The organism is Pseudomonas sp. FP453 (genome assembly GCF_030687495.1).
In the GTDB taxonomy this organism is placed as follows: domain Bacteria; phylum Pseudomonadota; class Gammaproteobacteria; order Pseudomonadales; family Pseudomonadaceae; genus Aquipseudomonas.
Genome location: NZ_CP117435.1, coordinates 749,588 through 807,258, shown reverse-complemented (window position 1 = coordinate 807,258; position 57,671 = coordinate 749,588). Strand labels below are relative to the sequence as shown.

At 62.1% G+C, this 57,671-nt stretch carries 49 protein-coding genes, 2 tRNA genes and 2 rRNA genes (2 of these 53 running past the window's edge); 27 read left to right on the top strand and 26 right to left on the bottom strand.

Features of this window, described 5'->3' with window-relative positions; genetic code table 11:
- The 6 genes from PSH87_RS03505 to PSH87_RS03480 all read right to left on the bottom strand — a co-directional run.
- Positions 1 to 2,378, bottom strand: a 23S ribosomal RNA gene (locus tag PSH87_RS03505); it reaches 513 nt to the left of the window's first position.
- 249 nt (positions 2,379 to 2,627) lie between these two features.
- Positions 2,628 to 2,703: transfer RNA gene (locus PSH87_RS03500), tRNA-Ala, on the bottom strand.
- 30 nt (positions 2,704 to 2,733) lie between these two features.
- Positions 2,734 to 2,810 (bottom strand) — tRNA-Ile (locus PSH87_RS03495).
- Between the two features lie 81 nt (positions 2,811 to 2,891).
- Positions 2,892 to 4,427, bottom strand: a 16S ribosomal RNA gene (locus PSH87_RS03490).
- Together the 16S and 23S rRNA genes with 2 tRNA genes alongside form the textbook arrangement of a ribosomal RNA operon.
- Positions 4,428 to 4,994: 567 nt before the next feature.
- Positions 4,995 to 6,488 (bottom strand): CoA-acylating methylmalonate-semialdehyde dehydrogenase, encoded by a 1,494-nt coding sequence (locus PSH87_RS03485; protein WP_017735257.1) that lies wholly within the window; start codon positions 6,486 to 6,488, stop codon positions 4,995 to 4,997.
- Positions 6,489 to 6,527: 39 nt separating this feature from the next.
- A complete protein-coding gene (locus PSH87_RS03480) occupies positions 6,528 to 7,877 on the bottom strand; it encodes an aspartate aminotransferase family protein (protein ID WP_032887096.1) in 1,350 nt (449 codons plus the stop codon).
- Between the two features lie 125 nt (positions 7,878 to 8,002).
- Between PSH87_RS03480 and PSH87_RS03475 the strand changes: the two genes are divergently transcribed.
- From PSH87_RS03475 to PSH87_RS03450, 6 genes are all read left to right on the top strand, one after another.
- Positions 8,003 to 8,923, top strand: coding sequence for a LysR family transcriptional regulator (locus PSH87_RS03475; RefSeq protein ID WP_017735259.1), 921 nt, complete (start codon positions 8,003 to 8,005; stop codon positions 8,921 to 8,923).
- 79 nt (positions 8,924 to 9,002) lie between these two features.
- The gene (locus PSH87_RS03470; RefSeq protein WP_305432564.1) at positions 9,003 to 10,394 is read left to right on the top strand and encodes a uracil-xanthine permease family protein; all 1,392 of its coding nucleotides are present in this window, start codon (positions 9,003 to 9,005) and stop codon (positions 10,392 to 10,394) included.
- Positions 10,395 to 10,481: 87 nt separating this feature from the next.
- Complete coding sequence (locus PSH87_RS03465; protein ID WP_017735261.1) at positions 10,482 to 11,141, top strand: TetR/AcrR family transcriptional regulator; 660 nt, start codon at positions 10,482 to 10,484, stop codon at positions 11,139 to 11,141.
- A 12-nt stretch (positions 11,142 to 11,153) separates the two neighbouring features.
- On the top strand, positions 11,154 to 11,735 hold the full coding sequence (locus PSH87_RS03460; protein WP_305432562.1) for a YigZ family protein: 582 nt from the start codon (positions 11,154 to 11,156) through the stop codon (positions 11,733 to 11,735).
- Between the two features lie 34 nt (positions 11,736 to 11,769).
- Positions 11,770 to 12,456 carry an SDR family oxidoreductase gene (locus PSH87_RS03455; RefSeq protein ID WP_017735263.1) on the top strand — a complete coding sequence of 229 codons (687 nt, stop codon included), beginning with the start codon at positions 11,770 to 11,772 and terminating at the stop codon, positions 12,454 to 12,456.
- Between the two features lie 238 nt (positions 12,457 to 12,694).
- A complete protein-coding gene (locus PSH87_RS03450; protein WP_305432561.1) occupies positions 12,695 to 14,053 on the top strand; it encodes an 8-oxoguanine deaminase in 1,359 nt (452 codons plus the stop codon).
- Positions 14,054 to 14,175: 122 nt separating this feature from the next.
- Here the strand turns inward: PSH87_RS03450 and PSH87_RS03445 are convergent, their stop codons facing one another.
- A complete protein-coding gene (locus PSH87_RS03445) occupies positions 14,176 to 15,261 on the bottom strand; it encodes a calcium:proton antiporter (RefSeq protein WP_017735265.1) in 1,086 nt (361 codons plus the stop codon).
- A 194-nt stretch (positions 15,262 to 15,455) separates the two neighbouring features.
- Here PSH87_RS03445 and PSH87_RS03440 point away from each other — a divergent pair, with 194 nt between their 5' ends.
- Positions 15,456 to 16,409, top strand: a complete 954-nt coding sequence (locus PSH87_RS03440) for an adenosine deaminase (RefSeq protein WP_017735266.1) — start codon at positions 15,456 to 15,458, stop codon at positions 16,407 to 16,409.
- Positions 16,410 to 16,551: 142 nt separating this feature from the next.
- Here PSH87_RS03440 and PSH87_RS03435 read toward each other — a convergent pair whose 3' ends face one another.
- The 3 genes from PSH87_RS03435 to PSH87_RS03425 form a co-directional block, all read right to left on the bottom strand.
- The gene (locus PSH87_RS03435) at positions 16,552 to 17,922 is read right to left on the bottom strand and encodes an MFS transporter (RefSeq protein ID WP_305432560.1); all 1,371 of its coding nucleotides are present in this window, start codon (positions 17,920 to 17,922) and stop codon (positions 16,552 to 16,554) included.
- A 57-nt stretch (positions 17,923 to 17,979) separates the two neighbouring features.
- Positions 17,980 to 18,726 carry a helix-turn-helix domain-containing protein gene (locus tag PSH87_RS03430; protein WP_305432559.1) on the bottom strand — a complete coding sequence of 249 codons (747 nt, stop codon included), beginning with the start codon at positions 18,724 to 18,726 and terminating at the stop codon, positions 17,980 to 17,982.
- A 134-nt stretch (positions 18,727 to 18,860) separates the two neighbouring features.
- A complete protein-coding gene (locus PSH87_RS03425; protein WP_305432558.1) occupies positions 18,861 to 19,790 on the bottom strand; it encodes a LysR family transcriptional regulator in 930 nt (309 codons plus the stop codon).
- A gap of 108 nt (positions 19,791 to 19,898) precedes the next feature.
- Between PSH87_RS03425 and PSH87_RS03420 the strand changes: the two genes are divergently transcribed.
- On the top strand, positions 19,899 to 20,912 hold the full coding sequence (locus PSH87_RS03420) for a zinc-binding alcohol dehydrogenase family protein (RefSeq protein ID WP_305432557.1): 1,014 nt from the start codon (positions 19,899 to 19,901) through the stop codon (positions 20,910 to 20,912).
- Positions 20,913 to 21,057: 145 nt separating this feature from the next.
- Positions 21,058 to 21,231, top strand: coding sequence for a hypothetical protein (locus tag PSH87_RS03415; protein WP_017735271.1), 174 nt, complete (start codon positions 21,058 to 21,060; stop codon positions 21,229 to 21,231).
- A gap of 8 nt (positions 21,232 to 21,239) precedes the next feature.
- Here PSH87_RS03415 and PSH87_RS03410 read toward each other — a convergent pair whose 3' ends face one another.
- Both PSH87_RS03410 and PSH87_RS03405 read right to left on the bottom strand, forming a co-directional pair.
- Positions 21,240 to 22,433 (bottom strand): multidrug effflux MFS transporter, encoded by a 1,194-nt coding sequence (locus tag PSH87_RS03410; protein WP_017735272.1) that lies wholly within the window; start codon positions 22,431 to 22,433, stop codon positions 21,240 to 21,242.
- An 87-nt stretch (positions 22,434 to 22,520) separates the two neighbouring features.
- Entirely contained in the window at positions 22,521 to 22,718 is a 198-nt protein-coding gene (locus PSH87_RS03405; RefSeq protein WP_017735273.1) for a heavy-metal-associated domain-containing protein, read from the bottom strand.
- 147 nt (positions 22,719 to 22,865) lie between these two features.
- Between PSH87_RS03405 and PSH87_RS03400 the strand changes: the two genes are divergently transcribed.
- From PSH87_RS03400 to cueR, 3 genes are all read left to right on the top strand, one after another.
- Entirely contained in the window at positions 22,866 to 23,246 is a 381-nt protein-coding gene (locus tag PSH87_RS03400; RefSeq protein ID WP_017735274.1) for a hypothetical protein, read from the top strand.
- Between the two features lie 67 nt (positions 23,247 to 23,313).
- On the top strand, positions 23,314 to 25,515 hold the full coding sequence (locus tag PSH87_RS03395) for a cation-translocating P-type ATPase (protein WP_305432553.1): 2,202 nt from the start codon (positions 23,314 to 23,316) through the stop codon (positions 25,513 to 25,515).
- Positions 25,512 to 25,913: a Cu(I)-responsive transcriptional regulator gene (cueR, locus tag PSH87_RS03390; protein ID WP_305432552.1), complete on the top strand. Its 402-nt coding sequence runs from the start codon at positions 25,512 to 25,514 to the stop codon at positions 25,911 to 25,913. Before PSH87_RS03395 ends, cueR begins: the two co-directional genes overlap by 4 nt.
- Before the next feature lie 143 nt (positions 25,914 to 26,056).
- On the opposite strand, the gene PSH87_RS03385 is transcribed toward cueR, so the two are convergent.
- Positions 26,057 to 26,956, bottom strand: a complete 900-nt coding sequence (locus PSH87_RS03385) for a PA4780 family RIO1-like protein kinase (RefSeq protein ID WP_017735277.1) — start codon at positions 26,954 to 26,956, stop codon at positions 26,057 to 26,059.
- Between the two features lie 124 nt (positions 26,957 to 27,080).
- A complete protein-coding gene (locus PSH87_RS03380) occupies positions 27,081 to 28,358 on the bottom strand; it encodes an acetyl-CoA C-acetyltransferase (RefSeq protein ID WP_017735278.1) in 1,278 nt (425 codons plus the stop codon).
- Between the two features lie 113 nt (positions 28,359 to 28,471).
- Between PSH87_RS03380 and PSH87_RS03375 the strand changes: the two genes are divergently transcribed.
- From PSH87_RS03375 to PSH87_RS03360, 4 genes are all read left to right on the top strand, one after another.
- Positions 28,472 to 29,815: a 3-oxoacyl-ACP reductase gene (locus tag PSH87_RS03375; RefSeq protein WP_305432549.1), complete on the top strand. Its 1,344-nt coding sequence runs from the start codon at positions 28,472 to 28,474 to the stop codon at positions 29,813 to 29,815.
- A gap of 2 nt (positions 29,816 to 29,817) precedes the next feature.
- On the top strand, positions 29,818 to 30,666 hold the full coding sequence (locus tag PSH87_RS03370; RefSeq protein ID WP_305432547.1) for a MaoC/PaaZ C-terminal domain-containing protein: 849 nt from the start codon (positions 29,818 to 29,820) through the stop codon (positions 30,664 to 30,666).
- Positions 30,667 to 30,967: 301 nt separating this feature from the next.
- Positions 30,968 to 32,578: a collagen-like triple helix repeat-containing protein gene (locus tag PSH87_RS03365; protein ID WP_305432545.1), complete on the top strand. Its 1,611-nt coding sequence runs from the start codon at positions 30,968 to 30,970 to the stop codon at positions 32,576 to 32,578.
- A gap of 175 nt (positions 32,579 to 32,753) precedes the next feature.
- Positions 32,754 to 34,439 (top strand): ShlB/FhaC/HecB family hemolysin secretion/activation protein, encoded by a 1,686-nt coding sequence (locus tag PSH87_RS03360; RefSeq protein ID WP_305432542.1) that lies wholly within the window; start codon positions 32,754 to 32,756, stop codon positions 34,437 to 34,439.
- Between the two features lie 146 nt (positions 34,440 to 34,585).
- On the opposite strand, the gene PSH87_RS03355 is transcribed toward PSH87_RS03360, so the two are convergent.
- The 3 genes from PSH87_RS03355 to PSH87_RS03345 are packed head-to-tail and all read right to left on the bottom strand — an operon-like array spanning position 34,586 to position 35,479.
- The gene (locus tag PSH87_RS03355) at positions 34,586 to 34,993 is read right to left on the bottom strand and encodes a response regulator (RefSeq protein WP_017737292.1); all 408 of its coding nucleotides are present in this window, start codon (positions 34,991 to 34,993) and stop codon (positions 34,586 to 34,588) included.
- A 54-nt stretch (positions 34,994 to 35,047) separates the two neighbouring features.
- Complete coding sequence (locus PSH87_RS03350; RefSeq protein WP_017737291.1) at positions 35,048 to 35,245, bottom strand: Flp family type IVb pilin; 198 nt, start codon at positions 35,243 to 35,245, stop codon at positions 35,048 to 35,050.
- Between the two features lie 42 nt (positions 35,246 to 35,287).
- Entirely contained in the window at positions 35,288 to 35,479 is a 192-nt protein-coding gene (locus PSH87_RS03345; protein ID WP_017737290.1) for a Flp family type IVb pilin, read from the bottom strand.
- A 315-nt stretch (positions 35,480 to 35,794) separates the two neighbouring features.
- Here PSH87_RS03345 and cpaB point away from each other — a divergent pair, with 315 nt between their 5' ends.
- The 8 genes from cpaB to PSH87_RS03305 are packed head-to-tail and all read left to right on the top strand — an operon-like array spanning position 35,795 to position 43,201.
- Complete coding sequence (cpaB, locus tag PSH87_RS03340) at positions 35,795 to 36,736, top strand: Flp pilus assembly protein CpaB (protein ID WP_305432538.1); 942 nt, start codon at positions 35,795 to 35,797, stop codon at positions 36,734 to 36,736.
- A gap of 20 nt (positions 36,737 to 36,756) precedes the next feature.
- Positions 36,757 to 37,974 (top strand): type II and III secretion system protein family protein, encoded by a 1,218-nt coding sequence (locus PSH87_RS03335; protein ID WP_305432537.1) that lies wholly within the window; start codon positions 36,757 to 36,759, stop codon positions 37,972 to 37,974.
- Positions 37,971 to 39,161 (top strand): pilus assembly protein, encoded by a 1,191-nt coding sequence (locus tag PSH87_RS03330; protein ID WP_305432535.1) that lies wholly within the window; start codon positions 37,971 to 37,973, stop codon positions 39,159 to 39,161. The genes PSH87_RS03335 and PSH87_RS03330 overlap by 4 nt, the downstream gene beginning before the upstream one ends.
- Positions 39,158 to 40,432: a CpaF family protein gene (locus tag PSH87_RS03325; RefSeq protein ID WP_305432533.1), complete on the top strand. Its 1,275-nt coding sequence runs from the start codon at positions 39,158 to 39,160 to the stop codon at positions 40,430 to 40,432. The genes PSH87_RS03330 and PSH87_RS03325 overlap by 4 nt, the downstream gene beginning before the upstream one ends.
- Before the next feature lie 12 nt (positions 40,433 to 40,444).
- Positions 40,445 to 41,329, top strand: coding sequence for a type II secretion system F family protein (locus PSH87_RS03320; RefSeq protein ID WP_017737286.1), 885 nt, complete (start codon positions 40,445 to 40,447; stop codon positions 41,327 to 41,329).
- 1 nt (position 41,330) lies between these two features.
- On the top strand, positions 41,331 to 42,215 hold the full coding sequence (locus tag PSH87_RS03315) for a type II secretion system F family protein (RefSeq protein WP_017737285.1): 885 nt from the start codon (positions 41,331 to 41,333) through the stop codon (positions 42,213 to 42,215).
- A gap of 11 nt (positions 42,216 to 42,226) precedes the next feature.
- The gene (locus PSH87_RS03310; RefSeq protein WP_017737284.1) at positions 42,227 to 42,916 is read left to right on the top strand and encodes a lipopolysaccharide assembly protein LapB; all 690 of its coding nucleotides are present in this window, start codon (positions 42,227 to 42,229) and stop codon (positions 42,914 to 42,916) included.
- 12 nt (positions 42,917 to 42,928) lie between these two features.
- A complete protein-coding gene (locus PSH87_RS03305; protein WP_305432530.1) occupies positions 42,929 to 43,201 on the top strand; it encodes a DUF3613 domain-containing protein in 273 nt (90 codons plus the stop codon).
- On the opposite strand, the gene PSH87_RS03300 is transcribed toward PSH87_RS03305, so the two are convergent.
- Together PSH87_RS03300 and PSH87_RS03295 are read right to left on the bottom strand one after the other, a co-directional pair.
- Positions 43,198 to 43,983, bottom strand: a complete 786-nt coding sequence (locus PSH87_RS03300) for a response regulator transcription factor (RefSeq protein ID WP_305432529.1) — start codon at positions 43,981 to 43,983, stop codon at positions 43,198 to 43,200. The two genes, PSH87_RS03305 and PSH87_RS03300, sit on opposite strands and share 4 nt — an antisense overlap.
- A 116-nt stretch (positions 43,984 to 44,099) precedes the next feature.
- A complete protein-coding gene (locus PSH87_RS03295) occupies positions 44,100 to 44,585 on the bottom strand; it encodes a prepilin peptidase (RefSeq protein ID WP_017737281.1) in 486 nt (161 codons plus the stop codon).
- Positions 44,586 to 44,657: 72 nt separating this feature from the next.
- On the opposite strand from PSH87_RS03295, the gene PSH87_RS03290 reads away from it, so the two are divergent.
- A complete protein-coding gene (locus PSH87_RS03290) occupies positions 44,658 to 45,095 on the top strand; it encodes a TadE/TadG family type IV pilus assembly protein (RefSeq protein ID WP_026136844.1) in 438 nt (145 codons plus the stop codon).
- A complete protein-coding gene (locus PSH87_RS03285; RefSeq protein WP_305432527.1) occupies positions 45,092 to 47,824 on the top strand; it encodes a PAS domain-containing sensor histidine kinase in 2,733 nt (910 codons plus the stop codon). The genes PSH87_RS03290 and PSH87_RS03285 overlap by 4 nt, the downstream gene beginning before the upstream one ends.
- Here PSH87_RS03285 and PSH87_RS03280 read toward each other — a convergent pair.
- From PSH87_RS03280 to pbpC, 6 genes are all read right to left on the bottom strand, one after another.
- A complete protein-coding gene (locus tag PSH87_RS03280) occupies positions 47,821 to 49,830 on the bottom strand; it encodes a pilus assembly protein TadG-related protein (protein WP_305432525.1) in 2,010 nt (669 codons plus the stop codon). The two genes, PSH87_RS03285 and PSH87_RS03280, sit on opposite strands and share 4 nt — an antisense overlap.
- 228 nt (positions 49,831 to 50,058) lie before the next feature.
- Entirely contained in the window at positions 50,059 to 50,616 is a 558-nt protein-coding gene (locus PSH87_RS03275) for a DUF4136 domain-containing protein (RefSeq protein WP_305432522.1), read from the bottom strand.
- Between the two features lie 45 nt (positions 50,617 to 50,661).
- Entirely contained in the window at positions 50,662 to 51,264 is a 603-nt protein-coding gene (locus PSH87_RS03270) for a DUF4136 domain-containing protein (protein ID WP_305432520.1), read from the bottom strand.
- Positions 51,265 to 51,288: 24 nt separating this feature from the next.
- Entirely contained in the window at positions 51,289 to 52,038 is a 750-nt protein-coding gene (locus tag PSH87_RS03265) for a methyltransferase (RefSeq protein WP_207043686.1), read from the bottom strand.
- On the bottom strand, positions 52,031 to 52,339 hold the full coding sequence (locus PSH87_RS03260; protein ID WP_257781341.1) for a MazG-like family protein: 309 nt from the start codon (positions 52,337 to 52,339) through the stop codon (positions 52,031 to 52,033). Before PSH87_RS03260 ends, PSH87_RS03265 begins: the two co-directional genes overlap by 8 nt.
- Positions 52,340 to 52,487: 148 nt before the next feature.
- Positions 52,488 to 54,779 (bottom strand): peptidoglycan glycosyltransferase PbpC, encoded by a 2,292-nt coding sequence (gene pbpC, locus PSH87_RS03255; RefSeq protein ID WP_305432516.1) that lies wholly within the window; start codon positions 54,777 to 54,779, stop codon positions 52,488 to 52,490.
- 245 nt (positions 54,780 to 55,024) lie between these two features.
- On the opposite strand from pbpC, the gene PSH87_RS03250 reads away from it, so the two are divergent.
- Complete coding sequence (locus PSH87_RS03250) at positions 55,025 to 55,318, top strand: hypothetical protein (RefSeq protein ID WP_017738360.1); 294 nt, start codon at positions 55,025 to 55,027, stop codon at positions 55,316 to 55,318.
- A 141-nt stretch (positions 55,319 to 55,459) separates the two neighbouring features.
- Here the strand turns inward: PSH87_RS03250 and PSH87_RS03245 are convergent, their stop codons facing one another.
- Positions 55,460 to 57,671, bottom strand: the end of a protein-coding gene (locus PSH87_RS03245; RefSeq protein ID WP_305432514.1) for an alpha-2-macroglobulin. Its footprint extends 2,687 nt past the window's final position; 2,212 of the gene's 4,899 nt are visible here — the last part of the coding sequence; its start codon lies off the right edge, out of view — the gene reads right to left on this strand; its stop codon occupies positions 55,460 to 55,462.

Below are 57,671 nucleotides of genomic sequence, written 5' to 3'. Positions count from 1 at the left end.
CACTAAGACCTACTTTCGTACCTGCTCGACGTGTCTGTCTCGCAGTCAAGCGCGCTTTTGCCTTTATACTCTACGACCGATTTCCGACCGGTCTGAGCGCACCTTCGTACTCCTCCGTTACTCTTTAGGAGGAGACCGCCCCAGTCAAACTACCCACCATACACTGTCCTCGATCCGGATAACGGACCTGAGTTAGAACCTCAAAGTTGCCAGGGTGGTATTTCAAGGTTGGCTCCACGCAGACTGGCGTCCACGCTTCAAAGCCTCCCACCTATCCTACACAAGCAAATTCAAAGTCCAGTGCAAAGCTATAGTAAAGGTTCACGGGGTCTTTCCGTCTAGCCGCGGATACACTGCATCTTCACAGCGATTTCAATTTCACTGAGTCTCGGGTGGAGACAGCGCCGCCATCGTTACGCCATTCGTGCAGGTCGGAACTTACCCGACAAGGAATTTCGCTACCTTAGGACCGTTATAGTTACGGCCGCCGTTTACCGGGGCTTCGATCAAGAGCTTCGCGTTAGCTAACCCCATCAATTAACCTTCCGGCACCGGGCAGGCGTCACACCCTATACGTCCACTTTCGTGTTTGCAGAGTGCTGTGTTTTTAATAAACAGTCGCAGCGGCCTGGTATCTTCGACCGGCATGAGCTTACGGAGCAAGTCCTTCACCCTCACCGGCGCACCTTCTCCCGAAGTTACGGTGCCATTTTGCCTAGTTCCTTCACCCGAGTTCTCTCAAGCGCCTTGGTATTCTCTACCCAACCACCTGTGTCGGTTTGGGGTACGGTTCCTGGTTACCTGAAGCTTAGAAGCTTTTCTTGGAAGCATGGCATCAACCACTTCGTTAACTAAAAGTTAACTCGTCATCAGCTCTCGGCCTTAGAATCCCGGATTTACCTAAGATTCCAGCCTACCACCTTAAACTTGGACAACCAACGCCAAGCTGGCCTAGCCTTCTCCGTCCCTCCATCGCAATAACCAGAAGTACAGGAATATTAACCTGTTTTCCATCGACTACGCTTTTCAGCCTCGCCTTAGGGACCGACTAACCCTGCGTCGATTAACGTTGCGCAGGAAACCTTGGTCTTTCGGCGTGGGTGTTTTTCACACCCATTGTCGTTACTCATGTCAGCATTCGCACTTCTGATACCTCCAGCAAGCTTCTCAACTCACCTTCACAGGCTTACAGAACGCTCCTCTACCGCATCACTTACGTGATACCCGTAGCTTCGGTGTATGGTTTGAGCCCCGTTACATCTTCCGCGCAGGCCGACTCGACTAGTGAGCTATTACGCTTTCTTTAAAGGGTGGCTGCTTCTAAGCCAACCTCCTAGCTGTCTAAGCCTTCCCACATCGTTTCCCACTTAACCATAACTTTGGGACCTAGCTGACGGTCTGGGTTGTTTCCCTTTTCACGACGGACGTTAGCACCCGCCGTGTGTCTCCCATGCTCGGCACTTGTAGGTATTCGGAGTTTGCATCGGTTTGGTAAGTCGGGATGACCCCCTAGCCGAAACAGTGCTCTACCCCCTACAGTGATACATGAGGCGCTACCTAAATAGCTTTCGAGGAGAACCAGCTATCTCCGAGCTTGATTAGCCTTTCACTCCGATCCACAGGTCATCCGCTAACTTTTCAACGGTAGTCGGTTCGGTCCTCCAGTTAGTGTTACCCAACCTTCAACCTGCCCATGGATAGATCGCCCGGTTTCGGGTCTATTCCCAGCGACTAGACGCCCTATTAAGACTCGCTTTCGCTACGCCTCCCCTATTCGGTTAAGCTCGCCACTGAAAATAAGTCGCTGACCCATTATACAAAAGGTACGCAGTCACCCAACAAAGTGGGCTCCCACTGCTTGTACGCATACGGTTTCAGGATCTATTTCACTCCCCTCTCCGGGGTTCTTTTCGCCTTTCCCTCACGGTACTAGTTCACTATCGGTCAGTCAGTAGTATTTAGCCTTGGAGGATGGTCCCCCCATATTCAGACAAAGTTTCTCGTGCTCCGTCCTACTCGATTTCATGACTAAGAGATTTTCGCGTACAGGGCTATCACCCACTATGGCCGTACTTTCCAGAACGTTCCGCTAATCTCAAAGCCACTTAAGGGCTAGTCCCCGTTCGCTCGCCACTACTAAGGGAATCTCGGTTGATTTCTTTTCCTCAGGGTACTTAGATGTTTCAGTTCCCCTGGTTCGCCTCTTACGCCTATGTATTCAGCGTAAGATAACCATCTTATGATGGCTGGGTTCCCCCATTCAGACATCTCCGGATCAAAGTCTGTTTGCCGACTCCCCGAAGCTTTTCGCAGGCTACCACGTCTTTCATCGCCTCTGACTGCCAAGGCATCCACCGTATGCGCTTCTTCACTTGACCATATAACCCCAAGCAATCTGGTTATACTGTGAAGACAACATTCGCCGAAAATTCGATAATACTCAAAACTGAGTAACTCACAAATTTTACCTTAGCCTGATCCGTTACCAGTGAAAGTAACGTTCAGTCTATCTTTCTATCACATACCCAAATTTTTAAAGAACGATCTAATCAAAGACTAGAAATCAACATTCACCATCATCACGATGGAATGCTCATTTCTAAGCTTTCAACAAACAGAAGCAGTAGTGGTGGAGCCAAACGGGATCGAACCGTTGACCTCCTGCGTGCAAGGCAGGCGCTCTCCCAGCTGAGCTATGGCCCCGTATTTCTACAGGCGTTTCCCACACAAAATTGGTGGGTCTGGGCAGATTCGAACTGCCGACCTCACCCTTATCAGGGGTGCGCTCTAACCAACTGAGCTACAGACCCAATTTCGGGCTGCTTCTTTATCGTCTTCTTCATGAATCAAGCAATTCTGTGGGAACTTATGGAGCAGCTGATGTCGTCGATTAAGGAGGTGATCCAGCCGCAGGTTCCCCTACGGCTACCTTGTTACGACTTCACCCCAGTCATGAATCACACCGTGGTAACCGTCCTCCCGAAGGTTAGACTAGCTACTTCTGGTGCAACCCACTCCCATGGTGTGACGGGCGGTGTGTACAAGGCCCGGAACGTATTCACCGCGACATTCTGATTCGCGATTACTAGCGATTCCGACTTCACGCAGTCGAGTTGCAGACTGCGATCCGGACTACGATCGGTTTTATGGGATTAGCTCCACCTCGCGGCTTGGCAACCCTCTGTACCGACCATTGTAGCACGTGTGTAGCCCAGGCCGTAAGGGCCATGATGACTTGACGTCATCCCCACCTTCCTCCGGTTTGTCACCGGCAGTCTCCTTAGAGTGCCCACCATAACGTGCTGGTAACTAAGGACAAGGGTTGCGCTCGTTACGGGACTTAACCCAACATCTCACGACACGAGCTGACGACAGCCATGCAGCACCTGTCTCAATGTTCCCGAAGGCACCAATCTATCTCTAGAAAGTTCATTGGATGTCAAGGCCTGGTAAGGTTCTTCGCGTTGCTTCGAATTAAACCACATGCTCCACCGCTTGTGCGGGCCCCCGTCAATTCATTTGAGTTTTAACCTTGCGGCCGTACTCCCCAGGCGGTCAACTTAATGCGTTAGCTGCGCCACTAAAAGCTCAAGGCTTCCAACGGCTAGTTGACATCGTTTACGGCGTGGACTACCAGGGTATCTAATCCTGTTTGCTCCCCACGCTTTCGCACCTCAGTGTCAGTATTAGTCCAGGTGGTCGCCTTCGCCACTGGTGTTCCTTCCTATATCTACGCATTTCACCGCTACACAGGAAATTCCACCACCCTCTACCATACTCTAGTCAGTCAGTTTTGAATGCAGTTCCCAGGTTGAGCCCGGGGATTTCACATCCAACTTAACAAACCACCTACGCGCGCTTTACGCCCAGTAATTCCGATTAACGCTTGCACCCTCTGTATTACCGCGGCTGCTGGCACAGAGTTAGCCGGTGCTTATTCTGTCGGTAACGTCAAAACAATCACGTATTAGGTAACTGCCCTTCCTCCCAACTTAAAGTGCTTTACAATCCGAAGACCTTCTTCACACACGCGGCATGGCTGGATCAGGCTTTCGCCCATTGTCCAATATTCCCCACTGCTGCCTCCCGTAGGAGTCTGGACCGTGTCTCAGTTCCAGTGTGACTGATCATCCTCTCAGACCAGTTACGGATCGTCGCCTTGGTGAGCCATTACCTCACCAACTAGCTAATCCGACCTAGGCTCATCTGATAGCGCAAGGCCCGAAGGTCCCCTGCTTTCTCCCGTAGGACGTATGCGGTATTAGCGTCCGTTTCCGAACGTTATCCCCCACTACCAGGCAGATTCCTAGGCATTACTCACCCGTCCGCCGCTCTCAAGAGAAGCAAGCTTCTCTCTACCGCTCGACTTGCATGTGTTAGGCCTGCCGCCAGCGTTCAATCTGAGCCATGATCAAACTCTTCAGTTCAAACATCTTTGGGTTTTTAAGAAACCCTAAACTTGGCTCAGCAATCGTTGGTTACATCTTTGATTTCTCGCGGAGTAACTTGTGATGCTGATAATCTTGTTGACTATCAGTCTGACTCCACAAGCACCCACACGAATTGCTTGATTCAGTTGTTAAAGAGCGGTTGGTTAAGATCTTTCGTCTCAACCGAGGCGCGCATTCTACAGCAGCCTCATTTGCTGTCAAGTGATTATTTTCAGAAGCTTTCGAAGAATTCTTCAACAACTTCAACCACTTGCGCTTCAGATCTCTCATCAGCGGGAGGCGAATTCTACAGCGTTACACGCTGCTGTCAACACCTCTTTTTCAACTTCTTTCTGGCTTCGATGAACTGAAGCAACCTGCTGCCGAAACTCACATAACTCATTGTTTACCAAGGAGTTTTCCGTTTCGACTGCACCGGAAGTGGGGCGAATTATAGACATCTGTAATCTGCCGTCAATGCCTTTCTTCATATTTCTGTCATATAAGTCAGAAACACCCCAAAAACGCGAAAGCCGGCCCCGAAGGGCCGGCTTTCAGCCGACATTACAGGCTCGGGAAAGCAAACTGCGACGCTTCATGGCTGGCCCGTTGCGGCCAACGTTGGGTAATCGCCTTGCGACGAGTATAGAAACGCACACCATCCGGCCCATAGGCATGCAAGTCGCCAAACAACGAGCGCTTCCAGCCACCAAAGCTGTGATACGCCACCGGCACCGGCAGCGGAACGTTAACCCCCACCATGCCCACTTCAATCTCATCACAGAAAAGACGCGCGGCTTCCCCGTCACGAGTAAAGATGCAGGTGCCATTGCCATATTCATGATCGTTGATCAGCTGCATAGCCGCTTCCAGGCTATCCACCCGCACCACGCACAGTACTGGCCCAAAGATCTCTTCTTTATAGATACGCATCTCAGGCGTCACACGGTCAAACAAGCTACCACCCAGGAAGAAACCCTCTTCGTGACCGGCAACACTCAGACCGCGACCATCAACAACCAATTCGGCCCCCGCAGAAACACCGTCTTCTATATAGCCACTGACCTTGTCCCGCGCCTGCCCCGTCACCAGCGGCCCCATATCCAGGCCGCACGACGTGCCCGCGCCAATCTTCAGCGCCTTGACCTGCGGCACCAGCTTGGCGATCAACGCATCGGCCACCTGATCACCCACACATACGGCCACCGAGATCGCCATGCAACGCTCGCCGCACGAACCGTACGCGGCTCCCATCAACGCGCTGACGGCGTTATCCAAGTCAGCATCCGGCATCAGCACTGCATGGTTCTTCGCCCCACCCAGCGCCTGCACACGTTTGCCGCGCTTGGTGGCTTCGGAATAGATGTACTCGGCAATCGGCGTCGAGCCCACAAAACTCAGCGCCTTCACTTCCGGCGCTTCGATCAGTGCATCCACCGCGCCCTTGTCCCCGTGCACCACGCTCAGCACACCTTTAGGCAGGCCGGCTTCCTGCAACAGTTGCGCAATCAGCAGCGTCGAACTGGGATCACGCTCCGACGGTTTCAAGATGAAACAGTTACCGCAAACGATCGCCAGCGGGTACATCCACAGCGGCACCATCGCCGGGAAGTTGAACGGCGTAATACCGGCCACTACGCCCAGCGGTTGGAAATCCGACCAGGCATCAATGTTCGGTCCTACGTTACGGCTGTATTCGCCCTTCAGAATCTCCGGCGCCGAGCACGCATACTCGACGTTCTCGATCCCACGCTTCAATTCACCCGCCGCGTCTTCCAGCGTCTTGCCATGCTCTTCGCTGATCAACTGCGAGATACGCGCTTCGTTCTGCTCCAGCAATTGCTTGAAGCGGAACATCACCTGCGCACGCTTGGCCGGCGGCGTATTGCGCCAGGCTGGGAATGCGGCCTTGGCCGAGTCGATCGCCTGTTGAATGGTTTCACGACTGGCCAACGGCACCTGGTGGATCACCTGGCCAGTGGACGGGTTATACACGTCGGCACTACGGCCGCTGTCATTGACCAACTCACCGTTGATCAAGTGCTGGATAAGGCTCATGCGGGGCTCCTGAAAAATTGTTCTATATAGAAGGAGAAATCAGTCGATCTTGTTCAGCACTTCGCCGACCGCATCGAACAAGCGATCCAGGTCCTGCGGCTTGCTGTTGAAGGTTGGCCCGAACTGCAAGGTGTCACCGCCAAAGCGCACGTAGAAACCGGCTTTCCACAAGGCCATGCCGGCCTCGAATGGACGCACGATGGCATCACCGTCACGCGGGGCAATCTGGATCGCGCCGGCCAGGCCGTAGTTACGGATGTCGATCACGTTCTTGCTGCCCTTCAAACCGTGCAGCGCATTCTCAAAGTGCGGCGCGACTTCGGCTACGCTCTGCACCAGGTTTTCCTTCTGCAACAGGTCCAACGCCGCCAGGCCAGCAGCGCACGCGACCGGGTGAGCCGAGTAGGTGTAGCCGTGGGGGAATTCCACCGCGTACTCCGGCGTCGCCTGGTTCATGAAGGTCTGGTAGATCTCGCTGCTGGCAATCACCGCGCCCATCGGGATCGCGCCGTTGGTGACTTGCTTGGCGATGCACATCAGGTCCGGCGTCACGCCGAAGCTGTCGGCGCCAAACATCGAGCCGGTGCGACCGAAACCGGTGATCACTTCGTCGAACACCAACAGGATGTTGTGCTGGTCGCAGATCTCACGCAGACGCTTGAGATACCCCTGCGGTGGCACCAGCACGCCAGCGGAACCCGCCATCGGCTCGACGAACACCGCGGCGATGTTCGACGCATCGTGCAACTCGATCAGCTTGAGCAACTCATCGGCCAGCGCAATGCCACCCAGCTCCGGCATGCCACGGGAGAAGGCATTGCTCGCCAGCAGGGTGTGCGGCAGATGGTCAACATCCATCATCGCCTGACCAAACATCTTACGATTGCCGTTCACGCCACCCAAGCTGGTACCGGCGATGTTCACACCGTGATAACCACGGGCGCGGCCAATCATCTTGGTCTTGGTGGCCTGGCCTTTGAGGCGCCAGTACGCACGCACCATCTTCACCGCGGTATCGGCACACTCGGAGCCGGAGTCAGTGAAGAAGACGTGGTTCAGGTTGCCCGGTGTCAGGTCGGTAATCTTTTCTGCCAGCTGGAAGGACAACGGATGACCGTATTGGAAGCCCGGCGAGTAGTCCAAGGTACCCAGTTGCTTGGCCACCGCTTCCTGGATTTCCTTGCGCGTATGCCCGGCGCCGCAGGTCCACAGGCCCGACAGCGAGTCGTAGACCTTGCGCCCCTTGTCATCCGTCAGCCAGCTACCTTCGGCCGCCACGATCAAACGCGGATCACGCTGGAAGTTGCGGTTGGCGGTGTACGGCATCCAGTGCGCGTCCAGCTTCAATTGGCTGGCCAGGGACGATGGGGCGTTTTCGGGCATGTTCATCAGCAAAACCTCGCAGGGCAAAAGGCAGCGTCGGGATTGAAAAGCGTTGTTGCAGCTAAATTGCCACGGCGATAAAGTCGGTGAAATTCAACTCTTCTAACCTTCAGTCAGGCCTTCACTAAACTATGAGCAGCCGTCGCCCCGATCCCCTGGCCCAAGTCAGCGACTTCGATATCCGCCTGTTGCGTATCTTTCGCAGCGTGGTGGAATGCGGCGGCTTCTCGGCAGCAGAGACGGTGCTCGGCATCGGCCGCTCCGCCATCAGCCAGCAAATGAGCGATCTCGAGCAACGCCTCGGATTAAGACTGTGCCAACGCGGCCGCGCCGGTTTCTCCCTTACCGAAGAAGGCCGCGAGGTCTACCAATCGGCACTGCAACTATTAAGTGCCCTGGAAAGCTTTCGTACCGAGGTCAACGGCCTGCACCAGCATCTGCGCGGCGAGCTGATCATCGGCCTCACCGACAACCTCGTCACCCTGCCCCACATGCGCATCACCCACGCCCTGGCGCAGTTGAAGGAACGCGGCCCGGACGTGCAGATCCAGATCCGCATGATCGCCCCCAACGAAGTCGAGCAAGGCGTACTCGACGGCCGCCTCCACGTCGGCGTGGTGCCCCAGGCCAGTGCCTTGTCGGGGCTGGAATACCAGCCGCTGTACAGCGAACGCTCGCTGCTTTATTGCGCCGTCGGCCACCCGCTGTTCTATGCCGACAACAAACAACTGGACGACGCCCGCATCGACAGCCAGGACGCCATCGCCCCCACCTTCCGCCTGCCCGCCGATATCCAGGCCCACTACCAGGCACTCAACTGCACCGCCAGCGCCTCGGACCGCGAAGGCATGGCATTCCTGATCCTCACCGGCCGCTACATCGGCTACTTGCCCGATCACTACGCCAGCCTGTGGGTACAACAAGGCCGACTGCGCGCGCTGAAACCGACTACACGTTTTTACGATTTAAGCCTGGCATCGGTCACGCGCAAAGGCCGTCGCCCTCATTTGGTGCTGGAAAGCTTCCTGGAAAGCCTGGCCGCGACCCGTTAACTCGGGCGCAAACCAAAAGCTGAGCAGTTGGACAGCTTTTTGCAAGACCCCGAGGACATAGACCTCGAGCTTGCCCGCCATGCCACCAGAATCCTCCAGCAGCGACCTGATCTACGGCCTCAACGACCGCCCGAAACCCGCCCCGGCCTTCCTCGCCGCACTGCAACATGTGCTGGCCGCGTTCGTCGGCATCATTACCCCGCCGCTGATCATCGGCTCCACCCTGGGCCTGACCGCGCATTTGCCCTACCTGATCAGCATGGCGTTGATGGTCTCCGGCGTCGGCACCTTCATCCAGGCACGTAGGCCGTTTGGCATCGGTGCAGGGATGATCTGCCTGCAAGGCACCAGTTTTGCGTTTCTCGGTGCGGTGCTGTCGGCGGGCTTTCTGGTGAAACAACGCGGCGGCAGCCCGGAAGACATCCTGGCGATGATCTTCGGCGTGTGCTTTTTCGGCGCCGTGGTGCAGATCGTACTGAGCCGCTTTATCGGCCAACTGCGTCGCGTGATCACGCCTTTGGTAACGGGAATTGTCATTACCCTGATCGGTATCAGCCTGATCAAGGTCGGCATCACCGACCTGGGCGGTGGCTTCAACGCCGCCGACTTCGGCGCCCCCACCAACCTGGCACTGGGCGTGTTCGTCGTTTTGACGATCATCCTGCTCAACCGCTCCAACACGCCGTGGGTGCGACTCTCGGCCATCATCATCGGCCTCGCCCTCGGCAGCCTCGCGGCCTGGTTCAGTGGCAAACTCGTGCCCCAAGCCTTGCCCGAGCTGCCCCTGGTCAGCCTGCCGATCCCTTTCCGCTTTGGATTCAACTTCGACTGGAGCGCTTTCCTACCCATCGCGCTGATTTATCTGATCAGCAGCATCGAAACCGTCGGCGACCTCACCGCCAACTGCATGATCGCCCGCCAGCCCATCAGCGGCCCTTCTTATATAAGCCGGCTCAAGGGCGGCGTACTCGGTGATGGCGTCAGCTGCATGATCGCCGCCACCTTCAGTGCCTTCCCCAACACCACGTTCGCGCAAAACAACGGCGTGATCCAACTCACCGGCGTGGCCAGCCGTTACGTCGGCTTATACATCGGCGTGGTGCTGTTTTGCCTCGGCTTGTTTCCGCTGATCGGCGCGGTGCTCCAGCAAATCCCCAAACCGGTATTGGGCGGCGCCACCCTGGTGATGTTCGGCAGCGTGGCCGCCGCTGGCGTACGCATCCTTGCGCAGGCGCCGCTGGACCGGCGCAGCATGCTGATCATCGCTACCTCGTTCGGCGTCGGCCTGGGCATCGCCGCCCAACCGAACCTGCTGCACCTGATGCCGACCCTGGTGCAGACCCTGTTCGACTCGGCCATCACCAGCGGCGGGCTGACCGCCATTGTGTTGTGCCTGTTATTACCGGAAGCCAAGGCCGACAACCGTGCCGCAAACCACGCGCCGGAAAGCGACACCGTGGAATCGCACTGACGGTTTTATTGCATCAGGACTTGTCTGAGGCTTGAGGGTGGGTTATCTGTGCACACGTCGTCTCTATCGATCTGCACGGAAACCTCCATGAGCCTCGAAGTTCCTGCCCACAGCAACCCCGCCGGAAAACCCGCCAGCCGCATTCGGCAAAAAAACGAACAAGCAATTCTGCAGGCAGCTGAAGACGAATTCGCGCGCCATGGCTACAAAGGCACCAGCATGAACACCATTGCTGCCAGTGCCGGGCTGCCCAAGGCCAACTTGCACTACTACTTCACCAACAAGCTGGGCCTGTATATCGCGGTGCTCAGCAATATCCTCGAACTGTGGGACAGCACCTTCAACACGCTGACCGCCGAGGATGACCCGGCCGTGGCCCTGAGCCGCTACATCCGCACCAAGATGGAGTTCTCGCGGCGCCAGCCCCAGGCCTCGCGGATCTTCGCCATGGAGATCATCAGCGGTGGCGAATGCCTCACCGAATATTTCAGCCAGGACTACCGCGCCTGGTTCAGTGGCCGCGCCGCCGTGTTCCAGGCCTGGATCGACGCCGGCAAGATGGACCCGGTAGACCCGGTGCACCTGATCTTCCTGCTGTGGGGCAGCACCCAGCACTACGCCGACTTCGCCACCCAGATCTGCCGCGTCACCGGTCGCACCAAGCTGACCAAGCAGGACATGGAAGACGCCGGCACCAACCTGATCCACATCATTCTCAAAGGCTGTGGCGTCAAGCCCGCCCTCTAAACGAAGCGACTTATGCCTTTCACCCTCACCGGCCTTTGCGAATTTCACGAAGAAATCCGCAAAAGCCGCTTTATCACCCTCGCCGCGCCGATCACCAGCCCGCAGGACGCCCAGGCGTTTTTCGCGCAGCACAGCGATTTGAACGCCACACACAACTGCTGGGCGTGGAAACTCGCCGATCAATACCGCAGCAATGACGACGGCGAACCCGGCGGCACCGCTGGCCGGCCGATCCTCGCCGCCATCGAAGCGCAGGGTTTCGATCAGGTCGCAGTGCTGGTCATCCGCTGGTACGGCGGCATCCAGCTGGGCACCGGTGGCCTCGCCCGCGCGTATGGCGGCGGGGCGAACAAGTGCCTGCAAAACGCCGAGCGCATTGAACTGATCAGCCGCGTACCGCTGAGCTGCGCCTGTGGCTTCGCGGAATTGAACCTGGTGAAACTGCGCGTCGCCGAACTGGGCGGGCTGGTCGTGGAAGAATCCTTCACAGCCAATGGCGTCGAGCTACAACTCGCCGTGGGCGAAACACATATCGACACCCTGCAAATTCAACTCGCCGACCTCAGCCGTGGGCGTATCCTGCTGCAACGCTGAACTCCCTGAACCGCGACTCCAAAGGAAGCTTTTCATGTCTACGCCAAAAACCGCACTGATCATCGGCGCCTCGCGCGGGCTGGGCCTTGGCCTGGTCAAGCAACTGCTCCAGGACGGCTGGGACGTGACCGCCACCGTGCGTGACCCGAGCAAAGCCGACGCCCTCAAAGCCGTAGGCCCGGTGCAGATCGAGAAACTCGACATGGACGATCAGCAAGCCGTGATCGCCCTGAGCCAGCGCCTCAAGGACCGCACCTTTGACCTGCTGTTCGTCAACGCCGGCGTCAAAGGCCCCGCGAACCAGGAGCCAGGCCACGCCACCCTGGCGGAAGTCGGCCAACTGTTCTTCACCAATGCCGTGGCGCCGATCAACCTGGCCCAACGCTTTGTCGGGCAGATCCGCAAGGACAGCGGCGTGCTGGCCTTCATGAGCTCGGTGCTGGGCAGCGTGACCATCCCCGACGGCTCCGACCTGGCGCTGTACAAGGCCAGCAAGGCTGCACTCAACTCCATGACCAACAGCTTCGTCACCCAACTAGGCGGGCAAAAACTCACCGTGCTGTCGCTGCACCCGGGCTGGGTGAAGACCGACATGGGTGGGGAAAACGCCCACATCGACGTCGACACCAGCGTGCGTGGGCTGGTGGATCAGGTAAATGCCTACACCGGGAAAGGCGGCCATCACTTCATCGACTACAAAGGCGACACCATCGCCTGGTAACCAAAATGTGGGAGGGGGCTTGCCCCCGATGGCGATGTATCAGTAACGAATATGTTGACTGGCATACCGCTATCGGGGGCAAGCCCCCTCCCACATTGTTTGAACCCACTTCCTACAGATGGACGAGCCTACGAACTACACGTAATCTAGCCCCTCGCCTTCACCGGCGACCCTGGATCAGCAGACAGGGCAACACTGAGCTGGCAAACCTGAACCCATCATTCAGAGGAGCCGGCCAATGCCTGCGACCCGTATCTGGTTAAAAAAACCCCTCGCGATTTTCACTGCCAATGGCCTCGACGCCCGTGGCGGCCTGGTGCTGCAAGACGGTGTGATCAGCGAAGTGCTGGCCCTGGGCCAAACACCCGCCCAGCCCTGCGCACAAACCTTCGATGCCCGCGAACATGTGATCCTGCCGGGCCTGATCAACACCCACCACCACTTCTATCAAACCCTGACCCGCGCCTGGGCGCCGGTGGTCAACCAGCCATTGTTCCCGTGGCTGAAAACCCTGTACCCGATCTGGGCCCGGCTCACCCCGGAAAAACTCGCCCTCGCGACCAAGGTGGCGCTGGCCGAACTGCTGCTGTCGGGCTGCACCACGGCGGCCGACCACCACTACCTGTTCCCCGACGGCCTGGAAAACGCCATCGACGTGCAAGTGCAAAGCGTGCGCGAACTGGGTATGCGCGCCATGCTCACCCGCGGCTCCATGAGTTTGGGCGAAGCCGATGGCGGCCTGCCGCCGCAACAAACCGTGCAACAAGGCCAAGTGATCCTCGACGACAGCCAGCGCCTGATCCGCGAGTACCACCAGCGCGACGACGGCGCGCAAATCCAGATCGCCCTGGCGCCGTGCTCGCCGTTTTCCGTCACCCCGGAAATCATGCGCGCCAGCGCCGAATTGGCTGACAGCCTCGACGTGCGCCTACACACCCACCTGGCAGAAACCCTCGACGAAGAAGACTTCTGCCTGCAACGTTTTGGCCTACGCACCGTGGACTACCTCGACAGCGTCGGCTGGCTCGGCCCACGCACCTGGCTGGCCCACGGCATTCACTTCAACCCGGACGAAATCGAACGCCTCGGCGCGGCCGGCACCGGCATCTGCCATTGCCCAAGCTCGAACATGCGCCTGGCGTCCGGCATCTGCCCGACCCTCGACCTGCTCGCCGCCGGCGCACCGATCGGCCTGGGCGTGGACGGCTCGGCCTCCAACGATGCGTCCAACATGATCCTCGAAGCGCGCCAGGCCCTGTACATCCAGCGCCTGCGTTACGGTGCGGAAAAGATCACCCCGGAAGGCGTGCTGGGCTGGGCGACCAAAGGTTCGGCGCAGTTGCTGGGACGTACGGATATCGGTGAATTGGCCGTAGGCAAGCAGGCCGACCTGGCGTTGTTCAAACTCGATGAGCTGCGCTTCTCCGGCAGCCATGACCCGATTTCGGCGCTGCTGTTGTGCGGTGCCGACCGGGCGGATCGGGTGATGGTGGCGGGTAAATGGCGGGTGATTGATGGTCAGGTCGAAGGCCTGGACCTGAAAGGCTTGATCGCCGATCACACCCAAGCCGCCCGCCAGCTCATCGCCGGAACCTGATCCAGACGCCGATCCAAATGTGGGAGCTGGCTTGCCTGCGATAGCGGTCCAACAGTCAACACTTAAGTGACTGGACCACCGCTATCGCGGGCAAGCCCGCTCCCACAAGGGATTTGCGGCGGCTATAAGCCCAACAGCGACAACATGATAAACGTCGCAAACAACACAAAATGCGTCATCCCCTCAATCGCATTGGTCTCACCATCATTGAGGTTGATCGCACTGACAATCAACGTAATAAACACCATCACCGTCTGCACCGGCGTCATCGCCATCTGGAACGGCTGCCCGGTGTAGAGCGCCATCGCCTCCATCACCGGCACCGTCAGGATCACCGTCGACAAAGACGCACCCAACGCAATGTTCACCACCGACTGCATGCGGTTGGCCAAGGCCGCGCGCAACGCCGTCAAGATCTCCGGCGCCGCCGAAATCGCCGCCACCACAATCGCCGTGATCACCGGCGGCGCGCCCGTGCCTTCCAGGCCCAGGTCCAGGGTCTTGGACATCACTTCGGCCAGCGCGCCAATCACAATCACGCCAAACACCAAGGTGCCAATGGAAAACGCCAGGTTGATCGACGGCGCTTCTTCCGACGGTTTCTTGCCGCGTTTCTCCGGGTAGTTGTAACTGAAGAAATAACTGTGCGGTCCCACCTGCATGCGCAGGAACAGGGTGTAGAGCACCACCATCGCGCCAATGGTGAACGCCGAGTAAATTTTCCAGTCGGCCTCGGGGATAAATTCCGGTACCACCATCGACACGCCCATGGCAGTGAGGATCATCACGCTGTAGCTGCGCGCTGAATCGTCGTTGTAGGACTGTTCGCCATGCTTGATGCCGCCCATCAGCGCGGCCAAGCCGAGGATGCCGTTGATATCGAGCATCACGGCGGAATAAATCGTGTCGCGCACCAGGGTCGGCGACGGCTCGTTACTCATCATGATCGCCAGGATCACCACTTCCACCAGCACGGCGGCGAGGGTCAGGATCATGGTGCCGTAGGGGTCGCCGACCTTTTCCGCGAGCTGTTCGGCGTGGTGCGCCACGCGCATCGAGGCGATCACGATAAACGCGATCAGCACCACCCCGCCGAGCAGCGCCACGCCTTGGCCACTGTTGAGCATCCAGTGTTCCAGCGGATAGGCGGCGATGGCGGCAAGCAGCGCCAGCAGCATGAATTTTTCTTGCTTGAGGGATGTGAACATTGCGGGCCTTATCAAACAGCAAATCAGTCATTGATGGGGTACAGACTACGGCACGCTGCTAACGTTTCGTTACACCTTAGTTCACGCGGCCCTTGCGCGAATGCAACAAAAACGATCCTGCTGGTCAGGTTTTGCCAATTATTTCAGCCATGGCCTGTAGAATGCCGCCATTGCACCTGATGAGAATTTAGAAAATGTACGATTGGCTCAACGCCCTGCCCAAGGCTGAACTGCACCTGCACCTGGAGGGTTCGCTGGAGCCTGAGCTGCTGTTTGCCCTGGCCGAGCGCAACAAGATTGCGCTGCCGTGGAACGACGTCGAAACCCTGCGCAAGGCCTACGCCTTCAACAACCTGCAAGAGTTTCTCGACCTGTATTACAAGGGCGCCGATGTGCTGCGCACCTCCCAGGATTTCTACGACCTGACCTGGGCCTACCTGCTGCGCTGCAAAGAGCAGAACGTGATCCACACCGAACCGTTCTTCGACCCGCAAACCCACACCGACCGTGGCATCCCGTTCGAAGTGGTGCTCAACGGCATCGCCGCCGCACTCAAGGATGGCGAACAGCAACTGGGTATCACCAGCGGTCTGATCCTCAGCTTCCTGCGCCACCTGAGCGAAGCCGAAGCCGAGAAAACCCTCGACATGGCCCTGCCGTTCCGTGACGCGTTCGTGGCCGTGGGCCTGGACAGCTCGGAAATGGGTCACCCGCCAAGCAAGTTTCAGCGCGTGTTCGACCGTGCCCGCCACGAAGGCTTCCTCACCGTCGCCCACGCCGGCGAAGAAGGCCCGCCCGAGTACATCTGGGAAGCCCTCGACCTGCTGAAAATCCAGCGTATCGACCACGGCGTGCGCGCCATCGAAGACGAGCGCCTGATGCAGCGCATCATCGACGAGCAGATCCCGTTGACCGTGTGCCCGCTGTCCAACACCAAGCTGTGTGTGTTCGACGACATGGCCCAGCACAACATCCTCGACATGCTTGAGCGTGGCGTGAAGGTCACCGTGAACTCGGATGACCCGGCGTACTTCGGCGGTTATGTCACCGAGAACTTCCACGCGCTGCACACTTCGCTGGGCATGACCCAGGACCAGGCCAAACGCCTGGCGCAGAACAGCCTGGATGCGCGACTGGTCAAGCCGTAACTGACTAAACGCGGATAAAACTGTGGGAGCTGGCTTGCCTGCGATGCAGGCACCTCGGTATATCAGTGACACCGAGGTGATGCTATCGCAGGCAAGCCAGCTCCCACACAAGCCCGCTCCCACATGGGGTTTGTATTGCTGGTTAGATTTCGCTCAACTCTTCCAGGGTCTTGCCCTTCGTCTCCATCCCAAACACCCACACCACCAGCGCCGCCACCGCAAAACACAGCGCGCCCAAGGCAAACACCCCGCCCTGCCCCGTCATCGGAAACACCAACCCGGTCACCAGCGGCCCCAGCAATGAACCCACCCGGCCAATCGCCGAGGCAAACCCGGACCCGGTCGCCCGCGCCGACGTGGGGTACAGCTCGGGCGTGTAGGTGTACAACACCGCCCACATGCCAAACAAAAAGAACTGCATCAACAGGCCCGACGTGATCAGCAAGCCCACATTGCCGCCAAACACCGCGCTTTGCCCATACAGAAACGCCATCACCCCGCCACCCAGCAGCGTCACCACGCACACCGGTTTACGTCCCCAGCGTTCCACCAGCCAGGCCGCCATCAGGAAGCCAGGGATCCCGCCCAGGGAAATGATCACCGTGTAATACACGGACTGGGTCACCGCAAAACCCGACTGCTGCAACAGCGCACTCAACCACGACGTCAGCCCGTAGAAACCGAGCAAGGCAAAGAACCACACGCTCCAGATCATCATCGTGCGCTGGCGGTACTGCGCCGACCACAACTGCTGAAACGCCGAGAAGAACGTGCCCGGCGTGCTCTCTACCCGTGGCAGGCGGATCGGCTCCGGCAGTTGCGCGCTACCTAGGGAGTCGCGCACTTTCTGCTCGATGCCCAGCAGCACCTTGTCCGCCGCATCATGCCGGCCCGCCTGTTCCAGCCAGCGCGGGGATTCCGGGATAAAGAAGCGGATCGCCAGCACGAACACCGCCGGCACCGCCAATACCAGGAAGATGTCGCGCCAGCCAATCACCGGCAGCAGGAAGTACGACAGCACCCCCGCCGCCACAAAGCCCAGCGGCCAGAAACCGTCCATCAAGGCGATGTAACGCCCACGCCGCTTGGCCGGAATCAACTCCGAGAGCATCGATTGCGCGATGGGAAACTCCATGCCCATGCCGATGCCCAGCAGGATGCGAAACAGTGTCAGCATCTCCACCGTCTGCGCCGTGGAGCACAGGTAACTGGCGATGCCCCACAGCACGATGCTCCACTGGAACACCGGCTTGCGCCCGAAGCGATCGGCGAGCATCCCGGACAGCGACGCCCCCACCACCATGCCGAAAAAACTCGAACTGGCCAGCAGCCCGGCCTGGGCCGTGCTCAGGCCGAACTCGGCTTTGATCGAGCCTAAAAGGAAGGTCATCATCGCCAGATCCATGGAGTCGAAGAAAAACGCCAGGGCGATGATGATGAAAATAACCCGGTGGTAGCCGCTGATGGGCAACCGTTCCAGCCGTTCCGCTGCGCTATAGCCTTGCATACCCATGCCGCACCCCCTGTGTGAAAAGTCCCCGCGGTGAGTGTGCGGCATGGTTTTGCAGGGTTATTGCTGGATGCGACCTGATTGAAACTCTGAACGACGCCCCCGTGGCCAAGGGTGTTCGGATGCGGCCAACCGGTTGATTTCTGCAGCCCCGCTGTCGTTGACCTGCAACGCCTGCGACTCCTTGATCAGGCTGACCCAGTTCGACTGCAGAAACAATTGCAGCAACCCCGCGCCCAACGTCCCGCCCAGATGCGGCAGCTGCTGGCTCCAATCGAAACAGTCGCACACCACCGGCGATGCCAGCGCCTGGGTATAAATGCCCAGCCCCGCCAAGTGCTGCGCGCCCTTGGGCGTGACATCGGTGCGTTGTTCATGGCGCTCAATCCAGCCTGCGGCCAACATCCGCTGATACAACCCAGCCGCCAGCTCGCCGCCAAGGTGGCCATGGCACAGCCGCGCCTGGCGCAACATCAAAGGGGCGATCAATGCCGCGGGTGAAGCATCATCAGGGCAACAGCGCGCGGCGCTGGCCATGGTGGTGCTGGCCAACGCATCAATGGCGGCGCTGACATCGGGGGCCGCCACGCGGAACAAGCGCTGGCCACGGCGGCTCTCGATCCGCAACAGGCCGCCACCGGTCAGCCTCGTCAGGTGCGCAGTGGCCGACGCCAGCGACAACCCCGCCAGCGCCGCCAGTTCCTCCGAGGACTTCGCCGAGCCGTCCATCAACGCCCAGAGCATCGCGGTGCGCTTGGGCTCCGCAAGCAAGCCGGCGATATGACTGATGCAAGGTGCTGCTTCCATGTGTTCACTCCCTGTTAAACCATTTTTTTGCTGTGCTGCGCGCCAAAGTATAGGGGCGCAGGCAGCCGGTTCCGCGCCGTCTTACAGCGCGGATAGGGACAGGATTTGAGTGAAACGTCCTTGCTTGTTGGAGGCTATCGCACAGCGGTCAAGCGCTCCGGCCATTGCGCGGTCAACGTCGCACAACGCGCCACGAGCATTTCGCGCAGCAGGTTGACGGGTTTGCTCAGTTGGGCGCGGTGGGCACAGAGCAGATTCAGCGGCGTTCGCTCGCCACGCAGCTCTGGCAAGATCACCCGCAGGCGGCCGGCCAACACGTCTGTGCTCACATCCAGCCAGGACTTGTAGGCAATGCCCACGCCCGCCACCGCCCAGCGCCGCACCACGTCGGCATCGTCACTGAAACGATCGCCGCTCACCGTCAGGCTGATATCACGCTTGCCGTCGTGAAAGCTCCAATGGTCATGCACGCGACTGCCGAGCATATACAGCAGGCAATTGTGCTGGGCCAGTTGCTCCAGGTGCCGGGGTTCACCGTACTGCGCGAGGTAGCTGGGCGAGGCGCACAGCACGCGCACATTCTGCGGCGCTATCGGCAGCGCAATCAGGCTGGAGTCTTCGGGCTCGCCGTAGCGCAGGGCGATGTCCACCGGCTGGCGAAACAGGTCGGCAATGCGGTCGCCCAGCAACAGGCGCACGGTCAGTTGCGGGTGCTCACGCTGGAATTCATCCAGCCACGCCAGCAGATGGTTGCGGCCGAAGTCCGACGGCGCCGACAGTTGCAGCACGCCGCTGACATGATCCTGGCCACTGGCCAATAGCCGCCGCCCCTCGTCCAGAGAGCCCAAGGCGGCGCGGGCATATTCCAAAAAACCCTCGCCTTCGGCGGTCAGGCGCAGGCTGCGGGTGGAGCGGGCCAGCAAGCGCGCGCCGAGTTGTTGCTCGATACGCTTCAACGCGGCGCTGGCGACCGCCGGTGACAGGTCCATGACCCGCGCCGCCGCCGACAGGCTGCCCAGGTCCGCCGCGCGTACAAACAACTGCAAATCATCAAAACGCAGCATGATCCCCGCCGATTATCAAAATTCTATTGAAACAGACCTCTGTTTTAGCCGCTTTTATCTCGCCGGGAAATAGCCAATCATCTGCCCATCCCATTCCCGGAGCTTCCCATGAAAGCCATCGCCTACTACGCCTCACTGCCGATCAACGATCCCCTGGCCCTGCAAGACATCGAACTGCCCGAGCCCGTCGCTGGCCCGCGTGACCTGCTGGTGGAAGTCAAAGCCATCTCGGTCAACCCAGTGGACACCAAGGTGCGCCAGAACGTCGCCCCGGAAAACGGTGCCGCCAAGGTGCTGGGGTGGGACGTGGCCGGTGTGGTCAAGGCCGTGGGCAGTGACGTCACGCTGTTCAAGGCCGGCGACAAGGTGTTCTACGCCGGCTCCCTGATACGCCCGGGCGGCAACAGCGAGTTGCACACGGTGGATGAGCGCATCGTCGGCCATATGCCAAAAAGCCTGGGGTTCGCCGACGCCGCGGCACTGCCGCTGACCGCCATCACCGCCTGGGAACTGCTCTTCGAACGCCTGCAAGTGCGTGAAGGCAAAGAGGACCTGGGCCAGAGCCTGCTGATCGTCGGCGCAGCCGGGGGCGTGGGTTCGATCCTGACCCAACTGGCCAGCCAGCTCACGGCGCTGCATGTCATCGGCACCGCTTCGCGCCCGGAAACCCAGGCCTGGGCCAAGGCACTGGGGGCCGACCTGGTGATTGACCACAGCCAGCCGCTCAGCGAAGAACTGAAACGCGCCGGTGTCGCCCACGTGACCCACGTCGCCAGCCTGACCCAGACCGACCAGCACCTGGACCAATTGGTCGAAGCCCTGCAGCCCCAAGGCAAGCTGGCGCTGATCGACGATCCCAAGGCGCTGGACGTCAGCAAGCTCAAGCGCAAGAGCCTGTCGCTGCACTGGGAGTTCATGTACACCCGCTCGATGTTCGAGACCCCGGACATGATCGAGCAGCACCATCTGCTCAACCGCGTGGCCGAGCTGATCGACGCCGGCACCCTGGAAACCACCGTCGGCGAGCACTTCGGTGTGATCAATGCGGCCAACCTGCGCCGCGCCCACGCGCTGCTGGAGAGCGGCAAGGCCAAGGGCAAGATCGTATTGGAAGGGTTCTGACAAAGGACTGTAGGTGTCGTCCGTTACTGCTGTCAGTAATGGACGAGACCATTAGTCCGAGAGTTGACCTTTGTCATATTTGCGCGGGTATTCGGGTTTATATTGGCCGCCTTTGCCACGATTCTTTTACGTGAGGAAGTCAGCAATGAAGATCCTGATAAAAGCGTTAGCAAAATCCCAGTGGGAAGTGCGCCTCGACCAGAAGGCCATTACCTTCCACAGTGAGGCCGAGGCCCGCGCCTTTGCCGAGACCCTGCAAGCCCGAATCCAGGCGCCCCACCCCATCCCGCACAGCCAGCAACGTTCCGCCGCTGGCTGACCCGCGCCTCAGACCTGCGCTTGCGCGGCCCGAGCCCGTTGCAGGCGCTGGGTCGAGACGGCCACCGTCACCGCCAATACACCGCACAAGCTGATGACCATGGCCATCGGCATCGCCGTGCCATCGTGCAACAGGCCGACCAACGACGCCGCGCCCGCCGCCACACCAAACTGAATGCAACCAAGCAAGGCCGACGCACTGCCCGCCCGCGCCCCTTGCCCGCTCATGGCGCAGGCCGAGGTGTTGGGCAGAATGCAGCCCAGGCTTGCGATGCAGATAAACAGCGGCACCAGCAGTGGCCACAACGCATCGGTGTGCAAGGCACTGATTGCCAGCAACGACAGGGCCGCCGCCAGGTACACCCACACGCTGCGCGACAGCAGAAACGCCGGGCCGCGCTTGGCCAGCAACCGCGCGTTGACCTGCGCGATCAGGATAAAACCGGCCGCATTGGAGCCAAAGACCCAGCCGTAATGCTCGGCGGGCACGCCATACAGTTTGATAAAGACGAACGGTGAACCGGCGATGTAGGCAAACATCCCGCCAATCGCAATACCGCCGGTGAGTGCGTAACCGAGGTAGACGCGGTCCGACAGCAACGACAGGTAGCGGCGCAACGAGCCGGACAATGGCTGGCGCGGCTGATGGGCCGGGAAGGTTTCCGGCAACCCGACGGCAACGGCCACCGCCGCCATCACGCTGAACAGCGTCAACGCGAGGAAGATCGACTGCCAGCCCCACACCCCAACCATCACCCCACCCGCCAGCGGCGCGAGGATCGGCGCCAGCCCGGTGACCAGCATCAGTTGGGAAAACACTTTGGCCGAACCCACCGCATCACATTTGTCGCTGACCACCGCGCGGGAAATCACCATGCCCGCACAACCGCCCAGGGCCTGGACGAAACGCGCGGCGATCAACCAATCCAGGGACGGCGCATAGGCGCAGGCGAAGGACGCCAAGGTAAACAACGTGACGCCACTGAGCAGCGGCACACGCCGGCCAAAGCGGTCGGCCAGCGGGCCGTAGATCAATTGGCCAATGGCCAGGCCGATGAAATACACCGCCAGGGTTTGCTGGACATGTTTCTCGTCGGTGCCAAAAGCGATCGCCATGGCGGGGAAGCCCGGCAGGTAAAAATCGATCGCCAACGGCGCGAAGGCGCTCAAGGCGCCCAGGATCAGGATAATGCGCAGGTTCATGAAGGCACCCAAGTGAGTCGGCAGCCCGACAGTCTAGCCGCGCTTGGGTGCCTTGAACATTACGATAGCTCGCTAACTATTGAAAAATCAGGCGAGCTTGGCGCTGTAGCCTTCTTCGGTGATTGCACTGATGATTTGCTCGGCCGACAAACGACTCTCCACGCCGACTTCCTTGGCCGCCAGATCGACCTTCACACTGGCCGCCGGGTCCTGGCTCTGCACCGCCTGGGTGACCGACTTGACGCAATGGCCGCAGGTCATTCCTTCAACGCTGAATACTTGCATGACATGACTCCTTGATTGAGGGTGGACGCAGTCTCGACCTTGCCATCATGGCAAGGTCAAGCGCCTAAAACATCGGCCGGGCTGGTATTCGCTCGCGCGGTCGGCCAAGCTTGAGCCATCTTTGATTTGAACCACGGAGCATTCGCCATGCGCTGGTCGTTTTTTGCCCTTGCCGGCCTGATGAGCTTGTCTGCCGCCGCACCGATGGCCAGTGCCGCAGAAGACTACGCGGTGTTGATCATTTCCCGGGAACGCCTGGAAGTGCCGACCAACTGCGAGATCGGCCTGTACCTCAATGATCAACTGGCCGGGCGGTTGTTCCAGGAACAAGCCACCTCGTTCAACTTGCCGGCGGGCAACCTGTCGCTGCGCCTCAAGCTGCTGCCGGGCCAGGCGCCAGGCTGCCTGCCAGGCCTGCTCGCACCACCGGCGCAGAACATCACCCTCAAGGTCGGCGACGTGCGCAAGTTGCGCATTGCCCAAGGCCCGGACGGCATGTACCTCAAGCCCGCCGCACTGGAATACTGATCGGCGCTTGACCTTCCCCACAGGTCAAGGTTGATCCTAGGGGCAACTTCTCCTGGAGGACTGCCCCATGAATGGATCGACCACCTTTGACCTGCCCATCAGCGGCATGACCTGTGCCAGCTGTGCCGGCCGCGTCGAGCGCGCGCTGGGCAAGGTGCCGGGGGTGCAAAGCGTCAGCGTCAACCTGGCCAACGAACGCGCCCACGTCGAAGTCGCGGGCCAGATGGACCCCAGCGTATTGATCGCCGCCGTCGACAAAGCCGGCTACACCGCCAGCCTGCCGCAAAGCGAAACCGCCACCGAGGTCGATCAGGCCCAGCGCCTGCACCGCGAGCGCTGGTCGCTGGTGTTTGCGATTGCCTTGGCGCTGCCGCTGGTGCTGCCAATGCTGGTGGAACCCTTCGGCCTGCACTGGATGCTGCCCGCCTGGGTGCAGTTCGCCCTGGCCACCCCGGTGCAATTCATCTTTGGTGCGCGCTTCTATATAGCTGCCTGGAAAGCCGTACGCGCCGGCGCCGGCAACATGGACCTGCTGGTGGCCATCGGCACCAGCGCCGGTTATGGCCTGAGCATCTATGAATGGCTCACCGCCCACCCCGGCATGGCGCCGCACCTGTACTTCGAAGCCTCGGCGGTGGTGATTGCCCTGGTGTTGCTGGGCAAATACCTCGAAAGCCGCGCCAAACGCCAGACCGCCAGCGCCATCCGCGCCCTGGAAGCCTTGCGCCCGGAACGCGCGATTCGGGTGAATGCTGGCCAAGAAGAAGACGTCGCCATCAGCGCCCTGACCCTCGATGACCTGGTGCTGGTCAAACCCGGCGAACGCTTCCCGGTGGACGGTGAAGTGGTCGAAGGCCAGAGCCACGCCGACGAAGCGCTGATCAGTGGCGAAAGCCTGCCGGTGCCCAAGCAGCCGGGGGACAAGGTCACCGGCGGCGCGATAAACGGCGAAGGCCGCCTGCTGGTACGCACCACCGCCCTCGGTGCCGAAAGCGTGCTGGCGCGGATCATCCGCCTGGTGGAAGACGCCCAGGCCGCCAAGGCACCGATCCAGAAACTGGTGGATAAAGTCAGCCAAGTGTTCGTGCCCGCCGTGCTGGTGCTGGCCCTGGTCACGCTGGTGGGCTGGTGGCTGTACGGCGCGTCGCTGGAAACCGCGATCATCAATGCGGTGGCCGTGCTGGTGATTGCCTGCCCGTGCGCCCTCGGCCTGGCCACACCCACTGCGATCATGGCCGGCACCGGCGTGGCCGCGCGTCATGGCATCTTGATCAAGGACGCCGAAGCCCTGGAACGCGCCCATGAAGTCAGCGCGGTGGTCTTCGACAAGACCGGCACGCTCACCTCCGGCGCGCCGAAAATCGCCCATCTCGCCGCCGTCGATGGCAACGAAGCCCTGCTACTGCAACAGGCCGGCGCGATGCAACGCGGCAGCGAACACCCGCTGGCCAAGGCCGTGCTGGATGCGTGCAATGAACAAGGTCTGCCAGTGGCGGACGTGACTGCCAGCCAGTCCCTGACCGGACGCGGCATCGCCGGCACCCTGGACGGCCAACAGCTGGCCCTGGGCAATCGCCGCCTGCTCGAAGAAAGCGGCTTGAACGCCGGCGACCTGGCCGACGCCGCCAAGGCCTGGGAGGCCGAAGGCCGCACCTTGTCCTGGCTGATCGAGCAAGGCGCGCAACCCCGCGTGCTCGGGCTGTTTGCCTTTGGCGACACGCTCAAGCCCGGCGCGTTGGAAGCGGTGAACCTGCTCAAGGCGCAGCACATCAGTAGCCACCTGCTCACCGGCGACAACCGCGGCAGCGCGCGTGTGGTGGCCGAGGCGCTGGGCATCGACGACGTGCACGCCGAAGTGCTGCCCGCCGACAAAGCCGCCACCGTCGCCGAGTTGAAAAAAACCGGCGTGGTGGCCATGGTCGGCGACGGCATCAACGACGCCCCGGCCCTCGCCGCCGCCGACATCGGCATTGCCATGGGCGGCGGCACCGACGTGGCCATGCACGCGGCCGGCATCACCCTGATGCGCGGCGACCCACGCCTGGTGCCGGCGGCGCTGGAGATCAGCCGCAAGACCTACGCAAAAATCCGCCAGAATTTGTTCTGGGCCTTTGTGTATAACTTGATCGGCATTCCCCTGGCCGCGTTCGGCCTGCTCAACCCGGTGCTGGCCGGCGCGGCGATGGCGCTGTCGAGTGTCAGCGTGGTGAGCAATGCCCTGCTGCTGAAAACCTGGAAACCCAAGGATCTGGAGGATCAACGCCCATGAACATCGGCCAAGCCGCACGCCAGAGCGGGCTCAGCGCGAAGATGATTCGCTACTACGAATCCATCGGCCTGCTCAAAGCCGCCCACCGCACCGACAGCGGCTACCGTGTGTACGGCGCCGACGACCTGCACACCCTGGCGTTTATCAAACGCTCGCGGGATTTGGGGTTTTCATTGGACGAGGTCGGCAAGCTGCTGACCCTGTGGCAGGACCGGCAACGGGCCAGCGCCGATGTGAAGGCATTGGCGCGCCAGCATATCGATGAGTTGAATCAGAAGATTCTGGAGTTGGGGCAGTTGCGCGATACGTTGCAGGACCTGGTGGAGCACTGCCAGGGCGATCATCGGCCGGATTGTCCGATTCTCAAGGAGTTGGCTTCGGGCAGTTGCTGCACCTGAAAGGAAGTACACAAAACAAGGGTGGGAGCAGGTCTCTGTGGGAGCTGGCTTGCCTGCGATAGCATCACCTCGGTGCAACTGATGTACCGAGGTGTCTGCATCGCAGCGATGCGGCGACCCGACAAGCCAGCTCCCACAGGGGGTTACTGCATCCAAGGTGGCGGCGGTGGCTCGTCCGGCACTTTGCTCTGCGGCGCATCATCCGCCGCCCGAATCGCCTGCCGACGCTCTTCATCCAACCGCGCCGCTTCAATCTCGCGGATCACGCCGCCGACATCCGCCAGCTCTTCCGGCTCATCGAACTCGCCAGTCAAGACGCTGGCCGGGTGCAAGGTGCCGGCTTCGTACAACGCCCACATTTCCTTGGCGTACTTGGTCTTCTTCAACTCCGGGGCAAAGCGCCCGAAGTACGACGCCATGTTGCCCACATCCCGCTCCAGCATGCTGAACGCGTGGTTGTTGCCCGCCGCATCCACCGCCTGGGGCAGGTCGATGATCACCGGGCCGGTCGGCGTGAGCAGTACGTTGAATTCGGACAGGTCACCGTGCACCAGGCCGGTACACAGCATCAGCACGATCTGCGAGATCAGGAAGGCGTGGTATTCACGCGCCTGGTCCGGCTCCAGCACCACGTCGTTCAGGCGCGGCGCCGCATCGCCGTACTCGTCGGCCACCAGTTCCATCAACAGCACGCCTTCGAGGAAGTCGAACGGCTGGGGCACGCGAACGCCCGCACCGGCCAGGCGGAACAACGCCGCCACTTCAGCATTCTGCCAGGCGTCTTCGGTTTCTTTCTTGCCGAACTTGGAACCCTTGGCCATGGCCCGGGCCTGACGACTGTTACGGACCTTGCGGCCCTCCTGGTATTCGGACGCTTGACGAAAACTTCGTTTGTTCGCCTCCTTGTAAACCTTGGCGCAACGCAATTCGTTGCCGCAGCGCACCACATAAACAGCTGCTTCTTTACCACTCATGAGTGGGCGCAGCACTTCGTCGACCAGACCGTCTTCGATCAGGGGTTCAATGCGTTTAGGAGTCTTCATCAGCTTTTATTGTGGGTCCTTTATTACCAAATACGCGTATGGCACTCGTTATACGGCAATCGGCTCGCCGGTGGGAGGGGCTACCGACCGTTGATCACTCAAGAATGCATTCAATGGGCCAGTTTCACCGTTCAATGATCGCCGTGACGCCCTGCCCGCCCGCCGCGCAGATGGAAATCAGCCCGCGCCCCTTGCCTGCCGCATCCAGCAACTTGGCCAGGTTGGCGACGATGCGCCCGCCTGTGGCCGCAAACGGATGGCCGGCCGCCAGCGAGCTGCCCTTCACATTCAACCGGCTGCGGTCGATGCTCCCCAGTGGTGCATCCAGCCCCAGGCGCGTCTTGCAGTAGTCCGCATCCTCCCACGCCTTGAGCGTACACAACACCTGGGCCGCGAAGGCTTCGTGGATCTCGTAGTAATCGAAGTCTTGCAGCGTCAGACCATTCCTCGCCAACAAGCGCGGTACCGCATACACCGGGGCCATCAGCAGGCCTTCGGCACCGTTGACGAAATCCACCGCCGCCGCTTCACCATCACGCAGATACGCGAGGATCGGCAAGCCGCGTTCTTTCGCCCAGGCCTCGCTGCCCAGCAGCACCAACGACGCACCATCGGTGAGCGGCGTGGAGTTACCCGCCGTGAGCGTGCCCTTTTCGCTGCGCTCGAATGCCGGCTTGAGCGCGGCGAGTTTCTCCAGGGTCAGGTCGGGGCGCAGGTTGTTGTCGCGGGTCAGGCCGAGGAACGGCGTGAGCAAATCGTTGTGCCAACCTTCCGCGTAAGCCGCCGCCATTTTCTGATGGCTGTCCAGGGCCAACTGATCCTGCTCGGCGCGGGGAATCTGCCAGGTCTGCGCCATCAGTTCGCAGTGTTGGCCCATGGACAACCCTGTACGTGGCTCGCCATTGCGCGGCAGTTCCGGCTTGAGGTGATGAGGGCGCAGTTGCAGCAGGACTTTCAGCTTGTCGGCCATGGATTTGCTGCGGTTGGCTTGCAGCAGAATCTTGCGCAGCCCTTCATTTACACCGATCGGCGCGTCGGACGTGGTGTCCACACCGCCGGCAATCCCGCATTCGATCTGGCCGAGGGCGATCTTGTTGGCCACCAGCAACGCGGCTTCCAGCCCTGTGCCGCACGCTTGCTGGATGTCATAGGCCGGGGTTTGCGGCGACAGGCGCGAGCCGAGCACGCATTCGCGGGTCAGGTTGAAGTCACGGGAATGCTTGAGCACCGCGCCCGCTGCCACTTCGCCGAGGCGCAGGCCGTGCAGGTTGTAGCGCTCGATCAGGCCTTCCAGCGCCGCCGTCAGCATCGCCTGGTTGCTCGCCGTGGCGTACGGGCCATTGGAGCGGGCGAAGGGAATGCGGTTACCGCCAATGATCGCTACGCGGCGCAATTGAGTCATGGAAAGCTCCCTGAAGGTTGTGGGTGGAATCATTCAGCCTAGCCTAGGCTGATCGAACGACTACCGTCCCGGGGTGGTCAACCCTTTGAACCCCAGCTTTCGGAGAGCGTTCCATGTCTGACCGTTATATCGACTTCGCCAACTCAAGCCTCGGCCATCGCCTGGTCGCCGCCCTTGGCCTGCCGTCACCGGTACGCCTGGAACGCTGGCAAGCCGGACGCCTGCGCCCGGTGGAAGGGGCGCTGCTGCTGGGCGGCGGCGCGCTGGCGGGAAAGGTGCAGGCATTTGCCCACAAGCTCACCGACGCTATCTACACCTACGGCGCCGAGGCGTCGACCTGGATTCCCGGCCATGGCCCCAAGCTCAAGGCGGTGGTGTTCGACGCCAGCGACTTGCAACACACCGACCAGCTCAAACAACTGCGCGAATTCTTCCAGCCGCTGCTGAAAAACCTCGATCACAGCGCACACCTGGTGATCCTCGGCCGTGCGCCGGAAAGCCTCGACGACCCCTTCGCCGCCAGCGCCCAACGTGCCCTCGAAGGGTTCAGCCGCTCCCTGGCCAAGGAGCTGCGCCATGGCGGCGTCCTGCAATTGCTCTACGTCGGCGCCGCTGCCGAGGACCAGTTGGAGGGCGCGCTGCGCTTCTTCCTCTCGCCCAAAAGTGCCTACATCTCCGGGCAGGTGATTCGCCTGGAGGCGTGCGCGACGCAAGTCGAGGACTGGACCCGCCCCCTCGCCGGGCGCAAGGCACTGGTCACCGGCGCCGCCCGTGGCATCGGCGCATCCATCGCCGAAACCCTCGCCCGTGACGGCGCGGATGTAATCCTGCTCGACGTGCCCCAGGCCAAGGCCGACCTCGAAGCCCTCGCCGCTCGCCTGGGTGCACGCAGCGTAGCGCTGGACATCTGCGCCGCCGACGCCGCCCAGCAGTTGATCGACCACCTGCCCGATGGCCTCGACATCCTCGTGCACAATGCCGGTATCACCCGCGACAAAACCCTGGCCAACATGACCCCGGAATACTGGGACGCGGTGCTGGCGGTGAACCTTAATGCCCCGCAAGTGTTGACCAAAGCATTGATCGACAGCGGCACCCTGCACGACAACGCCCGCGTGGTGCTGCTGGCGTCCATCAGCGGTATCGCCGGCAATCGCGGGCAAACCAACTACGCCGCGAGCAAGGCCGGCTTGATCGGCCTCGCACAAGCCTGGGCGCCGCGGCTCAAAGGGCGGGGCATCAGTATCAACGCCGTGGCGCCGGGGTTTATCGAAACCCAGATGACCGCGCATATCCCCTTTGCCTTGCGTGAAGCCGGGCGACGCATGAGCTCGCTCGGCCAGGGTGGCCTGCCGCAAGACGTGGCCGAAGCCGTGGCCTGGCTCGGCCAGCCGGGCAGCGGTGCCGTCAGCGGGCAAGCGCTGCGGGTGTGTGGGCAAAGTCTCTTGGGAGCGTAGGCATGGACTGGCAAACATTGGACAGCACACCGTCGCTGCCGCCGCTGTACTGGCGCGCGGCACTCAAACGCAAGATCACCGGCAGCACGTTGCCCGAGCGCGGGCTGCGCTGCCGGGTGACCGTCAACCCCAGCGCTGTCGCCAAATACCGCAAGGTCTGCGGGTTTGCCGACAGCCCGATGCTGCCGGCGACTTATCCCCATGTCCTCGCGTTCGGCTTGCAGATGCAGTTGCTCACCGACAACCGCTTCCCCTTCCCGCTGCTGGGGCTGATTCACCTGAGCAATACCATCCGTATCCACCGGCCCTTGGGCGGCGTCAGCGCGTTGACCCTCAGCGTCCACGCACAAGACCTCAAGCCGCACCCCAAGGGCGCGACCTTCCAGCTGGTGACCACCGTCAGTGATGCCCTCGGCCTGCTGTGGGAAGCCGAAAGCCGCATGCTCTGCCGCGGCGTAAAGCTCGACGGCGACACCACGGACGCGGCGCAACCGAGCCCCACCCACATCAGCGAGCTGACGCGCTGGCAAGCCCCCGCCGATATCGGCCGCCGTTATGCGCGGGTCAGCGGCGACTACAACCCGATCCACCTCAGCGCCCTGACCGCCAAGCTGTTCGGGTTTCCCCAGGCCATCGCCCACGGGCTGTGGAACAAGGCGTACACCCTCGCCGCCTTGGGCGAACACTTGCCCGCCGCCAATGTCGAGATCAGCGTCGAGTTCAGGAAACCCGTGCGCCTGCCCAGTGAAGTGACGTTGTTTGCCAGCGCTGCCGGCTCAGCGGGTGAGTTACGCTTGAGCGGCGCGGGCGATATTGAACATATGGTAGGCAAATGGCAGCCGATCGCCTGAAACAAACTGCTTAATTGTATATATACACCCTAAGTTATAGCGGACCTTATAAGGTCCGCTATTTCATTCAAGCCATTGATTAAAAACACATATACATCTTGATACATCCTCCTTTTATATCCTTGGTATTAGTCCCTAAGCAGAGACTTTACGACCGTATATAAATCGTTAATACCAAGTTGAGCATTGTCAGAAAGAGCCCCCTGGACTGTTATAGCCCTACGGACAAACGCATCGCCCTCCACAGAAGTGGCGAGTGTTTGAAGACAACTAAGGTTGTACAGGTGCAGGGAACTCAATCATGAAAACTCAAGTAGTGTTTTGGAAAGCAAGTACCGCGCTGGCCCTGGCAGTAGCATTGACGCTCGGCGGCTGCAGCAGCGGTGGTGGCGGGCATCACAGTGGTGGTTCGTCCTCCACCGACGATACAACGGCCGGCACCGGCGGCACGGGCGGTGGTACCGGTGGCGGTACTGGCGGCGGAACCGGTGGTGGCACTGGCGGCGGCACGGGTGGCGGTACCGGCGGTGGCACGGGTGGCGGCACCGGTGGTGGCACTGGCGGCGGTACGGGCGGTGGCACCGGTGGCGGCACCACTACCCCACTGGTCACCGCGACGGTCGTGGACACCGTAGGCGACACCGTAACGGGCGTAGGCACCGCGGTCGGCAGCCTCGGCACCACCCTGGGCAGCTTGCCGATTGTCGGCGCTACCACGGGCGGCCTGGTCACCGCGACCGGCAACGCGGTCGGCAGCCTCGGCACTGGCCTGTCAGGCGGGCTTGGCACCCTCGGCACCAACAGCAATGCGTTGGGCACCACCGTTGCAGGTGTGGGCAACGCCGTCTCCGACCTCGGTGATGGCGTGAGCACCACCGGCGGCAACGTTGCCACCTTGCTCGGCCAAGTGCCGGTGGTGAGTGGCGCAGCCCCCGTGGTCGGCGGTGTAGTAGATAAAGTCGGCAACGTCGTAACCATGCTCGGCGACACCCTGAGCACCGCCAGCACCACCGGCCCATTGGGCTCGGTCACCAATACCGTGGGGGCCAAAGTGCTGGTGCCAGTGGTTTCCCTCGTAGAAAAAACCACCGGCCAAGTGGGCACCGCAACGGGCCTCGGCGGTCCGGTTGGCGGCCTGCTGAATAAAGTCGGCAGTACCGTGGACGGCCTAGGCGATAAAGTCACCGGCACTGGCGGCACCGGCAACCCTGTGACGGGCGCCGTGGGTGGCGTACTGAGCGGCGTGGGCACCGTGGTCGGCAGCGCCGGCGGCTATGTCAACCCAACCACTGGCACCGGCGGCGGTTCCGGCGGCGGCATTGGCACGGGCAACCTCGGCCTGCCGGAACTTATCGGCGGCGTGATCGCCGGCGCTGGCAACGGCCTGAATGCAGGCAACACCAATGGCGTGGTCAGCGCGGCGGGCGTCACCGGTGGCAGTGTTGGCGGCACGGTTGCATCCCTGGGCACTCTGCTGGGTGGCAATGGCGTACCGAACACCGCCGCAGGTGCTCCGGTCGCGGCACTCACCACCAGCCTGGGCAGCGCGCTCAACCCCGTCACCAGTGGCGTCACCAGCCTCACCCAAAACGTCGGCAACAGCACTGGCCTGGGGGCTCCGGTCAATGGCCTGGTGACCAACGTCGGCGGCGCCGTCAGCGGCCTCGGCGGCAAAATCACCGGCACCAATGCCAACCCGGTCACCAACGCCTTGGGCGGCACCGTCAGCGCGGTCGGCAATACCGTGACCTCGGTGGGCGGCCTGGTCACCGGGGGTACCAGCGGTAGCGGTGGTGGTTTGCTCGGCGGCGGCCTGAGCCTGGGCGGCAGCGCATCTGCCGGCGCCAGTGCCGGGGCCAGCACCAGCGGCGGCTTGGGCGGTTTGCTCGGTGGCCTGACCGGCAAAAAATAGAATTGCACCTGGCCGATTAGACGGCCTCCCCTACAGCGCCTACGCTTGGTTGAGACGAGAGACCCAATAAGTCTCTCGTCTTTTTTATGCGCCAATGAAAGCCACCCGAACCGCGCCCCCAGAGCCCGGCGGGCATCTGCAAAACGCTGCTGCAGTTTTGACCATGGAGTGTCCTATGCGCGCTTTGACGCCGCTGTTGTTGCTGTCCCTCAGTGCTTACGCCCACGCCGAAACCCTACCCAGCTTCCTCAATAGCAACGACACCATCCGCAACCTGCCCGTGCCCAACCTGCCCGCCGACGCCTACCGGCCAAACACCCCGCAAACCCAGTTGCCAACGCCTGCGGCCAGCGAAGCCCAGCCGCTGCTGATGGACACCAAGGTGACCATCAGCAAACTGCAGATCGACGGCGGCACGGTCTACCCGCTCAAGGAACTGGCGCTGGCTTTCGAACCGCTGATTGGCCATGAAACCAACATCGCCCAGCTGATCGAGGCCACCCGCAGCATCACCAAGCGCTACCAAACGGACGGCTACCTGCTGTCCTACGCCTTCCTGCCGGAACAAAGCTTCGACGGTGGCCTGGTCCATGTAGTGCTGGTGGAAGGCTATGTGCGCGATTACCAGCTGCAAGGCGATATCGGCTCGGTGTCGTCCTACGTGGACAAACTCGCCGAAAAACTCAAGGCCGAACGCCCACTCACCCGCAAGACCTTCGAGCGCTACACCACGCTGATGGGCGCGATTCCCGGCGTGACCTTGCAGGCGCAAGTGCCGCCACCGCGCACCACCGATGGCGGCACCCACATGCAGATCACCGCCAGCCGCAAGCCCTTCACCACCAGCATGAGCCTTAACCAGGCCAGCCGTGGCGGCCTGCAAGCGTTGGTCAGCGCCACCAGCAACTCGCAGACGTCGATGGGTGAACAGTTGACCGTCAGCGCCCTGGCGCCGCCGGGCAACGACAAGGAACACTACTACCGCGCCGCCTACAGCCAGTTCGTCAACGCCGAGGGCACCCAGCTTGCACTGTCAGGCGAACACTACCGCGCCGAACCGGGCACCAACGTGCAACTGGACGGTGGTTTCCAGCTCAAGCCGCACCAGGCCATCGACCGCTTTTCCATCGGTGTAAGCCACCCGGTGATTGCCTCGCCAACCGAGTCGTTGAGCCTCGGCACGCGCATTTATGGCGTCGATCAGAAAACCCGCTATCAATTGGTGGGTTTCCCCAACCGTTTTGACCTGGAAACCAATCTGCGCGCCCTGGCCTTCGAAGGCGACTGGCGCAAGGCCGACACCGACCAGTTGCGCATCCTCAGCGCCGGCCTGTACCAAGGCATCAATGGCCTGGGCGCCAAGACCCGCAGCGACTTCGACGGGGTAAAACCCGACCTGGATTTCTTCCGCCTGCGCCTGTCCGGCGTGCAAAGCAACAAGCTGTTCGGCAGCAACTTCCAGGGCGTGCTGTCCGCGGCGTTCTACTGGAGTGACGACACCCTGCCCGACAGCGAACGCGCCACCTTCGGCGGGCAGAATTTCGCCCGCGGCTACCCCGACGACCAGGGCTCGGGCGACAAGGGCTGGGGCCTGGCGTACGAGATCAACTACAGCTACAACCGTGCCGGCGACTGGGTGCGCATCCTGCAACCGTACGTGGTGTTCGACCGCGCCAAGACCTGGTTCAACGTACTGCCGATCAGGGGCAACGACCTGTCATCCGCCGCCGTGGGCCTGCGCTTTGGCGACAGCCAGTACTACAACATTGCGCTGGAGGCGGCCAAGCCGCTGTCGGACGTCGCGCTGGACAGCTTTGACCGGCGACCGCGGTATACGCTGAGTTTTAGTTACCAACTCTGATGATGTGTGTATAGGGAGACTTCTGTGGGAGCTGGCTTGCCTGCGATAGCGGTGTGTCAGTCAGTACAAGTGCTGGCTGCTCCACCGCCATCGCAGGCAAGCCAGCTCCCACAAAAGCCAGCGCCCACAGTGAGCCCAACTGGCGGCTAGAACTGGCGCTTCTGCAGGGGAAACAAACTGTTGAGGGTATCGATCAACCGCACCAGGTAGATCGGCTTGCGAAACAGATCCAGCACCTGCAAGCGCAGCATGTCGCTGACGTCATCCATCTCGGCATGGCCCGACATCACGATCACCGGCAGGTGCTGGCGAGACGTGTGTTCGCGCAGGCGCTTGATCAGGGAGATGCCGCTTTCTTCGGGCATGCGCAGGTCGGTGATGATCAGCGCGATATCCGGGTTAAGGGTCAGTTCCTGTAGCGCGTCGGTCACGGAGGTGGCGGTAAAACACACAAATCCCTCATTGGAGAGGGATTCGGCAAGTTCGATCAGAGCGTCCTCTTCGTCGTCCACCAGGAGAAGTTGTTGCCGCGAAGAAGGCACGGAGGGACTCATGGCGAAAGATCCTGACACTAAGATGCACTCAGGTTAGTCGTGTCGCGGGATTGATCAAGTCGATGCGATGCTCGCCTCGACCAGGTTGAACAGCACCTTTACACGGTCACTTATGGGAGTCATGAAGATCCCGATCACCGCCGCGCACATCGCCGCCACAATGGCGTACTCAATGCCGGAGGCGCCGTCCCTGGCGCTCACCATGACCCACACTTTCACGTAGATAAAACGAATGCTTTCTGCGATGTGCATGTAGAGCTCCGGCAAAAGAGGAGAACGCGACTCGCTAGAGCATCAAGTACCGATACCTGTTTGAATCGAGGTGAAAATGGCCTTTACCTTAGTGCTGATCGGCGTCATGAAAAGCCCGATCACCGCCGCACACATGGCCGCGACAATTGCATATTCAATACCGGAGGCCCCCTCTCTTCCGTAAGACAGAATCTGGATTTTGACAAACACTTTGCGAATGGCATCAAGGAACATATGACTTCTCCTTTGCGCTGAGAGCGCGGATGTAGCGGGCTTGCAACATGATCTCGCTATGCCACTAGAGCATTGTCGGCAAATTCACTCCCAACAAGTGTAATAAGCGACTAATCACAAAGTAGTAGTCAGCCAAATGGCGTCAAAGCCCCAATGTTTGCCCGCCGATACACAATATTTCCATGCAGTAATGGCATTTTGTCCTAGCTCGACTACCTTCAAATAGCGAAATAGTTGAATACCCAGAACGAACTGATTGCGTAGTCGCTGGATGGACCCGTTGAAAGGTCTGCCAGTAGGAAAGGGAGAGCCTTCATGAGCAGTCGTATCAGCATGATTCTGGCCGCGGTACTGCTACTCGGGGCGTTGATTGCCGGGTACTGGGGCCTGGTTCTCAGCCGCCCGGAGCCGGTTGCCGCCGTCGCGCCACCTGTCATTAATAACGCCCCTGTCGCTGCCATCGAAGACCCGACCCGCCAACCCGTGGTCGTGCTGGCCCATGACGTGCCGCCCTACGTCGCCCTCACCGCCGCCGACCTGACGCTGGAAAAACTCAAGACAGCTCCCGCCGGCAGCCTGACCGCACTGGACCAGGCGGTCGGCCGCACGCCATGGCGCGCCCTGCAAGCCGGCACCTGGCTGACCGAAGAAAGCTTCAGCGCCGGCGGCAACCTGTCGCGCATGATCCGCGCCGACGAGCGCGCACTGGCGGTTGCCGTGGATGAAGTGACCGGCGCCGGCGGCCAATTGAACCCCGGCGACTATGTGGATGTGATGCTGTACCTGCGCTCGGAAAACGGCAACCCGCAACCCTCCGCCCAAACCGTGATTCCGGCCCTGCGCCTGCTGGGCGTGGGCGATCAACTGGGCCTGACCAACGACGGCACGCCCGGCTCGCCGGTGGCCGTCACCGCCGAAGACAAGGCCAAGCAACAACAAGGGCGTGCCAGTGCGCGCACGGTGTTGCTGGCCGTGCCCGAGCAGTTGATGACGCGTCTGGTCCTCGCCGTGCAGGCCGGCAGCCTGCGCTTGGCCTTGCGCAGCGCCGACGAGCAACGCCTGAGCCAATACTGGGCCGGCGACACCGACTCTGCGCAGAATCTCGACAACGCCAAGCGCGACCTCTACCAGTTCAACCAGCTGGCGCAAACCACGCCGCCCATCAGCAACTTCAACCCGACAGCCACCAAAGGCACGCCGCGTCGCTCGGGTGTCGAGGTGATACGCGGCAACCAGGTCACTCAACAAACGCCCTGATAGCGCTAAGGATGCCTTGAATGAGCAGTCGTTCCATGCCGAAGTTTTCGCGAGTGTTCTGCACCCTGGTCACCCTCGCCCTGCCCGTCGGCGCGGCACAGGCGGCACCGGGCAATTGCGCCAGCCTGGAGCAGTTGCCTGCGACGCTTGAGGTCGGTGAAGGTCTGCAACAGGCCATCCAATCCCCGGTCGCCATTACCCGGCTGGCGGTCGGCGACCCGAAAATCGCCGACGTCCACGTCAACGGCAACCAGGCCTTCCTGCTGACCGGCGTCTCGTCCGGCGCCACCAGCCTGATGATCTGGACCGCCTGCTCGCCCAGCCCGCGCCAGACCATGGTGTTCGTCAAGGGCAAGGCCACGTCGGCGCTGACCAGCCTGTCGCTGTCGCCCTCGGAAGATCCGTCGCTGCCCAGCCAGGTGCAGACCGATATCCGTTTTGTCGAAGTCAGCCGCACCAAGCTCAAGGAAGCGAGCACCAAGTTTCTCGGGATCGGCACCAACTTCTTCCTCAGCAGCCCGAACATCCTGTCCCCCACCGAGGGCGTGTTCAAACTGCCGGTGAGCACGGACAACTTCAACGTCGGCTTTGGCGGCGGCCGCGTCAAGGCGATGATCAACGCCCTGGAAAGCAGCGGTTTCGCCTACACTCTGGCGCGGCCCAGCCTGGTGGCCCTGAGCGGCCAGAGCGCGACCTTCCTGGCCGGCGGCGAAGTGCCGATCCCGGTGCCCAGCGCCGGCAGCGACACCATTTCCATCGAGTACAAGGAGTTCGGCATTCGCTTGACCCTCACCCCCACGGTGATCGATCGCAACCGCATCAGCCTCAAGGTTGCGCCGGAGGTCAGCGAGCTGGACTACAGCAACGCCGTCGCCATCCAGGGTATCCGGGTGCCCGCGCTGACCGTGCGTCGCACCGACACCAGCGTGTCCCTGGCCGATGGCGAGAGCTTCGTGATCAGCGGCCTGATCAGCACCAACAACCGCTCCACCATCGACAAGTTTCCGGGCCTGGGGGACATCCCGATCCTCGGTGCGTTCTTCCGTGACTCCAACATCAGCCGCGAAGAAAAAGAGCTGCTGATGATCGTCACCCCGCACCTGGTCCAGCCCCTCGCCGCGAATGCACAACTGCCGTCCCTGCCGGGGGAAAACCTGCGCAGCTACGACCCGAACTGGTACCGCCTGTTCTTCCTCGAAAACGGCAATTTCGACCGACGCACAGGACTCTCCCAATGAGCGAAAGCCTGAGCCAGACCTTCCTGGCAATCACCCGCAACAGCACCGACCTGGAATGGCTCCAGGGGGCCCTCGCGCCCCTGGGCCAAGTGGTCAGCGCCGGCAGCGGCAGCCTCGACGAGCTGCTCGCACTGGTGGACGTGACCTTCGCCAACCTGGTGTTCATCGGCCTCGACCGCGAAAACGTCACCCACCAGTGCGCCCTGATCGAAGGCGCCCTGGAGGCCAAGCCGATGCTGGCGATCGTCGCGTTGGGCGACGGCATGGACAACCAGCTGGTGCTCAACGCCATGCGCGCCGGCGCCAGGGATTTTGTCGCCTACGGCTCGCGCTCCAGCGAAGTCGCGGGGCTGGTGCGGCGCCTGAGCAAACGCCTGCCGGCCGTGGCCCACACCAGCCACCTGGGCGGCCTCACCGTGCTGTATGGCACCCAATGCGGCACCGACGGCGCCATGCTCGCCGGGCACCTGGCGCACGTGGTGCAGAAAAGCGGCCAGCAAACCCTGGTCCTCGACCTCGGCCTGCCCCGGGGCGACAGCCTGGCGCTGCTGGGCCTGGAAAGCTCGTTTCACTTCGGCGATGCCTTGCGCCACCTGCGCCGCCTCGACGCCACCCTGATCAACAGCGCCTTTACCGCCACCGAAGCGGGCCTGCGCATCCTCGCCTACACCGACAGCGACGAGCCCCTGGAGCACACCAGCGCCGCCGAGCTGTACATGTTGCTCAGCGCCCTGCGCCAGCACTTCCAGCACATCGTGGTGAACCTCACCGGCCAACCCGACAGCGAAGCTCTGCGCACCTTTGTCAGCCATTGCGACAAGCTTTTGTGGTGCACCGACCAAAGCGTGCTGGACTGCCGCCGCAACCTGGCGGTGCTCAATCGCTGGCGCGAAAAAGGCATGAAACTGGACCACGGCCGGTTGCTCATCGACCGCTACATCAAAGGCGCCGCGCCCGAGGCCGAAGCCCTGGGCAAGACCTTCGGCCTGGAAGTCATCGCCGTGCTACCCCTGGCCGCCGAGCTGCGCCTGAACGCCAAGAACCAAGGCCAGAGCCTGTTCACCCTGGCCCCGCGCGAACCCTTGAGCCAAGGCTTGCGGGTGCTTGGCGAGCGCCTGGCCAAACGTTCCGAAGGCCTTGAGAAACCCTCGGCCAACTGGCTGACCCGCCTGTGGGGCACCAAGTGAGCGGCGAAAAGCTGTTCGGTGTGCCCGGCGCGCGCGGTGCGGTCGGCAATACCGATCACGACGGCCTCAAGCTGGTGCTGCACCGCTACATCATCGACGCCATCGAGGAGTCGGGGAAAAACCTGCTGGAAGGCACCCGCCAGTCCCTCGCGCAGTTTGTGATCGACAAGGTCAACGAATACATCACCCGCATGCACCTGGCGATTTCCCGCTACGAGATGGAGCGCCTGGCCGAAGAGATCGTCGACGAACTCACCGGTTTCGGCCCATTGGAAGTGCTGCTGCGCGATGCCTCCGTGACGGAAATCCTGGTCAACGGCCCGCACCGGGTGTTCGTCGAGCGCGATGGCCTGCTGCACCAGAGCGACCTGCGCTTTATCGACGACCACCATGTGGAGCGCGTCATGCAACGCATCCTCGCGCCCTTGGGGCGGCGCCTGGACGAGTCCTCGCCGATGGTCGATGCGCGCTTGCCCGATGGCAGCCGGGTCAACGCGATCATCCCGCCGATTGCCCTCGACGGCCCGTGCCTGTCGATCCGCAAATTCCGCAAGGACATGCTCAAGAGCAGCGACCTGGTGGCCATGCAGACCATCGACCAGCCGATCTTCGAGTTCTTCCAGGAGGCCGTGGGCAAGCGCTGCAACATCCTCATCAGCGGCGGTACCGGCACCGGTAAAACCACGTTGCTGAACATTCTCAGCCAACTGATCAACCCCCACGAACGCCTGGTCACCATCGAAGACGTGGCCGAGCTGCAACTGGGCCACCCCCACGTGGTGCGCCTGGAAACCCGCCCGCCAAATGCCGAGGGGCACGGTGAAGTGAAGGCCAGTGACCTGATCCGCAACGCCCTGCGCATGCGCCCCGACCGCATCATCCTCGGCGAGATCCGTGGCGTGGAAGTGCTCGACGTACTCACCGCGATGAACACCGGCCACGACGGCTCCATGAGTACCGTGCACGCCAACAACGCCCAGGATGCGCTGCTGCGGCTGGAAACCCTGGTGGGCCTGACCGGGCGCACGGTCGCGGAAAAAACCCTGCGCCAGATGATCTGCGCGGCGCTCGACGTGATCATCCAATTGTCGCGCATGCCCGACGGCCGCCGCTGCGTCACCGAGGTGGTGGAAGTGGTGGGCGTGCGCGATGACGTGTATGTCACCAACACCCTGTTCCGCCTCGACAAACGCACCGGCTACGGTTTTGTGCGCGAAGCCATCAACCCCGCCGGCGACAAACTGCGCCGCGAAAGCCACCTGCCGCAGTAGGAGGCGCCGCCCATGCTCGCTCCGATCCTGCTCGCACTGATGTCCCTGGCCATGCTGTTGCTTGGCCTGCAACTGATGCGCCGTGGCGTGCGTCAGGCGCAGACCGACCGCGTGCTGGAGCGCCTGGCCCACGGGCAGCCCGACAGCCCGGAGCACAACCCGGTGCTGACCAGCCTGGAGCGTACCTTCATGCGCGCCGGCCTGGGCAAGCCGACCGAGCGCCTGGGGCTGTGGCTGACGCTGTGGGTGCTGGGCGCGCTGCTGGGCCTGCTCGCCTTCGACTGGCTGGGGTTGCTGGTGATGCTGCTGACGCCGCCGCTGGCGCTGCGCTTCTACATCTCGCTGCGTTATCAACGCCGGTTGCGGCGCATGATCGAGCAACTGCCGCAATTGCTCGACCACGCCGTGCGCAGCCTCAAGTCCGGGCGCACCCTGGCCGATGCGGTGCTCGGCGCCATCGATGCCAGCGAAGACCCGTTGCAGAGCGCCATGGGCCGCATCAAGCGCAACGTGTTGCTGGGGGTCAGCCTGCCGGAAGCGGCGCACGATTTCGCCGAGCTGTATGAACAGGATGAACTGCGCCTGTTTGCCCTCGGTTTGAAGGTCAACCATCGCTACGGCGGCAACGCCAGCGAGCTGCTGGAAAACCTGATCAAGATGATCCGCGAGCGTGACCAGGGCGCGCGCCAACTGCGCGCCATGACCGGCGAAACCCGTGTCACCGCCGTGGTCCTGGCGCTGCTGCCGGTGAGCGTGGCCGGCTACTTCCTGCTGACCAACCCGACTTACCTGGTGGGCATGTGGGCCGATGGCAGCGGCCAATTGCTGCTGATCGGCGCGTTCAGCATGCAGATCATCGGCTGTGTGGCGCTGTGGCGCATGCTGAGGAGCATCTGAGATGGCCGTGCTGATCAGTGTTGCGCTGTTTCTCGCTGCACTCGCCCTGGTGGCCGTCAACCTGATCGGCCAACGCCGCCAGCAACGCCTGGTGACCCAGCGGCTGCAAGGCGACACGCAGCGCAACGACAAGGTCGGGCACTTGTTGCGCCAACTGGGCAACACGCGGATCGGCCAGCGCACCATCAGCCTGGACAACGAAACCCAGGTCCTGCTCAACCGCATCGGCTGGCGAAAAGCCAGCCAGCGCTCGCTGTTTGCCGCCTGCCAGGTGGGCGCGCCGATCCTGTTCCTCGGCTTGACCCTCCTCTTGCAAAGCCTGTTTTACCCGGATGTCGCCCATGCCTGGCCCGCGCCGTTCCTGGGCCTTGCCACCGGCTACCTGCTGCCCAAGCGCGTGCTGGCGTCCGTGGCCAAGCGGCGCCAGGAGCAAATTTCCCAGGAGGTTTCGACCTTTATCCCGCTGCTGCGCATCCTGTTCGAGTCGGGCATGGCCGTGGAGCAAACCCTGCGGGTCATGTCCAACGAAGCCCAGCAGTTGCTGCCGGTACTGACCTCGGAGCTGCGCCTGGTGCTGGCACGGGTGGACTCGGGCCTGGAGCTGGGCGAAGAGCTGAGCAAGACCAGCCTGATGCTCAGCGTGGATGAGTTCAGCGACACCTGCGCGATCCTGCAACAGCTGCTGTATCAGGGCGGCGGCGCGATGAAATCGTTGCAGGCGCTCAAGCAACTGCTGGATGACCGGCGCCTGACCCGCATGCAGGAATACATTTCCAAGATGTCGGCCAAGATGTCGGTCGTGATGATGGTCTTTCTGTTTCCCGCGCTGCTGATTGTGTTGGCCGGCCCCGGGTTTATCGCCATTTCCAAGGCCATGGGGCCTTGAGAGGACGCACCATGAAATTACTGATTGCCGCCTGCAGCGTGTTGTTGATCAGCGGTTGCGCGAACATGGGCCAGACGCCCTGGTCGGGCTTTGCCGGCGCCAGCAGTTGCTCCAAGCCCAGTTCGGACCAGGAGTTGTCGCTGAACCTCGCCGATGAAATGGCCAATGACGGCAAGCTGCACGCCAGCCTGGCCAACCTGCAAAACATGACGGACAACCTGCCCCAGGTGCGCCTGCGCAAGGCCAAGGTTTACCGGCTGCTCGGCCGCAGCGAGGCCGAGCCGATGTACCGCAGCCTGCTGGGCACCTGCATGGCCGCCGAGGGCGAACATGGCCTGGGCCAACTGGCGGTGGCCAGGGGCGATAACGGCCAAGCCCTGGAGCACTTGCAACGGGCCGCCAGGCTGTCGCCCACCGATGAAAAAATCCGCAACGACCTGGGGGTGGTCTACCTCAATCAGCTGCGCATGGAAGACGCCCGCTTCGAATTCCTCACTGCCATGGAGCTCAACCAGAGCAACTCGCTGGCGGCGGTGAACATGGTCACCTTGCTGATCTACCAGAACAACTGGAAGCAGGCGTCGCAGTTCGTCAGCCGCTTCAACTTGAGCCCCGAGCAGTTCAACCAGGCCCAGGCCCGCGCCGAGCAGCTCAAGGGCTCTGCAACCCGCGCCAAGGGTCAAGTGGCGACCGTCAAGTAAGGGAGTGTCCCAATGAAACTCAAAACCCTCGCCCACCTGCTGTTGGCCACCCTGCCCCTGACCGCGCTGGCGATCGAGCCCGGGCCGTCATCGGTGTACCAGAGGCAGACCGAAGGCTGGCTGCAAATGCAGATCAAAGGGCAGTTGGCGACGTCCACGCCGCAAAAGGCCTCGCCGGCTGAGCGCGAGCAGGCCATGCAGCGTTTGATTGAAAGTTACAAACACCCCATTCCCGAGTACTTCGACCAGAAACAGGGTGGCACTGCGCCAAGCGGCAGTAACTAGTGGGCGGTGACGCGCTGGCGGATCGCCGAGTTGCTCGGCGACAGCGCCAGCGCCAGTTGGGTGCGGTTATGCATATGGGTCAGGCGCAGCACCTGGGACACGTAGAGTTTCACCGTGTTCTCGGTGATGCCCAGCTCACAGGCGATCTGATAGTTGGTCTGGCCCTTGCCGACCAGGCGCGCCACATCCAATTGGCGGGGGGACAGCTGTTTGAAGATGGCCGGCATTTCACTGCTGTCGGCGTCCGCCAGATCATCCGGCGCATCGCGACCGGCTTGCTGCGGGCTGCTGCGCACTTTGTCGAGGTCGTGGTACAGGTCATCGATCGAGGCCGACAGAAACTGCAGCTTCTGATTCAGTTGCCCCAGTTCCACCCCCTTTTGCCGCTCACGCAGCGCCGTCTCCTGGCGTTGCAGGCCTTCAAGCAGTTCGTCGAGATTGATCGGCTTTTGATAGTAATCGGCAATCCCGGCACGCAACGCCTTGATCACATCCTGTTTGTCGGCGCGACCGGTCAGCATGATCGCCTCGAAGGCGCGCTGTTTGCCGGCGATGCGTTGCAGCTCCTGGACCAGTTCGATGCCGTCCATGTCCGGCATGTGCAGATCGCACAGCACCAGGCCGATCTCGACGTCTTCACGAAACCGCGCAACGGCTTGCGGGCTGGAATGGCATGGCACGCAACGGTAACCGCTGCTTTCGAGGAATTCGCACAACTCTTCCACGATCAAGGGCTGATCGTCGACCACGAGCACTTTCATTTGCGGGGTAAGCTTGTTCACGCGCTACTCCATGCCTGGGCAAGCCAAAGTCTGATCAATCCGTGCCAACAGCGTCTATTTCGCACACTGTAGCTATAAACGTAGACGCACTTTCCTACTATGTACATAGCGATAGCCTACGCCGCGACTAAAGGGATCCAAAACCACGCGAGGGTGAATCCGACCAGTAAAAACGGCGCGAACGGTTGTTTTTTTGACTGATCGGGTCCCAGGTAGTGAAGGGTATTTCTAAGCCCTTGATTCATCAGCGGCCATAATTTTGGCGCCAGCAGCAACCAGGTGGCACTGGCCAGTCCGGCACCGATAAAGGTGCCCAGCAAGTACGCGCAATTGGTCGCCAGCGCCAGGGCCGCCAGCAGCTTTACGTCCGCAGCGCCAAGGCGCCCCAGCGCGTAACCGGGCAAGGTGAACAGCACGGCCAGGGCAAATGCCCAGCCGCCCTCGGCCGGCGTGGCGCCCAGCCAGGTGGTGCCGCTCCACAGCAGGTAAACCAGGGCCAGCAGGAAGGCACCGAGCGTCAGGGCGTTGGCGATCTGCCGTTGGCGGATATCTTGCGCGGCGCACAGCGCCAGCCAGGCAAACAGAAAGAGGCTTTGAATCACGTAAAAAAAATCCCTTTTTGCTGAATGATTCTATGCTGATATCAGGTAGTGGTAGTCAGGGTAGACGCAGTCATGAGAAAGGGCCTCCCTAGAAAACAGAAAGGTGCCGCCGCGATTGAGTTCGCGCTGGTGTTCATGATCTTTTTCGCCGTGTTCTATGGCCTGGTCAGCTATAGCCTGCCGTTACTGCTGTTGCAGTCGTTCAACCAGGCTACGGCCGAAGGCGTACGGCGCAGCGTCGCCCTGGACCCCACCACCCCCGGCTACGCCGCCGCCGTCCAGGCCCGTGCCGTGGCGGGCGCCCAGGCCCAATTGCAGTGGCTGCCGCCCGCGTTCAAGTTCGTGCCGGCCTACATCACCACGAGCTTCACGGCCAACTTGCTGACCGTACAGATCAACTACCCCTCCGCGAACCTCAAAAGCGTGTTGCCGTTCCTTGTGCTGCCGGGCTTTGGCACCGTGCCCAACCTGCCAACCACACTCACAGCCCAAGCGAGCCTGCAATTTTGACCTCGGGGGAAAAGTTCTTCGATCGCCTCCTCGGCCGCCCGCCCGAGGTTCATGTAGCACCAGCCCTGGTGCCCGCCAGCGGCGGCTTGCAGATCGACCTGGACGCCCTTGGCCGTGTCCTGCACATCCACGGCGCCCTGCGCCATCGCCTGGTCAAACACACCACCACGCAACAACCTGTACCGTTGCTGGACTACCTGTGTGCCCACAGTGCCGTAGTCATCGAAGGCAGCCCCGCCGACTGGCAGGGGCAGATCCTCGACCTCGACTTCCAAGGGTTTGCCGCCAGCCCCCTGCACACCCGTGGCTGGCTGCAACCCCAAGGCGATGGCTGGCGCTTGCAGCTGTTGGATATCGGCGACTTGCTCGCCCACCGCCAGCACGCCGACACCCGCGAACGCCACCAGTTGCTCAGCGCGCAGATCAGCGAACGCCTGCGGGTGTGCAGCCTGGCCCGCCTGCCAGAGGTGGTGCAGGAGAATCTGCACAGCATCGCCCAACACTTCAAGGTGCCCTGCGTCGCCATCGCCCTGCTCGACGAACAGGACCAGGGCTGGCAGGTCCACAGCCAGTACCGCGCCTTTGACGCCCCGCTGCTGTGGCGCGACGGCCAGCTCCTCGGCGGCGCCCTGGATAGCCTTGGTGGCACCGCCCCTGTGCACCTGACCCGCAACCATGGCCACAGCGAGCATCCGCGCCTGCAAGGAATATTCGGCAATGCCGAAGGTTTCCTGGTGCCCTATCGCGATGATCACGGCGTCGCCGCGTGGCTGCTGTGCGGTTTCTTCCAGGCCGAGGACGCCTTTGCGCGGGACTGGCTGCAACTCGCCGCCGCCCTCGCCGCGCCCCTGCTCAGCCGCCTGCGCGAGCAGCGCCACCAACAACAGCTCGATCGCCTGGAGGCCCTGCAAGGCCTGCTCGGCACCGGTTGGTGGGAGCTGCCCAACCACAGCGAAGACATCCAACTGGCGCCGCAACTGCAGCACCACCTCGACCCTGACGCCCCGGCCACACGCCTGGCCGTGGCCGACTGGCTGCTGCTGTTCCACCCCGCCGACCGCCAGGAACTCGCCAGCCGCCTGCAAGACTTGCAGACCCTGAGCAAACCGCTGTCCACCAGCGTGCGCCTGCACCGCCTCGACGCGGCGCAAAACCCCGTGTGGTATCGCGTGCAGGGCCAGGCGCTGGGCGTGGGCAACAACCGCCGGCTGATCGGCTTCATGCTGGACATCAGCGACATCAAGAACCAGCAGCAACAAGCCGCTGCCGCCCATGCGCGGCTGGACAACCTGATCGCCAGCGCCCCCGCGATCATCTACGTGCAGCGCTATGTCGAAGGCACCCTGCAACCGCTGTTTTTCAGCGACAGCCTGCGGCCCTTGCTCGGTCGCACCCTGGCCGAATGCACCCCGGCCAGCCTGATCGAATGGCTGCACCCCGACGACCGCGACCTGTACTTCGAACGCACCCGCCAATTGCTGCGCGAAGGCAGCGTGCGCAGCCGCTATCGGGTCCAGGACAAACTCGGCAACTATCACTGGCTGCTCGACGAGGCCAAGTTGCTGCGCGACGATCTCGGCCTGCCGGTGGAAGCCGTGGGCCTGTGGCTGGACGTCACCGAGGCGACCCTGGCCGCCGAGCAGGTCAAGCAAAGTGAAGAGCGCTACCGCATCCTCGTGGAAGACTCGCCGGCGATGATTTGCCGCTACCGCCCCGACCTGACCCTGACCTTCGGCAACACGCCGCTGGCCAATTACCTGGAGTGCCAACCCGAGCAATTGCCGGGGCTGAACCTGGCGGACTGGCTGTCGAATGAGCAACGCACCAGCTTCGTACAGCGCATCGGCCAACTGACCCCGGAATACCCGGTGAGCACCGCCGAAATCAGCCTGCAACTGCCGGGGCGTGCGCATGCCTGGTGGGTGTGGTCAGACCGTGGCGTCTTCGATGAGCACGGCGCGCTGGTCGAAGTGCAGGCCGTGGGCCGCGACAACACCGAAGTGCGCCGCTCCCAGCAACAACTGACGCAAAGCGCGAAAATGGCCACGCTGGGCGAAATGGCCACGGGCCTGGCCCACGAGATCAACCAGCCGCTGAACGTGATGCGCATGGCCATCGCCAATGTGCTCAAGCGCCTGAGCAGCGGCGAAGTGCAGATCGACTACCTGAGCGAAAAACTCCAGCGCATCGACACCCAGGTACAACGTGCCGCACGGGTGGTGGACCATATGCGCGTGTTCGGCCGGCGCTCGGAAATCGAGCAGCAACCCTTCGACCCGGCACAGGCGGTGGAAGGCACCCTGTCCCTGCTCAGCGAGGGCCTGCGCGGCAAGGGCGTGGAGGTGCGCCTGACCCCGGCGGACTTCACGGTGCAGGTCAAAGGTTACGTCGATCAGCTGGAGCAAGTGCTGATCAACCTGATGGTCAACGCCCGCGACGCGTTGCTCGGCCAGCGGGAAAAACAGCCGGACCTGCGCCCCTGGATCGCCGTGCACAGCGAACATGACGCCAGCCACGTGCGCATCTGGGTCGAAGACAACGGGGGCGGCATCGACCCGCGTTTGCTGGAGCGGATCTTCGAACCGTTCTTCACCACCAAGCCCATCGGCGTGGGCACCGGCCTCGGCTTGTCGGTGAGCTACGGCATTGTGGAGAACATGGGCGGACGCCTGAGCGTCGGCAACGGCGAGCACGGCGCGCAGTTCTGCGTGGAGCTGCCGCTGGCCTAGTTCACCAACGCCGCCTGGCCGTGGGGCCTGCAACTGAGGTTGGCGCCGACTTCGACCTGGTTCAGGTTGATGCCCAAGGTTGAGAGCAAGCCATTGACCAGCGGATCGACAATCGGACTGAGCACGTTGCCAATTACGCCGCCCAGTGTGGACGTCAAGTTATTGAGCAACGTGCCGCTGGTGACCAACAGCGAGCCCAACAGGTTGAACCCTGTGGGTTGGTAGACCTGGAACTTCAGCCCGGTTTTCAACGCGGTGCCGACGGAAGCCACCAGGTTGGTGGTCGATAGCGAATGATACAGCGATGGCTGCTTGATCTCCGGTGGCTGGGGGAAGGTGTAGGTGGCGCCGGAAGCGGTCTGCGTGCCCACGGCAGGGTCGATGGTCACGCCTATGCCGCCGCCATAAAACGGCTTGCGGGAGGCTGGATCACAGGTGGTTGGGCCGAGCCCGAGCAGCGGTTTGAGGCAGGTAATCGCACCGATGTCGATCACCGGCAGCGGCGGCACCGGATCCAAGGGCGGGCTCGCGCCTAGCGAATCGCTCAGCGTCGGGCTCTGGCCGACCTTGATGGTCACCACCGAGGCGTTGGTTTGGGTGGTCAGGGTTTTGGTCGCGTCACTGGCGCAGGTGAAGCCGGTGACATAGCTTTCCGCGCCGCCCAGTTCGAGGATCACATCCACACTGGGCACCGACGGGTTGGTAGCGGAAGACAGCAGCCGCAAGTCAGTGCTCTGGCAAGGGGTACCGCCAATCGCGCAGAACACTGAACTGAGCGTCCCGGCGAGGTTCAGGCTGAGCAAATTGTTCAGCACGTCGGAAAGCGGGCTGACCAAGCCATTCAAGGCCGTGTTGACCAACGGTGTTGCGAGCAGCGGCAAGGTCACCGTCAGGCCCACACTGACCTGCGCCGTGCGCACATAAATGCGCGTGGCCGTATCGGTTTTATTCTTGGCGTACGTGGGGTCGCCAATCGATGACAACTGCGGTGGCTGAATGACTTTGACCTTGAGGTTGGCAGTGACCCCCGGGATCGTCACCGGTATCTCGGCCACCACGCCGTTGGTCTTGTTGGCCAACTGCACAAAGGCTTGCGCCAGCTGGAACGCATTCACCGTGGTGTTGAGCCCCGAAGACACCGCCCCGGCCTGCAATTGCAAGAGGGTGCCCAAGGTCACGTCGGCGGGCCCCATCAATGCCTTGATCTGGCCCAACGCCGTCGTCGCCGCCACCGAAGCCGTCCCCCCACCGGCCTGCAATACCGTGACGGCGGCGTCGATCAATTGGCCGATCTTGAGGTTCTTGGCCAACAATTCATCGTAATTGCCCGCCTGCACGTTCACGTTCAGCGCCAGCTGGTTCAGGTAGCTGAGCAGGTTGATATCGCTGTCCGCCAGGCCTTGATAGCCCACCAGGCCCAGCGACAGGTTGCCGCCCAGCAACTTGCCAAACAGCAGGTCAAGGGCGGGCGAGTTGGTGCTATTAACCGTCGCCACTGTTGTTTTGATCGTCAACTGCGCCTGCGGCGGCAGGATCTTCGGCGCGGCGACCGCCTTGGCCGTCAACTGGGTCATCAGGTTGTAGGCATTGCCATTGAACAGCGACCACACGCCCCCGGCGACACTGGTCAGCACCGGGCGCGAGGCGATCACCTGGATGGCGTCGGTCTTGGTCGCATCGGCACTGAACACGCGCAGATTGCTGGCGTTGGTGGTCAGCGTGCCGCAGTTCACGTTCAGGGCATTGCCGGGGGGGATCACATAGCCGTTGCGCGTGGCGCTGGCGCCCGCATAGACCGGCGCGGTGTTGGTGGCGGGGAGGCAATTGCCGTTACGCTGCACCGCTTCCAGGGCGGCCATATCGGCAATGCCTTGCAACTTGCGCTTCTCCAGATACAAGCGCCCGCTGTCGATGACCAACAACAGGAAGACCAATGCCAGCCCGAGGGTCAGGGCCGCCGTCAAGCCAATCGCACCACGCTGCCTGGAACGAAGTCGGGGAGACATCGAGCACTCCTTTAGCGCTTACTCTCCGTAGGTGCAGTGGAGTGTAGACAAGGCTTGGCGGGTGCGCTGGCCAGTCGCCACATTGGCGACTGACGGAGATTTGGGCCTGGCACAAGACTAAATGTGGGAGCTGGCTTGCCTGCGATAGCTATCTGTCAGTTGATGCATCTTTGACTGACAGACCGCTATCGCGGGCAAGCCCGCTCCCACAGGGGATTGCAGTGTTGTTTAGTGTGGCGGGTAGTTGGAGAGGATCTTGGTGACGGTGCTGCGAATGGCACTGCTGCGATCCTGCGGATTCGGCGTGCTGGCCATCATCTGTTCGTCACTGCCGCGCCACACCAGTTTGCCGTCCTTGCCGTCCAGCAGGTCGATCTGGATGGTCGCCACCTTGTAGGTGATGTTGCGCGTTTCGTTGTACATCGGCGCGCCCCAGTAGCCATTCCACGGCCCGCCCCAGGCGCCACCGTAGTTGGTGGTGACTTGCTGCTGGCGGTCTTCGACGATCAGGTAGGCCTGCACGTTCAGGTCCGCCTTGGTGCCTGGCGCCGCCGGGCGCAGGCCGCGTTGGTCGAGTTGCTCGCCCACGGCCTGGCGGATGCGTTGTTCGGTGAGGTCACTCTTGATCCGCGGATCATCCGGGCGGTATTGCAGGGCCGGGTCTTTCCAGGCCCAGTTGCGGTAGGCGCCGAAGTCGCGGCTGGCGTCAAAATCGTGGTTGACCTGATTGCTCTGGCAACCGCCCAGCAGCACTAAAAATGCGAGCGTTGCGATACGACGAAACATGGTTGTTCTCCAAAGTACGACCTGAGCCTGGAATGAGAATAGCGCTTAACTCGGCGGATAGGCGCTCAGCGCTTTTTGCACGGCCTTGCGCAAGGCCTCGGCGCGTTCGCTGAGGCTGCCCTGGCTGGCGGTTTCTGCGCTGGTGCTCCAGACCGGCTGGCCGTTGCGGGCATCGAACAGGTTGACCCGCACCACCGCCACCGTCACTTCATAGGTGCGCACGATGGGTACCGAGTTGTACATGCCGTAGCCATTGCCATAACGGTTGTAGCCGCCGTATCCGTAGCCGTAGTCATCCTGGACTTGCTTGAGGCGCTTCTCCAGGCGCACGTCGGCGCTGACCAGCAGGTCGGCGGGCTGGTTGGCGCGCTGCGGGCGCAAGCCGCGCTGGTCGAGGGCACCGTTGACCGCTTCGGCAATCTGCGCCGAATCGGCCCAGGCCGTGCCGGGCGGGAGCTGACCGTTGCGCCAGGCCCAACTGCGATAGGCACCGTAGTCACGCACCGGCGCCGGGTAGGCACTGGCATCAAAGGTGTTGGCCGCCTGCGCGGGCGCGGGCGGCATCGGCGCCGACGCGGCGACGTAAGGGTTGGGGCTGGAACACGCGCCCAGACCGAGGGACAACAGGATCAAACAGAGACGACGCATTTCGACCTCCGCAGACTGGGCCGCTTAAACCGGACGGCAGATCCAGTGCAAATAACGCCCAAGTCCGGCAAAGCTTGGGTGACGACGGTGAGCGAGTTCCATCTCCAACAAGTCCTGTAGGTTCGCGCGGGCCTGGAACTCCACCGGCATGTAGTCGTGGAAGACCCGCACGCCGCTTTGGCTTTCGACCTGCCAAAGGCCATCGAGTTGCGCCGCCAGCTCACGCGGGTCCAGCGGCTGTTGGGGGGTGAGGCTCTGCTTTTCGCCGGCCATGTCGTTCTTGCGCATCTTGCGGAAGTGGCCTTTGAGCAGGTTGCGATAGATCAACGCATCGCGGTTGTAGAACGCCAACGACAACCAACCGCCCGGCACCGTGAGTTGGTGCAGCACCGGCAGGATCGCATGGGGCTCGGCCAGCCATTCCAGCACGGCGTGGCACAGCACCAGGTCGTAAGGCTCGGTAAGTTGGCCGAGTAACTCTTGCCAGGGCGCATGGATAAAGGTCGCGGTCTGCCCGGCATCGGCGAAGCGTTGGCGCGCGCCGTCGAGCATCGGTTCGGCGGGTTCGGCCAGGGTCACCTGATGGCCTTGCTCGGCCAGCCACAGCGACATATGGCCCAGGCCCGCGCCGATATCCAGCACGCGCAAGGGGCGCTGGGGCAGTGCTTCGGTCAGGTCGGCCTGGAGCACGGCCAGGCGGATGGCCCCTTTGGCGCCGCCGTAGATCTTCTCGGCAAAGCGCGTGGCCAGTTGGTCAAAGTGGCGATCACTCATGGGCAAACCGCCGTTCGCTGTCGGCCAGTTTGGCGCGCACCACTTCGTTCATGTCCAGGCCCAACTCGCTGCACAGCAACAACAGGTACAAGACGATATCGCCGACTTCCTGCCCGGCATGGGCGAGCTTTTCAGCGGGGAGCTGGCGGGATTGGTCTTCGCTGAGCCATTGGAAGATTTCCACCAGCTCGGCCATTTCCACGCTGGCGGCCATGGCCAGGTTTTTCGGGCTGTGGAACTGCTTCCAGTCGTTGTTATCGCGGATGCGGTGCAGGCGTTCGGTGAGGTGTTCGAGGTTCATGCGGGGGCTCCTGAAGGTGTGTAGCTTCGGGGGGTTTGGCCGTGAAGGCAAGTGAACCTTTGGGCCGCCATCGCGGGCAAGCCCGCTCCCACACTTGAAGGTGTTCACAGATCAAAAATGTGGGAGCGGGCTTGCCCGCGATAGCGCTCTAGTCGACGACACTGAACTCCAGCCGGGCAGTTTGGCCAGCCTCATCCAGCACACTCAATTGATAACGCCCCAGCCGCTCGAAACTGGCATTGATAAAGTCCTGGTTGGCACTATCCCCCAACGGCTCACCATTGATAAACCACCAGCGCCGTCCACTGCCGCCCAACGCCGAGATCTTCAGGCGCAGCGCCTGTTGGCTGGCGGCCGGCAGACGCAGTTGATCCCCTTCACGCACACCGACTATCGACAGCGGCGAAGACGCCGCCAATGCCGGTGGCGGGCAATCGGGATCGGCGGCCGGGATGCGTGCTTCGCGGCGCTCGATGCGCGGCAACCACGGTTCCAAGGGCGCAGGCCACAGGGCAATGTTTTTCAGCTCTGCCCCCGCGCAACGGGCGTCCACCCGCAGGCCCTTGGCGTTCACCCAGACGCTCTCCACCAAGCCCACGCTCAACGGTTGATCCAACGCCTGCAAGGTCGGCGGCGTGGTGTTGTCCAGCGTCCAGGCGAAGCGCTGGCGGCGGCAATTGGGATCGCTGCGATTCATCGGCTGGCCCAACGGCCAACAGATCGCTGCCACGCCCACATTCGCCGGCACCGGTCGGACGGGCGCGCTGATGCCGCGCTGGCTGTCGCGGTTGGTCAGCACGTCATGCACCTGCAACATCAATGGCGCCGCCGAAGCGAGGCCAAACTGGCCGGGCACCGGCGTGCCGTCGGGGCGGCCGATCCACACGCCGATCAAATAACGCGGGCCCACGCCAATCGCCCAGGCATCGCGAAAGCCGTAGCTGGTGCCGGTTTTCCAGGCCAGCACCGGGCGCTGCACCAGTTCGGCACGCGGGTCACGGTCGGGTCGCGCCTGGCCACTGAGGATACGCCGCACAATCCACGCGGCGCCTGGGGATAACATCGGGCGTTCCCTGAGCACGTCATCCGGCTGCAAGCGGATCGTCGCGCTCTTGCCGTCGCGGGCGAAGGCACTGTAGCCGCTGACCAAATCTTCCAGGCGACTGCCCGCGCCGCCGAGGATCAAGGCCAGGTTCGGCTCGGCCAACGCCGGCAACGCCAGGGGCACACCGCCGATGCGCATCTGCGCGGCAAAACGCTTGGGGCCATACGCTTCCAGCAACTGCACCGCCGGCAGGTTCAGCGAACTGGACAGCGCCGTACTCGCCGGCACCGCGCCGGTAAAGCCCATGGAAAAGTTGCCCGGCCGGTAATCGCCGTAGCGCCGGGGTACGTCTTGCAGCAGGGATTCGGAGTGGATCAGCCCGTCGTCCAGCGCCATGCCGTAGAGAAAGGGTTTCAACGTCGAGCCCGGCGAACGCAATGCGCTGATCATGTCCACGTGGCCAAAGCGCTTGGCGTCGTTGATATCCACCGAGCCGAGGTAGGCGCGCACGGCCATGCTTTCTTCTTCCACCACCAGGATGGCCGCCGAGGTGTGCTCCGGCAGGCGTGCGCGCCAGCCCAGCAGCAGGTCTTCCAGACGCCGTTGTAGCGTGGCGTCGAGGGTGGTGCGGATCAGCGGCGGGCTGTCGGGACGGTTCAGGCGGCGCGCGAGCAAGGGCGCCAGGCTCGGTTCCAGGCGCGGGGCGAGCAGCAGCGGTTCTTCCAGGGCTTCATCGACGGCGGCTTGCGGCCATACCTGGAACTCGGCGAGGCGGCGCAGCACTTTGTCGCGGGCCTGTTGGGCGCGCTGCGGGTGGCGGTCGGGGCGCAGGCGGCTGGGGGCCTGGGGCAATACGGCGAGCAACGCGGCTTCGGCGTGGGTCAGTTGGGCTGGGGACTTGCCCAGGTACGCCCAACTGGCTGCGGCCACGCCTTGCAGGGTGCCGCCAAACGGCGCGCGGTTGAGGTAGAGGTTGAGGATTTCATCCTTGGACAGGTGCCATTCCAACTGCGCCGTACGCCATAACTGGCGCAGCTTGCCATGGAAGGTGCGTGAGTGCGGGTCGAGCAAGCGGGCGACCTGCATCGACAAGGTGCTGCCACCGGACACCACCCGCGCGCCCGTGAGGTTCTGCCAGGTTGCGCGCGCCAGGGCCAACGGGTTTACGCCGGGGTGCGAGTAGAACCAGCGGTCTTCGTAGGTAAGCAGCGCATCGAGGTAATACGGCGAGACTTCACTGGTGTGCACCGGGTAGCGCCAGACGCCGTTGGCATCGGCGAAGCGCCACAAGGGCGTGCCGTCTTCGGCGAGGACGACGCGTGCGAGGTCATCCTGAGGGAGCGGCAGCGGCCAGATGCGGTCGGCCAGCCACAGCAGCGCGATCACCAACACCACAAACCCCAAGCTCCAGCGCAGTAACTGTGGGAGCTGGCTTGCCTGCGATAGCGGTGGGTCAGTTGGTAAATTTTTCACAGACGCACCGCTATCGCAGGCAAGCCAGCTCCCACATGGGATTGTGTGTATCCAGTACTAAGCAAACCCATTATTTAACCTGCAAACCTCTATGCTGATAGGGAACTAGCCTGACGCAATAACAACCAAAGGCAAACACACGCCCACCTTCTTATCAGGACACACACATGCAGGTAGAAAGCTTTTTCGAATGGTTGGGCCAGGCGCTCGGTTCGGTCATCCGCTTTATCGTCGATGGGCTCAGCGGTTTGTTCGGTGCCTTGACCAACGCCGGTGGCAACTTTGTCGAAGGCCTGTCACGCACGTTGGGCATGGACACGTCGATCATCAGCATCCTTACGCTGATCATTGGCCTGCTGTTTCTGTATTCGGCGGTGCGGGCGTTTATGCGGGCGTCGATCATCTTCGGGATTATCTGGTTGTTGCTGGGGCTGTGGTTGCTCAGCTGGGTCGTACACTAATCCCCCAAACACCCAAGATCCCCCTGTGGGAGCGGGCTTGCCCGCGATAGCGGTGTATCAGTCAACGATGCATCAACTGACAGATAGCTATCGCAGGCTAGCCAGCTCCCACAGTTTGAAGCCGGTTCACTCAGTAGGATCTCAGCGGCCTTTGATCACCAGGTCTGCCGGGGTTTCTCCCACCGCCTGCCAGTTCGGCCGGTACATCGACTCCACCTGCGGCGGCGGCACGCGGTAGGTGCCGGGCGTCACCGCCCGCGCCAGATACAGCAAGTGCGTGGTGCCGGAACCGTCCAGGTTCAGCGCCGCCACGTAACGGTCATCACGGAACTCCTGATGCTTGAGCGACGCGTTCTGCATTGACTCGCGCCACTCCTTCACCTGGCTGCTGGCGTTCTCCAGGCTGGCGGCGCTTTGCGCCAGGTTCTGGTTTTCCAGTTCCAGGCCGGCCGGCAGCAGGTCCACCACCAGGGCATCCGGCACGCGCTGCTTGGCGCTGACGGCCAGATGCACCAGCACCAAGTCGCCGCTGTTGAGGTTGCGCAGGTTCAGCGGCTGGCCGTTCATGCCCAGGTATTCGCGGCGGATGCCCAGGTTGTCGCCACCCGGTGCCGGTGGCACCTGTGGATAACCCGAGATCGTCAGTTGCTGGTACACCGGCGCCTCACCTTGATTGCTCAGGCTCAGGTCGCTGGACAGCAGCTTGCCTTCCAGCTCCAGCGTCGGTTGCTGGTTGTTCAGCTCCTGCACACCGCCACTGCCGGTGAGGGTCACTTGCCAGTTCGCGTCGGGCTTGGCAAAGCCCAGGCGTCCGGCGAGGAACAGCGAATTGCGCTCCTGGGTCGACAGATACGGACTGGCCGCCAACTGATCCGACAGGGTAAACAAACGTTCCTCACGCTTGCCCTTGGCCAGGTCATTCTCCTCCAGCAGTGCCAGGATCATCGCCTGATCGCGCAGCGGGCTGCCGTAGTCGGCCAGCCATTCATTGGCATTGCGCTGCGCCGCCAGGCCGGCCAGCAGCGCCTGGTCCGCACGCGGCTGGTCGCCCATCTTTTGCAGGGCGATAGCCAGTTGCACCAATGGCAACCCGGAGCGCGCATCACTGCGACGTTCGAACAGGCTGCGCAACGCGCCCAGTGGCGCCTGTTGGCTGCGCGCCAACACCATGCCGGCGTAGGCCTGCACGGCAAAGCGCGTGTGCTCGGCGTTGTCGCTGTAATCGACCTCGATCAGGTTGCGCTCCTGCACATAACGCAGCAGGCGTTCGCTGGCCTTCTTCAAGGCTTCAGGCGGTACGGCAAAGCCTTGATCGCGGGCGCGCAGCAGGAAGTCGGTGACGTAGGCCGTCAGCCAATACTCTTCTTCACCATCGGCGCCCCACAAACCAAAGCTGCCGTTGTAGCGCTGCATGCCCAGCAGGCGCTCGATGCCCAGCTCGATCTTGCGTTTGCGCTCGGCATCCGGCTCGCCCTTGATCGCCAGGCGCTTGAGCAAGGCATCGTCGGCATACAGTGACGGGTATAGGCCGCTGGCGGTCTGTTCCAGGCAGCCATAGGGGTAGGCCTTGAGCGCATTGATCTGCGCACCAAGGTTCAACGGCGGCCGGCTCGACAGGCTCAACAGCGCCTCACGCCCCGCCGCATCGAACGGCTCCAGCGCGCCGGCTGGCAGGCTCCACGGCTGATCCTTGAGCACCGCGCGGTAATGCTTGAGCAGCGCCGGATACGCCGGACGCACGCCCAGGGTCCACTCGCGGCTGAACGGCGGCAGGGTTTCACCCGGCAGGTCGAGGCCGTTCACCGTGACCTTGACCTTGCCCTGCCCCAACCCGCCCCAGGCTTTCACCGGGATGCGCAGGGTGGTGCGCTGGCCCTGTTTCAGCTCGACCGTTTGCGCGTCAGCGTTGACCAACTCCAGTTGCCCTTCGGCAGTCAGTTGCACATCGAGCTTCTGTGCCTTGCCCGACAGGTTGGACAGGTCCAGCGCCAACGTCGTCTGGTCGCCGCCAGCGAGGAAGCGCGGCGCCGACAGTTCGGCAATCAACGGTGCAGCAATCACCGTCTTGGCTTCGGCCATGCCGTAGCGATCATCGCTCCAGGCCTGGGCCATCAGGCGCAGTTCGCCGTTGAAGTCGGGAATATTGACGCTGACTTCGCCCTCGCCTTGCTCATTCAAAGTCACCGGCGCGCTTTGCAGGGCGACGATGGTCACGCTGGTGTCGGGGCGCTTGCCGCCCTTGGCCAGCGCCGCATCACCACCAAACGCCAGGCTGGCCAGGCGGCCCTGGCCGGCTTCGATCAACTGGCCGTAGATGTCGAACTGGTCCACGCCATAGGCCTTGCGGCCGAAC

Coding starts and splice junctions, on each gene's coding strand:
- PSH87_RS03470 (WP_305432564.1), top strand. CDS start 9,003: ATGCCACCAGAATCCTCCAGCAGCGACCTGATCTACGGCCTCAACGAC.
- PSH87_RS03440 (WP_017735266.1), top strand. CDS start 15,456: ATGTACGATTGGCTCAACGCCCTGCCCAAGGCTGAACTGCACCTGCAC.
- PSH87_RS03270 (WP_305432520.1), bottom strand. CDS start 51,264: ATGCGTCGTCTCTGTTTGATCCTGTTGTCCCTCGGTCTGGGCGCGTGT.
- PSH87_RS03480 (WP_032887096.1), bottom strand. CDS start 7,877: ATGAACATGCCCGAAAACGCCCCATCGTCCCTGGCCAGCCAATTGAAG.
- PSH87_RS03365 (WP_305432545.1), top strand. CDS start 30,968: ATGAAAACTCAAGTAGTGTTTTGGAAAGCAAGTACCGCGCTGGCCCTG.
- PSH87_RS03360 (WP_305432542.1), top strand. CDS start 32,754: ATGCGCGCTTTGACGCCGCTGTTGTTGCTGTCCCTCAGTGCTTACGCC.
- PSH87_RS03265 (WP_207043686.1), bottom strand. CDS start 52,038: ATGAGTGATCGCCACTTTGACCAACTGGCCACGCGCTTTGCCGAGAAG.
- PSH87_RS03410 (WP_017735272.1), bottom strand. CDS start 22,433: ATGAACCTGCGCATTATCCTGATCCTGGGCGCCTTGAGCGCCTTCGCG.
- PSH87_RS03475 (WP_017735259.1), top strand. CDS start 8,003: ATGAGCAGCCGTCGCCCCGATCCCCTGGCCCAAGTCAGCGACTTCGAT.
- PSH87_RS03400 (WP_017735274.1), top strand. CDS start 22,866: ATGCGCTGGTCGTTTTTTGCCCTTGCCGGCCTGATGAGCTTGTCTGCC.
- cpaB (WP_305432538.1), top strand. CDS start 35,795: ATGAGCAGTCGTATCAGCATGATTCTGGCCGCGGTACTGCTACTCGGG.
- PSH87_RS03350 (WP_017737291.1), bottom strand. CDS start 35,245: ATGCACATCGCAGAAAGCATTCGTTTTATCTACGTGAAAGTGTGGGTC.
- PSH87_RS03460 (WP_305432562.1), top strand. CDS start 11,154: ATGCCTTTCACCCTCACCGGCCTTTGCGAATTTCACGAAGAAATCCGC.
- PSH87_RS03395 (WP_305432553.1), top strand. CDS start 23,314: ATGAATGGATCGACCACCTTTGACCTGCCCATCAGCGGCATGACCTGT.
- PSH87_RS03310 (WP_017737284.1), top strand. CDS start 42,227: ATGAAATTACTGATTGCCGCCTGCAGCGTGTTGTTGATCAGCGGTTGC.
- PSH87_RS03455 (WP_017735263.1), top strand. CDS start 11,770: ATGTCTACGCCAAAAACCGCACTGATCATCGGCGCCTCGCGCGGGCTG.
- PSH87_RS03260 (WP_257781341.1), bottom strand. CDS start 52,339: ATGAACCTCGAACACCTCACCGAACGCCTGCACCGCATCCGCGATAAC.
- PSH87_RS03405 (WP_017735273.1), bottom strand. CDS start 22,718: ATGCAAGTATTCAGCGTTGAAGGAATGACCTGCGGCCATTGCGTCAAG.
- PSH87_RS03485 (WP_017735257.1), bottom strand. CDS start 6,488: ATGAGCCTTATCCAGCACTTGATCAACGGTGAGTTGGTCAATGACAGC.
- PSH87_RS03355 (WP_017737292.1), bottom strand. CDS start 34,993: ATGAGTCCCTCCGTGCCTTCTTCGCGGCAACAACTTCTCCTGGTGGAC.
- PSH87_RS03420 (WP_305432557.1), top strand. CDS start 19,899: ATGAAAGCCATCGCCTACTACGCCTCACTGCCGATCAACGATCCCCTG.
- PSH87_RS03250 (WP_017738360.1), top strand. CDS start 55,025: ATGCAGGTAGAAAGCTTTTTCGAATGGTTGGGCCAGGCGCTCGGTTCG.
- PSH87_RS03305 (WP_305432530.1), top strand. CDS start 42,929: ATGAAACTCAAAACCCTCGCCCACCTGCTGTTGGCCACCCTGCCCCTG.
- PSH87_RS03430 (WP_305432559.1), bottom strand. CDS start 18,726: ATGGAAGCAGCACCTTGCATCAGTCATATCGCCGGCTTGCTTGCGGAG.
- PSH87_RS03335 (WP_305432537.1), top strand. CDS start 36,757: ATGAGCAGTCGTTCCATGCCGAAGTTTTCGCGAGTGTTCTGCACCCTG.
- PSH87_RS03330 (WP_305432535.1), top strand. CDS start 37,971: ATGAGCGAAAGCCTGAGCCAGACCTTCCTGGCAATCACCCGCAACAGC.
- PSH87_RS03465 (WP_017735261.1), top strand. CDS start 10,482: ATGAGCCTCGAAGTTCCTGCCCACAGCAACCCCGCCGGAAAACCCGCC.
- PSH87_RS03320 (WP_017737286.1), top strand. CDS start 40,445: ATGCTCGCTCCGATCCTGCTCGCACTGATGTCCCTGGCCATGCTGTTG.
- PSH87_RS03385 (WP_017735277.1), bottom strand. CDS start 26,956: ATGAAGACTCCTAAACGCATTGAACCCCTGATCGAAGACGGTCTGGTC.
- PSH87_RS03415 (WP_017735271.1), top strand. CDS start 21,058: ATGAAGATCCTGATAAAAGCGTTAGCAAAATCCCAGTGGGAAGTGCGC.
- PSH87_RS03345 (WP_017737290.1), bottom strand. CDS start 35,479: ATGTTCCTTGATGCCATTCGCAAAGTGTTTGTCAAAATCCAGATTCTG.
- PSH87_RS03275 (WP_305432522.1), bottom strand. CDS start 50,616: ATGTTTCGTCGTATCGCAACGCTCGCATTTTTAGTGCTGCTGGGCGGT.
- PSH87_RS03445 (WP_017735265.1), bottom strand. CDS start 15,261: ATGTTCACATCCCTCAAGCAAGAAAAATTCATGCTGCTGGCGCTGCTT.
- PSH87_RS03370 (WP_305432547.1), top strand. CDS start 29,818: ATGGACTGGCAAACATTGGACAGCACACCGTCGCTGCCGCCGCTGTAC.
- cueR (WP_305432552.1), top strand. CDS start 25,512: ATGAACATCGGCCAAGCCGCACGCCAGAGCGGGCTCAGCGCGAAGATG.
- PSH87_RS03435 (WP_305432560.1), bottom strand. CDS start 17,922: ATGGGTATGCAAGGCTATAGCGCAGCGGAACGGCTGGAACGGTTGCCC.
- PSH87_RS03450 (WP_305432561.1), top strand. CDS start 12,695: ATGCCTGCGACCCGTATCTGGTTAAAAAAACCCCTCGCGATTTTCACT.
- PSH87_RS03375 (WP_305432549.1), top strand. CDS start 28,472: ATGTCTGACCGTTATATCGACTTCGCCAACTCAAGCCTCGGCCATCGC.
- PSH87_RS03425 (WP_305432558.1), bottom strand. CDS start 19,790: ATGCTGCGTTTTGATGATTTGCAGTTGTTTGTACGCGCGGCGGACCTG.
- PSH87_RS03290 (WP_026136844.1), top strand. CDS start 44,658: ATGAGAAAGGGCCTCCCTAGAAAACAGAAAGGTGCCGCCGCGATTGAG.
- PSH87_RS03380 (WP_017735278.1), bottom strand. CDS start 28,358: ATGACTCAATTGCGCCGCGTAGCGATCATTGGCGGTAACCGCATTCCC.
- PSH87_RS03280 (WP_305432525.1), bottom strand. CDS start 49,830: ATGTCTCCCCGACTTCGTTCCAGGCAGCGTGGTGCGATTGGCTTGACG.
- PSH87_RS03315 (WP_017737285.1), top strand. CDS start 41,331: ATGGCCGTGCTGATCAGTGTTGCGCTGTTTCTCGCTGCACTCGCCCTG.